At 72.0% G+C, this 57,671-nt stretch carries 39 protein-coding genes, 1 pseudogene and 1 CRISPR repeat array (1 of these 41 only partly in view); of the genes and pseudogenes, 19 read left to right on the top strand and 21 right to left on the bottom strand.

Annotated features, from left to right (window positions below; all coding sequences use genetic code 11):
- Positions 1-431: the start of a hypothetical protein gene (locus ACFY4B_RS18135; protein WP_387968728.1), read on the bottom strand. 829 nt of this gene lie to the left of the window's left edge; 431 of the gene's 1,260 nt are visible here — the first part of the coding sequence; the start codon lies at positions 429-431; its stop codon lies off the left edge, out of view.
- A gap of 2 nt (positions 432-433) precedes the next feature.
- Complete coding sequence (locus ACFY4B_RS18130) at positions 434-1,177, bottom strand: ATP-binding cassette domain-containing protein (protein WP_380659944.1); 744 nt, start codon at positions 1,175-1,177, stop codon at positions 434-436.
- A 726-nt stretch (positions 1,178-1,903) separates the two neighbouring features.
- On the opposite strand from ACFY4B_RS18130, the gene ACFY4B_RS18125 reads away from it, so the two are divergent.
- The gene (locus tag ACFY4B_RS18125) at positions 1,904-2,185 is read left to right on the top strand and encodes a hypothetical protein (RefSeq protein ID WP_387968727.1); all 282 of its coding nucleotides are present in this window, start codon (positions 1,904-1,906) and stop codon (positions 2,183-2,185) included.
- A gap of 524 nt (positions 2,186-2,709) precedes the next feature.
- On the opposite strand, the gene ACFY4B_RS18120 is transcribed toward ACFY4B_RS18125, so the two are convergent.
- The gene (locus tag ACFY4B_RS18120; RefSeq protein WP_387968725.1) at positions 2,710-3,489 is read right to left on the bottom strand and encodes a hypothetical protein; all 780 of its coding nucleotides are present in this window, start codon (positions 3,487-3,489) and stop codon (positions 2,710-2,712) included.
- Complete coding sequence (locus tag ACFY4B_RS18115) at positions 3,482-4,336, bottom strand: hypothetical protein (protein WP_380659947.1); 855 nt, start codon at positions 4,334-4,336, stop codon at positions 3,482-3,484. The genes ACFY4B_RS18120 and ACFY4B_RS18115 overlap by 8 nt, the downstream gene beginning before the upstream one ends.
- 239 nt (positions 4,337-4,575) lie before the next feature.
- Between ACFY4B_RS18115 and ACFY4B_RS18110 the strand changes: the two genes are divergently transcribed.
- Positions 4,576-4,788, top strand: a complete 213-nt coding sequence (locus ACFY4B_RS18110; RefSeq protein WP_380659949.1) for a hypothetical protein — start codon at positions 4,576-4,578, stop codon at positions 4,786-4,788.
- 1,457 nt (positions 4,789-6,245) lie between these two features.
- Here ACFY4B_RS18110 and ACFY4B_RS18105 read toward each other — a convergent pair.
- From ACFY4B_RS18105 to ACFY4B_RS18095, 3 genes are all read right to left on the bottom strand, one after another.
- Positions 6,246-7,823 carry a hypothetical protein gene (locus ACFY4B_RS18105; RefSeq protein ID WP_387968723.1) on the bottom strand — a complete coding sequence of 526 codons (1,578 nt, stop codon included), beginning with the start codon at positions 7,821-7,823 and terminating at the stop codon, positions 6,246-6,248.
- Entirely contained in the window at positions 7,820-8,233 is a 414-nt protein-coding gene (locus tag ACFY4B_RS18100; protein WP_387968722.1) for a hypothetical protein, read from the bottom strand. The genes ACFY4B_RS18105 and ACFY4B_RS18100 overlap by 4 nt, the downstream gene beginning before the upstream one ends.
- Positions 8,234-8,362: 129 nt before the next feature.
- A complete protein-coding gene (locus ACFY4B_RS18095) occupies positions 8,363-9,442 on the bottom strand; it encodes an NlpC/P60 family protein (protein ID WP_387968721.1) in 1,080 nt (359 codons plus the stop codon).
- A gap of 289 nt (positions 9,443-9,731) precedes the next feature.
- Here ACFY4B_RS18095 and ACFY4B_RS18090 point away from each other — a divergent pair, with 289 nt between their 5' ends.
- From ACFY4B_RS18090 to ACFY4B_RS18050, 9 genes are all read left to right on the top strand, one after another.
- Positions 9,732-10,634: a hypothetical protein gene (locus ACFY4B_RS18090; RefSeq protein ID WP_387968719.1), complete on the top strand. Its 903-nt coding sequence runs from the start codon at positions 9,732-9,734 to the stop codon at positions 10,632-10,634.
- A complete protein-coding gene (locus ACFY4B_RS18085; RefSeq protein WP_375875824.1) occupies positions 10,579-10,935 on the top strand; it encodes a hypothetical protein in 357 nt (118 codons plus the stop codon). The genes ACFY4B_RS18090 and ACFY4B_RS18085 overlap by 56 nt, the downstream gene beginning before the upstream one ends.
- 4 nt (positions 10,936-10,939) lie before the next feature.
- A complete protein-coding gene (locus ACFY4B_RS18080) occupies positions 10,940-13,543 on the top strand; it encodes a hypothetical protein (RefSeq protein ID WP_387968717.1) in 2,604 nt (867 codons plus the stop codon).
- Positions 13,540-15,069 carry an SCO6880 family protein gene (locus ACFY4B_RS18075; RefSeq protein WP_387968716.1) on the top strand — a complete coding sequence of 510 codons (1,530 nt, stop codon included), beginning with the start codon at positions 13,540-13,542 and terminating at the stop codon, positions 15,067-15,069. Before ACFY4B_RS18080 ends, ACFY4B_RS18075 begins: the two co-directional genes overlap by 4 nt.
- Positions 15,069-16,598, top strand: a complete 1,530-nt coding sequence (locus ACFY4B_RS18070; RefSeq protein ID WP_387968714.1) for a type VI secretion protein — start codon at positions 15,069-15,071, stop codon at positions 16,596-16,598. Before ACFY4B_RS18075 ends, ACFY4B_RS18070 begins: the two co-directional genes overlap by 1 nt.
- Entirely contained in the window at positions 16,595-18,337 is a 1,743-nt protein-coding gene (locus ACFY4B_RS18065) for a type IV secretory system conjugative DNA transfer family protein (RefSeq protein ID WP_387968712.1), read from the top strand. Before ACFY4B_RS18070 ends, ACFY4B_RS18065 begins: the two co-directional genes overlap by 4 nt.
- Before the next feature lie 15 nt (positions 18,338-18,352).
- Entirely contained in the window at positions 18,353-18,883 is a 531-nt protein-coding gene (locus ACFY4B_RS18060; RefSeq protein WP_387968710.1) for a hypothetical protein, read from the top strand.
- A 73-nt stretch (positions 18,884-18,956) separates the two neighbouring features.
- Complete coding sequence (locus ACFY4B_RS18055; RefSeq protein ID WP_387968708.1) at positions 18,957-20,768, top strand: hypothetical protein; 1,812 nt, start codon at positions 18,957-18,959, stop codon at positions 20,766-20,768.
- Between the two features lie 914 nt (positions 20,769-21,682).
- Positions 21,683-22,801, top strand: a complete 1,119-nt coding sequence (locus tag ACFY4B_RS18050) for an NADAR family protein (RefSeq protein WP_387968706.1) — start codon at positions 21,683-21,685, stop codon at positions 22,799-22,801.
- A 65-nt stretch (positions 22,802-22,866) separates the two neighbouring features.
- Here ACFY4B_RS18050 and mobF read toward each other — a convergent pair whose 3' ends face one another.
- Positions 22,867-27,915 (bottom strand): MobF family relaxase, encoded by a 5,049-nt coding sequence (mobF, locus tag ACFY4B_RS18045; protein WP_387968704.1) that lies wholly within the window; start codon positions 27,913-27,915, stop codon positions 22,867-22,869.
- Between the two features lie 352 nt (positions 27,916-28,267).
- On the opposite strand from mobF, the gene ACFY4B_RS18040 reads away from it, so the two are divergent.
- Positions 28,268-28,645, top strand: coding sequence for a hypothetical protein (locus ACFY4B_RS18040; RefSeq protein ID WP_387968702.1), 378 nt, complete (start codon positions 28,268-28,270; stop codon positions 28,643-28,645).
- Between the two features lie 499 nt (positions 28,646-29,144).
- A CRISPR array of direct repeats spans positions 29,145-29,539; the repeat unit is 28 nt; unit sequence GGGCCATCCCCGCATGCGCGGGGCAGAT.
- Between the two features lie 727 nt (positions 29,540-30,266).
- On the opposite strand, the gene ACFY4B_RS18035 is transcribed toward ACFY4B_RS18040, so the two are convergent.
- The 6 genes from ACFY4B_RS18035 to ACFY4B_RS18010 form a co-directional block, all read right to left on the bottom strand.
- On the bottom strand, positions 30,267-31,019 hold the full coding sequence (locus ACFY4B_RS18035; protein ID WP_387968700.1) for a type I-E CRISPR-associated protein Cas6/Cse3/CasE: 753 nt from the start codon (positions 31,017-31,019) through the stop codon (positions 30,267-30,269).
- The gene (cas5e, locus tag ACFY4B_RS18030) at positions 31,016-31,948 is read right to left on the bottom strand and encodes a type I-E CRISPR-associated protein Cas5/CasD (protein WP_387968698.1); all 933 of its coding nucleotides are present in this window, start codon (positions 31,946-31,948) and stop codon (positions 31,016-31,018) included. The genes ACFY4B_RS18035 and cas5e overlap by 4 nt, the downstream gene beginning before the upstream one ends.
- Positions 31,945-33,291, bottom strand: coding sequence for a type I-E CRISPR-associated protein Cas7/Cse4/CasC (locus ACFY4B_RS18025; RefSeq protein ID WP_387968696.1), 1,347 nt, complete (start codon positions 33,289-33,291; stop codon positions 31,945-31,947). The genes cas5e and ACFY4B_RS18025 overlap by 4 nt, the downstream gene beginning before the upstream one ends.
- Before the next feature lie 77 nt (positions 33,292-33,368).
- Positions 33,369-33,935, bottom strand: a complete 567-nt coding sequence (gene casB / locus ACFY4B_RS18020) for a type I-E CRISPR-associated protein Cse2/CasB (RefSeq protein ID WP_387968695.1) — start codon at positions 33,933-33,935, stop codon at positions 33,369-33,371.
- Positions 33,928-35,544 (bottom strand): type I-E CRISPR-associated protein Cse1/CasA, encoded by a 1,617-nt coding sequence (locus ACFY4B_RS18015; protein WP_387968693.1) that lies wholly within the window; start codon positions 35,542-35,544, stop codon positions 33,928-33,930. Before ACFY4B_RS18015 ends, casB begins: the two co-directional genes overlap by 8 nt.
- Before the next feature lie 232 nt (positions 35,545-35,776).
- Positions 35,777-35,965 carry a hypothetical protein gene (locus tag ACFY4B_RS18010; RefSeq protein ID WP_387968691.1) on the bottom strand — a complete coding sequence of 63 codons (189 nt, stop codon included), beginning with the start codon at positions 35,963-35,965 and terminating at the stop codon, positions 35,777-35,779.
- Between the two features lie 160 nt (positions 35,966-36,125).
- On the opposite strand from ACFY4B_RS18010, the gene ACFY4B_RS18005 reads away from it, so the two are divergent.
- Complete coding sequence (locus tag ACFY4B_RS18005) at positions 36,126-39,908, top strand: hypothetical protein (protein ID WP_387968689.1); 3,783 nt, start codon at positions 36,126-36,128, stop codon at positions 39,906-39,908.
- A gap of 493 nt (positions 39,909-40,401) precedes the next feature.
- On the opposite strand, the gene ACFY4B_RS18000 is transcribed toward ACFY4B_RS18005, so the two are convergent.
- Complete coding sequence (locus ACFY4B_RS18000; RefSeq protein WP_387968687.1) at positions 40,402-42,510, bottom strand: HEAT repeat domain-containing protein; 2,109 nt, start codon at positions 42,508-42,510, stop codon at positions 40,402-40,404.
- A gap of 154 nt (positions 42,511-42,664) precedes the next feature.
- On the opposite strand from ACFY4B_RS18000, the gene ACFY4B_RS17995 reads away from it, so the two are divergent.
- Positions 42,665-43,771 (top strand): hypothetical protein, encoded by a 1,107-nt coding sequence (locus ACFY4B_RS17995; RefSeq protein WP_387968685.1) that lies wholly within the window; start codon positions 42,665-42,667, stop codon positions 43,769-43,771.
- Between the two features lie 490 nt (positions 43,772-44,261).
- Entirely contained in the window at positions 44,262-46,799 is a 2,538-nt protein-coding gene (locus tag ACFY4B_RS17990) for a hypothetical protein (protein WP_387968683.1), read from the top strand.
- A 431-nt stretch (positions 46,800-47,230) separates the two neighbouring features.
- Here ACFY4B_RS17990 and ACFY4B_RS17985 read toward each other — a convergent pair whose 3' ends face one another.
- The gene (locus tag ACFY4B_RS17985; RefSeq protein WP_387968681.1) at positions 47,231-47,953 is read right to left on the bottom strand and encodes a hypothetical protein; all 723 of its coding nucleotides are present in this window, start codon (positions 47,951-47,953) and stop codon (positions 47,231-47,233) included.
- A 265-nt stretch (positions 47,954-48,218) separates the two neighbouring features.
- Here ACFY4B_RS17985 and ACFY4B_RS17980 point away from each other — a divergent pair, with 265 nt between their 5' ends.
- The 3 genes from ACFY4B_RS17980 to ACFY4B_RS17970 all read left to right on the top strand — a co-directional run bounded on the left by ACFY4B_RS17980 (position 48,219) and on the right by ACFY4B_RS17970 (position 52,114).
- Positions 48,219-50,045 carry a hypothetical protein gene (locus ACFY4B_RS17980; protein WP_387968680.1) on the top strand — a complete coding sequence of 609 codons (1,827 nt, stop codon included), beginning with the start codon at positions 48,219-48,221 and terminating at the stop codon, positions 50,043-50,045.
- Positions 50,046-50,572: 527 nt separating this feature from the next.
- On the top strand, positions 50,573-51,151 hold the full coding sequence (locus ACFY4B_RS17975) for a hypothetical protein (protein WP_387968678.1): 579 nt from the start codon (positions 50,573-50,575) through the stop codon (positions 51,149-51,151).
- 294 nt (positions 51,152-51,445) lie between these two features.
- Positions 51,446-52,114: a hypothetical protein gene (locus ACFY4B_RS17970; protein WP_387968676.1), complete on the top strand. Its 669-nt coding sequence runs from the start codon at positions 51,446-51,448 to the stop codon at positions 52,112-52,114.
- 252 nt (positions 52,115-52,366) lie between these two features.
- On the opposite strand, the pseudogene ACFY4B_RS17965 reads toward ACFY4B_RS17970, so the two are convergent.
- Positions 52,367-52,969: pseudogene (locus ACFY4B_RS17965) on the bottom strand (phosphotransferase family protein); the annotation flags it as partial.
- 440 nt (positions 52,970-53,409) lie between these two features.
- On the opposite strand from ACFY4B_RS17965, the gene ACFY4B_RS17960 reads away from it, so the two are divergent.
- On the top strand, positions 53,410-53,874 hold the full coding sequence (locus ACFY4B_RS17960) for a hypothetical protein (RefSeq protein ID WP_375875790.1): 465 nt from the start codon (positions 53,410-53,412) through the stop codon (positions 53,872-53,874).
- A 9-nt stretch (positions 53,875-53,883) separates the two neighbouring features.
- Here the strand turns inward: ACFY4B_RS17960 and ACFY4B_RS17955 are convergent, their stop codons facing one another.
- The 4 genes from ACFY4B_RS17955 to ACFY4B_RS17940 all read right to left on the bottom strand — a co-directional run bounded on the left by ACFY4B_RS17955 (position 53,884) and on the right by ACFY4B_RS17940 (position 57,567).
- Positions 53,884-55,359 (bottom strand): NF041680 family putative transposase, encoded by a 1,476-nt coding sequence (locus tag ACFY4B_RS17955; RefSeq protein ID WP_387968674.1) that lies wholly within the window; start codon positions 55,357-55,359, stop codon positions 53,884-53,886.
- 114 nt (positions 55,360-55,473) lie between these two features.
- Complete coding sequence (locus tag ACFY4B_RS17950; RefSeq protein WP_387968672.1) at positions 55,474-56,190, bottom strand: hypothetical protein; 717 nt, start codon at positions 56,188-56,190, stop codon at positions 55,474-55,476.
- Positions 56,191-56,788: 598 nt separating this feature from the next.
- Positions 56,789-57,283 (bottom strand): hypothetical protein, encoded by a 495-nt coding sequence (locus ACFY4B_RS17945; RefSeq protein ID WP_387968671.1) that lies wholly within the window; start codon positions 57,281-57,283, stop codon positions 56,789-56,791.
- Positions 57,284-57,426: 143 nt separating this feature from the next.
- Positions 57,427-57,567 (bottom strand): hypothetical protein, encoded by a 141-nt coding sequence (locus ACFY4B_RS17940; RefSeq protein ID WP_387968670.1) that lies wholly within the window; start codon positions 57,565-57,567, stop codon positions 57,427-57,429.
- Positions 57,568-57,671 lie beyond the last annotated feature (104 nt).

Below are 57,671 nucleotides of genomic sequence, written 5' to 3'. Positions count from 1 at the left end.
ATCTGTCCGAGTACGTAGCCGGCCACGGTGTGTGCGAGGACGACCAGCAGTTCCAGGAGGATGATGACGGGGACGGACCAGCCCGGGATGCCGCCGGCCTGCGGCACGAACAGGGCGAGGGCAGCCAGGACGGACACGGTGCCCAGGGCCAGGGTGGGGGCCAGGAGGGGGAGGGCGATGGCGGTGGCGGAACGGGTTGGTGCGGTACCGAGGACCGCGGACTGGCGCACCCTGAGGCCTTCCCAGGCCCCGCAGGCCGCGACGGCGGGTGCGGTGAAGTTGAGCAGGAAGCTGCTCTGGGCGGTGACGGAAGGCCAGTAGCCGTCGGTGATCCAGCCGGTCATTTTGCCGCTGTACATCGCGATCCACACGAGCACGACGGGCACGGCCCGCACGGCCGACGAGATCCGGATGATGCTGCGCCAGGGCACGGTCACACCTCCCCGGTGACGATGCCGGCGTAGGCGCTCTCGGCACGCCGTTCCGCGGAGACGGTGCTCGGCGCGAGTGCCAGGAAGGACTCGATGGGCCCTTGATGGCGTACCTGCCCCTGGTCGAGGACGACGACCGAGTCGTAGATCTCGGCCAGGTCCTCGGTCTGATGAGTGGAGACGACGAAACTCGTGAGGCCGCGCAACTCGCCGATCAGATCCCGGAAGACTCCGCGCTGGACCGGGTCGAGTCCGGCCGTGGGCTCATCCAGAAGTACGACCTGGGCGCTGTGCACCAAGGTCTGGGCGATCCCCAGCCGTCGTAACTGTCCACCGGAGAGCTCCCCGCTGCGCCGGTCCGCGAGCGAGGTGAGCCCGACCTTGTGGATGGCCTTCTCGGAGTGGTCCCAGGCCTCGCTGCGCGACATGCCCTTGAGCCAGCCCGCGTAGGCCGCTTGCTCTCGTACCCGTAGGCCGGGTACCGGCCGCACCTGTTGGGGGAGCCAGGCGACCTTCCGGCGGTAGGCCTTGAGGTCCTTGGAGCTGCTGGTGTCCAGGCCGTCGAGGGTGATGCGGCCGGTCTCGGGCCTGAGAGAGGAGGCGATCAGGCCCAGCAGGGTCGACTTTCCCGCGCCGTTCGGGCCGAGCAGGACACTGCACCCTGTGCCCAGGCGGAGGCTGAAGGAGTCCAGGACTCGGGAACCCTTGCGGTAGCCGAAGGAGCAGTCAGTTACTTGAACAGGCACAGTTACCGATCCGGTTTCATGTGAGCTGGCGAGAGACGTAGTGCGTCCAGCCGGCTGGAGGTTCTTTTCTGCAGGTGTGTGCACCGCCAGGTTTCCGATATGGACTCTATGGGGCGGTGAACGCGCCTCGAATCTCCATGATTTTTCGCTGGGTGAAGCACGGGCCGGGCAAGGGTGCCGACCTCGTTCACGGTGATGAATTGAGGTCTTCTGGACTGGCGCGCCGGTCTTTGTGGCGCCGACACTGACGGAGGGTGCTCCGGGCGTCGCTGGCATAGGCCGGAGCACCCGTCAGCCGAGGGGTGCCTGAAGCATGCCCATGCCTGGTGATCTGCACCGACCTCCTTCTGGTGAGCCTTGCCACGAGACCTGTGGCGAGAGTTCGGATCCGATCATGCCGCATGAGCGCCACCTCCGTAGCGGCTTCCAGGGATCCGATCGCACGAAACATGACAATTGGACCATTCGATGACCAATCATATTGCACAGTGCAATGTACGCCTTGCATCTATTGTCGTAAATTCCCTACCCGTCCTCGGATTCAATTGCCTTGGCCTGGAATTTCTACGCCCTTGAACGTTGCAAATTACTCGGCGAAAACCGGCCGACCGTGCGGGAGTTTCAGAAAGTCATTCGCTCGTACGCATGCATCATCAATTCGGCACTCCGGAGCTTCCCGGGTGTCGGCTTCGCTGATGGGCGAAGCCCCCACAGAAGGGGATCAAGGTGCAGGTCACTGGATTCATGCGGCGTCGCGCGGGCGTCGTCGTGGCCGCGATCGCGGCGGCCACGATCGCCGGAACGGTGCCGGCGAATGCCGAGGGAAGCTGGAGCTCCAGCATCACCAACTGGATGTACAACTTCGAGTCCCGCCTGGTGGACCGACAACCACACCAACGGGAACTGGATCACCGTCAGCTTCAGCTGCTGCTACCACAACAGGTCAGCCCGGGAACGGCTCAATCGCACCGCCCCAGAGATGGCCAGGCCTCCACGCTCGAATCGTGAGGGACCTGGCCATCAGCGTACGACGGTTCAGACCGAGCCCCACGGCGCCGCTCTCGCCATCGCCCGCACCACCCGAGCCGGAGCGATCCCGCTGCGCACGCCCGCCTGGCTTCGCCGCGGACCGGAGCAGCGTGAGCCGCCGCCGTCCTCGCTCAGACGATCGAGAAGTCCAGCCACCGCGTCGGCGATCCGACCCAGCGGCATCGTCCGCCACGTGAGCTGCGTCGGCTTCGGCCTCTCCGACCCCGTCGCCCACCCGGGACGCCTCGCCTCCGAGGTGCGCGCGCTCCTGTAGACCGCCGTCGACAACCTGCTGACCCGCGAAGCCCTTGGGGGCTTGCTTGAGCCGGATGCAGTTAACGCTGCACGTCCGGTTCTGAGGGGGCCGGGTCACGGGAACGTGACCCTGCTACCCGACCGATCTCAGATCTGCTCACCTGACGGTGCATGTGCACCCCGGATCCGGCGCCAGAGAGGGGAAGGGTGACGATCAACCACGTTCCCTTCATGTCACCGGGTCACGATCACGGGGCGCTGCGTCGCCCCGTGACCACTCCTGGGGCATCCGGCGCGGGGCGTGGTGGATGCTGCCCGGTGACACTGGCGGTCTCGGTGCCCACCGCGTCGGTGATCTCGGGTGCGGTCAGGCCCACCACGTAGTGCAGGCTCGCAAGGTCCTCGTCGGCTGCGGCGGGACGGTGCTCGGCGAGCGGCTCGCTGTTCGGCTGGTCCCACTCGGCGACCGTTCTGCGCAGGATCTGCCAGGCCATGGCGGTGGGGTTGGAGCTGCCCAGCACCTCCGGCCACACCTCGGCCAGTGTGCAGAAGGCCCGGTCAACGATGCGCCCGGCGACGGCCGGCTCGTGGAACCGGACCCGCGCATAACTCAGATAGCGCGGACGGTGCAGCTCACAGAAGGCCGTGAACTCCGGAGGCATGTCCGACAGGTCGAGCGGCTTCGTGTGGCCGGCGGCTCGGTACAGCACCTCAGCCCCTTCGAGGTCCCCGGCTCGCTCACGCAGCATCGCCAGCTTGACCAGGTTGTCGGCGCGGCCGGCGTCGGCCGCTAGGCGAAAGAGCCACCCGGGGTTGTTGATCGAGAGGGCCAGCTTGGCCAACTCGCGGGCCGCATCCTCGGCTGAGCTGACGTAGCCGGAGTCGGTAGCACCTCCACCCAGCAGCTCGATGATCATTCGTACCTCGTCAGCCCGTCGGAGCGGTGTGCGCTCGCTCAGTCGGCGGGCCCCCGGAGATCCCAGGGAGGATTGCTCCAGCAGCGCGTCGAACTCCTGGTCGTCACCCACGCCTGTCACGCTCCTCCTGCTGTTTGGCCTTGGTCCGCCACCGGTAGAGCAAGCCTTCGATGGCCCGGACGGACTCGGCGCCCAGGACCTCGCAGATCTCCTGCTGTGAGTATCCGTCGACGGTCATCGCCACTGCGGCTCTGAGCCTCGGATCGTCGATCTCCTCGATGGCGAGCATCACCCGCAGGTTTCCCAGCGCCTCGTCTTCGACGCTCAAGGTGCGCACCGAGTCCTCGTGAACGGCCTTCAGCCGCTTGAGAGCCCGGGACTGCTGCTCCCCGCTGGCCCGCCAGCGTCGGAATTCGTTGGGGAAGTCGTACGCGCAGGCGCCCATGAAGTAGGTGGTGATGCTGGCGCCGCCCTCGAAGCTCCAGCCACCCTCGACGAACGCCTGCCGGCGGAAGCGGGGCAGGGCGAGGGCCACGGTCATGGTGGCGAGCTCCTCCCTGAGGTCGTTGTTGAGGTGAAGTTCCTCCAGCTCCAGTTCGTTCGGGTTGAGGCCGAACCCGCGGGCCGCGACGAGCTTGAAGATGTACCCGGAGTGCATCCAGGCCTTCAGCACGGCGATTCCGTACCGCACGAGCTCGTCGACGAACCTGTCGTACTGCGGGCCCTCGAAGCCCTTCTTGGCCAGTAGCCCGACGATCCGCTGGTCGGCCAGCCGCCGGTCGACGCTCTCCTGCAGCTTCTTCGCCCTCGCGCTCTCACGGGACTCCTCCGCGAAGAACGCATCCAAGATCTCCATCGGCACCGGCATGCCGAGCTCGGTCGCGCCGGGTCGGCCTGCGGGTTGTAGGTCCCGGACGCGCGCGGCCGCGAACTGCGCGCCCGCGTCGTCGCCCCGCATCGTCTCCCCTTCCGATCGTCTCCCGGCCCGATGAGGAACGGGGCCGTCGTCAGGCTCCGCCGGACTCCCTCAGCCTTCGGCGGATGGCCGACCCCTTTTAAGTAGCCCTCCCCCGGGTACCCCACGGACTTTTTCAAGATTTTTTGGAGCGGCTCCGAGGAAACTCGTCCGTGGGGTGCAGGGCCCGGGACGACATAGAAGCGGACGCCCGAATCACCGACAACCCGACGGAGAAGCACGTGAGTTCGCCGACCCAATCGCCGACGCCCCCGCCCGCCCCTGAGCCGTTCCTGACGGTGCGCACCGCCGTCATCCTCCTCGCCGGCGCCCTCACCGGCCTGGTCGTCGGGGGACTGACCTTCCTCGGTGGCGGCCGAGCAGCCACCGCGGCAGTAGCCGGCCTGGCGGCGTTCGGAGCGAGTGTGGTCGGGCTGCACAAGCTGATCGCCTGAGCCCGTCTCGCCCCAAGAAAGGGAAGGACAACCACCGTTGTCCTTCCCTTGGTCCGGCGCGACCCGCCGGACCGGAAGGGGAGGACCACCGTGAACACCGACCAGGTCATCGCAAGTGCGGCAGCTGTCTTCGGCGGAGCATCCGCCGACGCCACCTTCTGGCATGCGGCCATCGCCAAGGGCCAGGCGAGAGACGCACGCGAAGACGCGCAAGCCGCGGAGGCGGCCGCCGAAGTCACCCGGCGCCAGGCCCGGGCCGCCGAAGAACACGTGGCTGCCGTGCAGGACCAGGTACGCGCGGCCGAGGAACGGGTCGCGCTGCTGCGCCGCCAGCTGGACGCCGAGGACGCCGAACGCCGCGAGGCCGAGCGCCTCATCGACGCCGACCGCACTATGCACATCGGTACCCCGGCCCAGAACGATCTATCCCCGCGAGCGCGGGGCCGACGACCGTCGCCTCACGTCTCCTCGCGGCCCACTGGAGCTATCCCCGCGAGCGCGGGGCTGACTTCTCGTACGCGAACTCGAAGACCCCGTCGGCGGAGCTATCCCCGCAAGCGCGGGGCCGACGGCCACCGGGACTGCGTGGCCGTGAACCGCTTGGAGCTATCCCCGCAAGCGCGGGGCCGACACCACCGCCTGGGCGAAGGTGGTCCGTACCCAGGAGCTATCCCCGCAAGCGCGGGGCCGACATGGCCCGTCTCGGCCTGACCCGGCCCGACGAGGAGCTATCCCCGCAAGCGCGGGGCTGACCGGCCTCGGTCCGGTGGCGGGTGGCCACGATTTGAGCTATCCCCGCAAGCGCGGGGCTGACGGCACGCCCGGGCGGGCCGGGGTACCCTGCCAGGAGCTATCCCCGCAAGCGCGGGGCTGACCGCGCCGCTGAAGGTCGTGGCCAGCCCCACCCCGAGCTATCCCCGCAAGCGCGGGGCTGACACTTCCTGACCTGCTGCGATTGGGCTCAGAGTGCGCCAATCCATTCAGTTCGAATCCGGAGCCCGACGTACGCCGGGCCAACTCCCCAGCGGCTGTCTGTCTCAGCTGCGCCCCGGCGAGCCGACTCTGAACCTTCGCCAGCATCGTACGGTCTGTTGTCGGCATGGGTACAGGAGACGGGTTCGCCGGTGGCCTCGTCGGTCAGGGCCCGGGGCTGAGAGGCTGACGAAGGACGACCTCCAGCTCGGCAATGCCACCGCCCTCGGCGCCTCCCCGATCGGCCGCCCGCCGCTGTCGCCGAAGTCGTCGCCGCATACCGCCGCTGCGTGGTCCTGCGGACATACGAGGTCGACCCACCGCTCGAGCGCGAGCAGCCGACTGTGGATCGGGTCGTCGGCGAAGGCACAGCGCTTGCCGGTGCTCCAGGTGTCGGCGCCGACTGGCGGGGAGGCACCTCGTAGGAATCGTCACCGGTGTCGGCCACGTCGCTGCCTTGGACTCCGCCCGGCGGGTCCAGTCGTTCACAGGCCCAGGCCGCTCCGCCTTGGGCGCCGGGTCGGTTGCGGGTTCTGCCCGGTAGCGGCGAGACGGGCCGCTGAGCGCCTGAGGGTGATGCGGTCGGCAGCCTGAGGGTCGGGGGTGGAGGCGAGCCGGTGGTAGAGGCCCTGGGCGGCGAGGTCGGCTCCGAGCGCCGAGACCACGGTGGCGAGGGCCCGCTCGGCGGCTGCGCTCGCCTGGCCGGCGGACCGGTACTCCTCGGCGAGCTCGGCACGTCGGTCGGCGGGCAGCGGCCGGGCCGGCAGCCGGTTGTGCCCGGGGCCGGAGGCTCGCATCATCAGCCGTCGGGTGTCGGCGAGGCGCTCGGCGAGGACCGCGTGGTCTTCGCCGAGGTGCTGGAGCCGAGCGGAGACCTGGCGCAGGGCGTCGCTCCACACCGGCAGGGCCGCGGCGATGTCGCAGGCCTGACGGGTCGGTCCCCCGTGGCCGTGGGACAGCCGCCAGGCCGGGTCGGCGTAGAGGAGCCGGCCAACCCGGTCGACCAGGGCGTGCGACTCCGCGGTGACGGCGGAGAGGGTGTTGTCGGGAGCGGAGCGCAGGGGGAACCAACAGGCGCGTACGCGGCGCCAGGCGAGCTCGGCCGCTTCCCAGGCGGTATCGGCGGCGTGGACGGACGCGAGGTGGGCGGACACGGTGGCGGGAGCGTGGGTGGCAGCGTGGGTGAACAGCAACCGGGTCAGCTGGTAGACGGCGAAGGCGTTGGAGGCCGCGGTGCCCATGGCGGAGGCCGTGTGTGCGTGGGAGTCGTCACCCACCTGTACGGCGCGCCAGCTGATGTCCGCGAGCCGGTCGGCCGAGGCCGCGGCGCCGGCGCTGAGCTGCGCAGGGTTCTCCGCGGTGCGGGGCGGGTCCGGCTGAAGCAGCGCGCGGGGCCGTACGGTGTCGAGCGCCGCGCCGCCGATCCGGACGTCCGGGTCGGCGGCGAGAGCCCGGACCTCCTGCTGCACCACTGCCAGCTGGTCGACGACCCGGCCGAGGCCACGGATGCGTTCGGTGAAGGACGCGCTGGAGGTGGCCGCGCCGAGGCGGCCCACGAGGTCCGCGACCGTTCCGGTGAGAGCAAGGACACGGACCAGGACGGCGGTGCGCAGGTGTGTGCTCTCCAGGGCGAGTCCGTGCCGGGTGAGGGGTCGGCCGTCGGGATCGGTGTGGGTGGCGAGCAGGTCCAGGCCGGTGCGCAGGGCCTGAATGGCATGGGGGACGTACCGGGGTGCTTGGAACGCCTGGAGGGCCGTGAGGGCCGGCGGCTTGCCGTAGGCGGCTCTGAGCTGTCGGGCGGCTTCGGCCAGGGCTACGTGCAGCCGGGCCCGGCAGGCACTGTCCGGTGCCGGGGCGGGGCCGGTGGGCGCCCGGTCGGGGAGGGTGTCCACCGGTTCCCAGGCGTACCGGGTCTCCACCGCGAGGAAGAGGTCCAGCAGATCCGCGACCTGATGGCCGACGGTCCGTCGGTAGAGCTCCGAGCTCCGCTCGATCGGCAGGTAGTCGGCGTCGCTGAGGTAGCTGCCGGCGAGCACAAGGAACTCGCCGAACTCCGCGCTCACCGGGCGGTCTCCGCCGGGCGGAGCGTGGTGCGCACGGCGGTGGCGGTGTGCCCGAGGAGGCGAACGGCAACCAGGACGGTGTAGGCCTCGTCCGGCGTCGCCGCGGTGGCTGCCGCTGCCGAAAGCCGAAGTTCCGCCTGCTCCAGGAATTCGGCGAGCCGTCGGCCGTCGGCGAAGGTGAGGTCGGTTTCGGGGTCGTCGCCGTCGTCGGGCTCGGGCAGGAAGCCGCGGAGCTCGATCGCGTGGTTGTGGGTACCACAGGCGGCCAGGGCGTCGCCGCCGGTGTCGGCGGTGACGGCCAGGGCCCAGTACCCGGTCTGGTTGGCGAGGGACCAGGCCACCGAGAGCGGGCCCTGGATGCCGGGCTCGGCGAGGCGGGCGGCGAGGCGGTCGAACCAGGCGGTCGTCATGGCGGACTCCTTTGTCGGTTGTTGTCGTGGCGGTCAGGGTGACCGATCCGGCCGTCCCCGGGGCCGGTAGCGCGGGTTCCTGTGGACAACCCGGGGGTTGTGGGTGGATCCGGTCACCCGGACGGGGGATCAGGTGACGATCCGGCGGACGGCGACGACCTGGTCGGGGCCGCTGCCGGCTGCTCTCCAGGCCTGGTAGCTGCCTGTCCGGATCTGGAGGCCGGTGCGGGGGGCCTCCAGGAGGAGGCCGTCGCCGATGTAGAGGGCGACGTGGCCGGGGCGGCCCGGGCCTCCGCCGTCCGTTCCGGTGGTGAAGACGAGGTCGCCGGGCCGGATGCTGTCCGGGTCGACCGGTTGCCCCTCCCCGACCTGGGTGAACGTCGAGCGGCTCAGTCGGATCCCGGCGTGGGCGTAGGCCTGCTGGACCAGGCTGGAGCAGTCGCACCGGTGGGAGGGGGCGGTGCCCAGCGGGTCGGCGCAGTCCCCGCCGAAGGTGTACCAGCCGCCGCGCTGGGCCAGGGCCCAGCGGATCGCGGCGGCGGCCTGCGGGTGGGTGCCGGCCGGGACGTCCCACCCCGGTGGAAGGGCGCCGTCGGCTGGGCCCTGCGGCCCGGCGGACAGGGGGGCGGTGAAGTCCGGGACCGCGGCGACGACGGCGGCGACGTACTGCCGGGTCTCCCGGTAGGGCGGGATGCCGTGGGCGGCTTCGACGGCGTGCCAGCCCGCGTTGTAGCCCGCGAGCGCGAGCTGCCACGGGTCGGCGTCGATGCCGGAGTCGCGGGCCTGGCGGATCAGCGAGCACATCATCCGGCCCTGGGCGTCGATCGCGTCGGCCGGATCGAACGGGCTGGTCACACCGTTGCCCTCGGCGTCCCGGCCCCAGGTATGCCAGGTGTCCGGGACGAACTGGGCCATGCCCTGGGCGCCCGCCGGGCTCTGGGCGTTGGGGTCGAAGCCGCTCTCCTGGTGGAGCTGGGCGGCGAGCCGGGGGGAGGTCAAGCCCTGGTCGCAGGCCCCGGCCGCGCGCTCGATCATCGGGACGTACCGGGCCGGGACGCTGCCCGGCCGAAGGGCGCTGCCGTACGGTCCGCGCCCGGGAGCGCTCGCGGCGGCCGGTGTGTCGGTGGCGGCCATCAGCAGCACCAGGGCGAGCACCCCGGCGGGCGCGGTGGCCGCGCCCGCCGCCAGCAGGATCGCCCGTTTGGGCATGGTCCAGGTCCCTCGATCGTGTGGTGCCCGACGGCATGTCAGATGCTGACCGCCCCGGGCGGGCCGGCGCTGACGACGCGCGCGTACCCGGAGGTGGGGAAGGGGACCAGCGGCGGCCCGCCCCTGCAGGGTCGTACTGCACCGACACACTCTCGATCACTATCAGCTCCCAGTCGATCGCCGAGTGTAAGCAGAACGGCCGTCACTGTGCTAGACAGTGCGGCTACAGCCAGTGATGGCCACGGATGGCATCGCTGATCATCGGTCAGGTCAGGTGGGGGTGAGCATCGTGGGCAGGTCCACGCCCGTGGCCGGGCTGCACTCCGGCGCCCGGCTGGTCGTCCCGGTCCTGGGGGCGGCAGCCGGCAGCGGCCGGAGCACCGTGGCCCTGCTAGCCGCGGCCGGGCTGGCCCGGCTCGCCCCGACGGTGGTGCTCGACTGCGCGCCGACCGCGTTGTCGCCGTGGCGCCGCTGGCCGCTGGCCGGCGGCACCGGGCTCGCCTCCGTGCCCGCCGACCGGTCGCTCCACACGGGTCAGATCCGCGCGGCCGCCTCGTCCTGCCTGGACGGCCTGGTCCAGGTGCTCACCGACCGCAGGCCCTGGTCGCAGCCGCCGCTCGCACTGCCGTCGGCGCCGTCGGCATGGCCGGCGCTGGCGGGGATGGGCGGCTGGCGGGTGAGCGTGGCGGACACGGCGCTGACCGTCGCGGACGACCTCGGTGGCGCCGGGGTCCGCTCGCGCACCGCCCGGTGGATGCTGCTGGAGCGGGCCGTGCCGGTGATCTGCGCGCCGACGTCGCGGGAGGGGCTGGAGGCGGCCGCCGTCGCGATCGCCGCCGCCGAGAGCGCGGGACTGCCGCTTCAGCGGTGCGTGCTGGTGCTGGTCGGCGTGGCCGGAGGGATGCCGCGGCAGTGCCGGGCGGTCGCCACCATGCTCGCTCCCCGGGTCGGCGCGGTGGTGCGGGTGCCGCACTGCCCCGCCTGGCGGGCGCACGCCCTGCGGACCGACCGGCTCAGCCGCCGGTTCGAGGCGGCCGGCACCCAGTTGACCGACACCCTGATCACCACGGCCGAGAGGTCCTGGGGCCCGCTGCGCGCCCCGGCCGGGACGGCCGCCACTCCGGAGGACCCCTCGCATGACGACCTCTACGTCCCTGCCGGCGGCCCGGCTGACCGCCCTGCCGCTCAATGACCCCACCGCCGCCCCGAGCGGGTCGTTCTACGACATCGGGAAGAACTTCACCCCGCAGGTCCCGACCGGGGAGGTCGGCAGCGCGCTGACCACGATCGTGAACTGGACGATGGGGATCTGCCTCGCCCTGGTGGTCGGCGCGCTGTGCGCGTGCGCCGCGATGGACTCGTTCGGCAGCATCTCGGACAAGCCGGACGTCAGTGCGCGGGGCAAGGCCGGCATGCCGAAATGCTTCCGGGCGGCCGTCGTGATCGGGCTGGCCTGGCCGATCGTCTACCTCGGCGCGAGCCTGAAGGGCTGACGAGGTGGACTCCGTCGAGCTCCGTCGGCACCGGGCCCTGCGCAGGCTGGCCACCGGGGCGGCCTTGGCGGCGGCCGCCGCCGCGGGCGCGGCCGCCGTCCTGCTCTGGCAGACCGGGCCCGAACCGGGGGCCGGCGCTGCCGCCCCCGCCACCGCTTCGGCCGCCGCCGTGCCTCCGTCCGCGAGCCCGTCCACGGTGGTGGATGCGGTGCCGTTGCCCGCGCCCGCCCGGGTCGAGCAGGGCATGCCGGTCGGCTACCCGCACACCCTGGCCGGTGCCGTGTCCGCGGCCGCCCACTACACCGAGGCCCGCGACCTGCTGAGCCCTGACGCGGTGCCCGACCAGATGATGGTGATGGCCCGCAAGGGCGAGGACTTCTTCAAGCTGACCTCGCTGGCGATCGCGGACGCCCGGGACTGGCGACGCCTGCTCGGCCTCCCCGAGGCCGGGGGCAGCACCGGCTCGGACTTCATCGCCTTCCAGGTCCGCGCCTACCAGACCGAGTCCGTGAGCGCCGACACCGTCGACGTATGGCTGCTGACTACCCAGACCCCCACCGTCGGCGGCGTCCAGCACGGCACTGGTGTCTTCACCGTAGCGGCCCCGGTGGTGTGGGACGGCAATGACTGGAGGCTCACCTCGAAGGAAATGCGGGAGACCCCGATGGTGGCCCAGCCGGGCACGGTGCAGGCCGAGCTGCCGGCTGGAGGCCCGTTGCCTACCAGCACTAACGGCCTGCGGCGCGAGGTGCTGGTCCTGGTGCTCGTCCTGGTCGCGCTGGCCGGGCCAGCCACTGCCGCGTTCGCCGCCTCGCCGCCGCCGGTTCCCGTCCCGGGCGCCACCGCCGGGACACCCTGCCCGACACACACCCGGCCCGTCGGGCAGCCCGAGAAGCTGACCGCCACCAGTCTGCAACCGAAGGCCCCTGCGGAGCAGATGGATGCGCGCGGCGGCTGTGTACCGCTGGACGAGGACGGCTGCCGGGCCCTCGGACTGAGAGACCACCCGCTCTCGACCTGCGTGTACGCGACCTACAAACACAAGTACTGCGATGCCGACGTCCTGCCCCTGCCCGGGATGGAGGTGTACTGCGAGAACGCCGACAAGGAGATGACCGCCTGGTGCAAGAAGAACCCGGGCGTCGCCCACTGCGGGGCCAAATCCGAGGGTGGCCTCGCCGCCGTGCTGAAGTCGCCGGGCGCCGCGATCGCCGACGAAGGCACCAGCCGGCTCGCCCACACCTTCTCCAGCGCGGCGAAGTGGGTGCTCGGGGAGATGGCCAAGGCGGTCCTGGAGGGGTCCGTCGTGGACCTGGACGCTGACGGGATCTCGGACACCCTCGCCCTGATGCTCCAGCTGTCCGCCATCATCGCGACGATCCTGCTGTGCGTGGAGGTCACCCGCACCTGCGTCTCGCACGAGGGCAAGGGGATCGCCACCGCCGTCACGGGCCTGGTCGAGTGGGGCCTGAGCTGCGCGGCCATGTACACCGTCACCCAGACCCTGATCTGGGCCGCCGACGACGTCTCCACCTGGATGATCCGCTCCTCCGGCCAGACCACCGACCAGTTCGTCGCCCGGATCAGCGGCCTGTTCGCCGGGATGGACGCCGTCTCCGAGATCGGTTGGCTGCTGGTGCTGGGCGTCGTCGGATGCCTGGTCGCCGGGCTGATGTGGATCGAGTTCATCTTCCGGCACGACGCCCTCGACCTCCTCGTCGTGGCGTTCCCCGTGTCGGCCGCCGGGGCGATCAGCGAGTTCACCCGGCAGTGGGCGCCGACCGCCCGCAAGGCCGTCTACTCGATCGTCATGATCAAGCCGGTCGTCGTGATCACCTTGCTGATCGGGGAGGGCATGGTCGGCGCGGCCACCACCGTCACGGGCGTCGTCGGGGGCCTGCTGGTCGTCGGCGTCGGTGCCGTCGCCTGGCCGGTGACCGCCCGCTTCATGCCGTTCGCCGGTGGGGGTTCCAGCGGCGGGTCGGTCGCCGGCGGCATCATCGGCGCGGTCGGCGGCACCGCGGCCTCGGCGATCTGGGGCCGCGGCGGCGGGGTTCCGTCCGGGAGCGGCGCGGCGCCGCCGGGGCCGGCACTGGCCAGGGCGCTGGAGTCGGACGACGCGGACCGGCGCAAGGCGGACGGCGGCCCGCGCTCCTCGGCCAGTCGCGCGGTGATGGCCGGGCTGATGGCCGCTCAGGGCGCGAAGGCGGGCACCGAGCTGGCCTCCGGCGGCTTGGACGCGATGGCCGCGCACGCCGGGCTCAGCTCCGGGCGCGACATGGGCGGATCCGTCAACCTGCCGCCCAGCCGTTCCGGCGAGGCCTCTCCCCCCGCCGGGTCGCCGGGCACCGCGGGGGCCCCGGCCGCTGCCCCTCCCGGTCGGGCCCCCGCCCGGTCGTCGACCGCGCACCCCGGCACGGTCGCGGCGCCGCCCGTTCCGGCTCCCGGTACGCCGCGTCCTGCCCCGGCCCGCCCGCCGCAGGTCCCCGCGCCGCCTGCTCCCCCGCAGCCCGGCCCGACGGACGTCCCGACGGCCTCCACCCGCCCGACCCCGGCACCGGTCCAGCCCCTGCCGGCCGACCCGCCACCAGGAGGTGAGGGAACGTGACGTCCCCCGAGGAGCCGGCGACGTACGGCGGCTGGCAGCGCGAGCGCGGCCCGTACCTGGGCGAGCTGAGCCTGGGCGGCCTGGTGACGGTCGCCGGTGCGGGCCTGGTCGCGATGCTGCCGGTCTACACCCACGCGTGGGCGGGCGAGATCGTCGCCGTGCCGGTCGCGCTGCTGCTGCTCGCGGCGGTCTACCTGCGGGTGTACGGCCTGACCGCGGCGGAGTGGGCGGTCCTCGCGGTCCGGTTCGAGGTTGCTGTCGTCAGGAGGCAGACGATGTTCTTCAGTGGTGCGTTCGCGCCCCGGCGGTCGGACGGTTCGCGGCGCACGGACCTGCCGGGTGTGCTGGCCCGCCTGGAGTTCCTGACGGTGCCCACCGGGGCCGGCCGTGAGATCGGGGTCGTCCACGACCCGCTGCAGGGCCACTACTCGGCGATCATGGAGGTGCGCTACCCCGGGATCGCGCTCGCCGACACCGCCCGGGTGAACGCCCGGGTCTCCGGCTGGGGCGGCTTCCTCCGGGGGCACTGCGTCGAGGGCGGGCCGATCGTGCGGATCTCGGTCACCGACCGGTCCGCTCCCGAGGACGGCACCGCGCTGATGGCCTGGACGACCGGCCACCTCGACCAGGGCGCGCCCGCGGCGGCCCACGACCTGGTCACCGCTCTCGCCGCCGAGGCGGCGCCCGCGGCGTCCACCCGCCGCACCTACCTGACCGTCACCCTGGCCGCGTCCCGGGTCCGCCAGGACATCAGGAGCTCCGGCGGCGGCACCCTGGGGGCGACCGCCGTCCTGGTGCGCGAGCTGCTCGCGATGCAGGGCGCGATCGCCGCCGCCGACCTCCAGGTCGTCGCCACGCTGACCGTCGGCCAGATCGCCGAGGTGATCCGCACCGCCTACGACCCGGGCGAGGCGCCCGTGCTCGCCGCCCACGCGGCGGCCGCGTGCGCACCCGGGTGGGCCGGCACGCCGCCGGGCGTGGACGAGTCGGCCGCCGGCCCCGCCGCGGCCGAGCAGCACTGGGGCCGCTACCGGCACGACAGCGGCGTCTCGGCGAGCTTCGAGGTCTACGGCTGGCCCGAGGGCCGGGTGTACGCGAGCGTGCTGACCCCGCTGATGAGCGCCTCCGGCAACGCCCGGCGGAGTGTCTCCCTGACCTACGAGTGCCTCGGTGCCCGTACTGCCCGGGCCACGCTGAGCCGCGAGCGCACCAAGGCCGACGTCAAGCGCCGGGTGCGCGCACGGGGCGGGCGGATCGAGTCCCTGGACGAGCGCAAGGCGCTGGTCGACACCCAGGACCAGGACCACGCCCGCACGGCGGGCCACGGCATCGCGCGCTTCACCGGTGTGGTGACCGTGACGGTCGACGAGCCCGGCGAGCTGGCGCTGGCGACCGCCCGGCTGAAGCGCGACGCGTACACTTCCGGCCTTCGCCTGCGTGAGCTCTACGCCGCGCAGGACTCGGGTTTCGCGGCGACGCTGCCGCTCGGCCTGGGTCTGCCGGTGAAGCGGCGGGCGGTGATCTGATGGGCCGCCTGCGCGACTGGAGGCGCCGCGGGGACACCGACCTGCCCTCGATCGGCCTGCCGGACGTCCTGACGACCGGACCGGCGCCGGTTCCGGCCCAGCGCGGGCGGCGGGCACACCAGCGGCCGGCCGCCGCGGCGCCGACGCCGGTCCTGGGGTGGCCAGGCCCCCACGCCGGGAGGGCCGTACGGGTCGCGGCCCCCGAGGTCTACCGCTGCGACACCTACAACCTCGCCGGCCTCTACCCCTTCGGGGGCGGCTCGGCCCTGCCCGCGGTCGGCGCCTACATCGGCCACGACGTCCTGACCGGCCGGCAGTTCTCCATGCACCCGGGAGCGTGGGTCCAGCACAGGATCGTCTCCAATCCGGCGGTGCTGGTCACCGGCACCATGGGAGCCGGGAAGAGCGCTCTCATCAAGGCGCTGTCCACGAGGTTGGCGGCGTTCGGGGTGAAGGTGCTGATCGCCGGTGACGTGAAGGGCGAGTACGGGCGGGTGTGCCGCTGGCTCGGGTGCGAACCGCTGGAGCTCGGCCCCGGCCTGCCCGGGCGCGTCAATCCCCTGGACGCCGGCTCGCTCGGCGACGGGCTGGAGCACGTCACCGACCCGGTGGAGTGGCGCGAGCGCCTGACGGAGATCCATCGGCGCCGCCTGAGCCTGCTGTGCACGCTGCTGGAACTACAGATGCGCAGGCCGCTGACGCCGGAGGAGACGGAGGCGATCTCCGCCGCGATCAAGGAGGTCACCGGCCAGCTGAGCGGCAACACCGTGCTGGCCACCCCGACGCTGCGGGCCGTGCACGCCGCCCTGCGCGACCCGAGCACCGGAATGGCGCGCGAACTGCGGATCCGAGGCGAGGACATCCAGGCCACCCGGGAGGCGACCAGGGCGTCCCGGGCGGCGCTGGCCACCATGCTCGACGGGCACGTCGGCGACCTGTTCAGCACGGCGGAGACCTCCACCAGCCGCATCGACTGGTCCGCGCCGATGGTCAGCATCGACATCTCCCGCACCCGCGCCTACGGCGACGAGACCGTCGCCATGATCATGATGTGCATCTCCAGCTGGACCCAGGCGGCGATCGACCAGCCCGGCGGGCCCCAGCGCCTGGTCGTCAGGGACGAGCTGTGGCGCGCGCTCCAGGTCGGCGGCGCCACGGTGATCCGCAAGCTCGACTCCGACCTCAGGTTGCACCGGGCCGACGGGGTCTTCGACCTCGCCGCCACCCACCGGCTGTCGGACTTCGAGGCGGTCGGCCCGGCCGGGTCCGAGGCCGTGATGATCGCCCAACACATGGTCTCGTCGTTCGACACCAAGATCACGATGGCTCAGGACGTCCGCTCCCTGGGCGCGATCCGGGACGCGGTGGGCCTCACCGAACCGCAGGTGGAGCTCGTCTCCGGCTGGGGCCGCGCGCACGCCGGGCGGGGCCTGTGGATGCCCGGCCGCTCCGGCGCCTATCCGGTCCAGCTCCACCTCACCGAGAAGGAGAAGGAGCTGTACCACACGGACGAGCGGATGGCCCTGTGACGGGCGACCAGCGCTCCGAGCCGACCTGGGCCGCGACCGTGCTCGGCGCCGCGGTGCTGTGGCTGCTGGCCTCCGGTGTGCTCGCCGCCCGGGCCGCCGCCCTGCTCACCGGGCACTCCTGCCGCCTGGTCGGCGGCGCCGGCCTCGCCGCCGTCACCTGGCCGTTGCGCGGCCCGGGCGCGGCCTTCGCTCCGGCACCGTCGGGCTGGCTGTGGTGGCCGCTGCTGGTGCTGATCTGGTCCGGCCCGGTCGCGGGCGGGACGTGGCTGTGGATGCGCCGCGGCACCGATCCCGGCACCGATGGCGCCCGCTGGGGCGGCCGGGCGACCGAACGTCGGCTCCGGGTAGCCGAGGAGCCCGGCCTGCGTCGCAACCGCATGGCCTTCGGCCGCAGCAAGGGCCGCCGGAACTGGATCCTCGCCGCCAAGGAGAACATCAGCGCGACGGTGTTCGGCCTGCCCGGCAGCAGCAAGACCACGGGGCTGGTGCTGCCGATCGCCGCCGAGTGGTACGGCCCCTGCGTGATGACCACCGTCAAGGCGGCCGACCTCGACGTGGTGTACGCGCGGCGGGCGGCCCTGGGCCCGGTGCACGTCGTCGCCCCGGCCGGCCTGCCCGACCGCCCCACCGCCCGCTGGTCCCCCGTCGACTACTGCGCGGACGCCAAGGCCGCCGACCGGATGGCCGGCTGGCTGGCCGACGCCGCCTCCACCGCGGGCGACCCGCGGTCCGGCCCCTGGGTCGACCAGGCCAAGGCCGTCGTCAAGGGCGTGCTGCTGGCCGCCAACCTCGCCGGCGGGGACATCACCACGTTCCGGCGCTGGCTCGCGCTCGCCGACGACGCCGTGGACGAGGTCCGCGAGATCCTGGTCGACGGCGGCCACCCCGACGTCGCGGACGACTACGCCGCCGCGTTCGCCCTGCACCCCGACGGCGTCGGGAGCATCAGGTTCACCCTGAGTGTGATCACCAAGGTGTACGCGGACGAGGAGGTCCGCGCCACCGCCGCCGCCAGCGACTTCACGGCCGAGGAGGTCCTCGACCGGTGCGCCACCGTCTGCCTGATCGCCAGCGAGGCCGACGGCGAACGCTTCGCGCCGCTGCTGACCGCGATCACCGCGAGCATCGTCCACGCCGCCCAGGCCCGCTACCAGCGCACCGGCCGCCCCCTCGACCCCGCGCTCGGCCTCGTCATCGACGAGGCCGGCAACTGCTTCCGCTACAAGGCCCTGCCGAGGCTGCTGACCGTCGGACGCGGCATCGGCATCACCGTGCTGACCGTGTGGCACGACCTCAGCCAGCTGATCGGCGTGCTCGGCCGCGAGGCCGCCAACACCGTCATGAACGCCTCCGGCCTGCGCATGCTGCTTCCCGGCAACGCCGACCCCGAGACGCTGAAGGCCTTCACCAACCTGCTCGGCCGGGCCCTGGTGAAGAGGAAGTCCACCAGCAGGGGAGGCGGCGGCAGCTCCACCTCCGAGCAGCTGGTCGAGACCGACCTCGCCCCCACCCACGTGCTGCGGGAGCTGCCCGACTTCACCGCGATCGCCGTCTACGGCAACCAGCACCCGGTGCGGGTGAAGCTCCGCCGCACCTACGCCGACCCGGACCTGATCGAGCTCCTCGCCCGCAGGCCCCTCCCGCCCCTCTGCGCCACCGCGGATCCGGTGCCGCCGGTGATCCCGCCGAGGCCGGGCCACCCGCCCATCGCCGCGGTCCCGCTGGACAAGCCCTCCTGACGAAACGAGAACACCGTGTCCGAGACCTACACCGACCTGACCGACGACGGCCTGGACCCGGCCGATCCATGGGCGGACGTCCCCGAACCCGACCCGGCGCCCGCGCCGCGGATCGTGCTGCGCGACATGGAGCCGGAGGAGCGGCGCTCCCGGCTGGAGGAGCTGGGGCACTGGCTGCGCTGGCTGGTGGAGGTCAACCCGGAGGCCCGGGCCTCGGTACCGCCCTGCTGGCACCGGCACGAGGACGTCATCGAGGTCCTCCTCGCGCTGCAGATCGGATGGGTCCGCTCCTACACCTGCCCCAGCCCGGGCCGCGACACCGCCGAGGCGGACTGGCTGATCACGGCGAACAACCTCCTCCCGACCACCCGCCGTCCGAAGTGCGCCAACGGGCACGCCGACCCGGTCTCCCGGCCCTGGGGCGGTCCTGACGAGGAGACCCTGCGGCAGTGGCTGGAGGAGCCCGGCGGCCTCGGCACCCGCGAGCGCGAACACCCCAGCCCGGCCCTGGCGGCCGAGCTGAACAGCGACGAGCCGCCGCTGTAGTGCACCGGATCCGACGACACCCTGCCCGCCCGCCGAGGTCCGGTGGAAGCCGGCCGCCCCAGAGGAGCACCTGATGCCACCCGAGCCCGCCGAACCGCCCTACAGCGTCTTCGACGACCCGGCGTACGAGATCGTCGAGTCCCGGAGAGTCGGTGGGAGCACCTATGTGCGCGCCTACCGGCGAGGCTCCGAAGAGGAGTCCCTCTGGGTCCACCGCGGCGAGGAGTCCGAGGAGCTCATGACCGGCGGCGGGGCGTTCCGGCCCCATGACGCCTACCTCGCGATGACCGGACCGAACGCCCCGACCTCGCTCTACGAACAGCTCGTCAAGGAAGGCGACCTCTGGGACGTCCAGGTCCGCGACCACGAGAAGTGGGAACGCGAACGCGAGCGGGCCGACGACGAGGCGGCCCTGCACGGCCTGGACACGGGGCCCGACGACGACGGCATGGCCCGGGCCGAGGACGACGGGGCCGCCGCCCCGAAGCTCCGTTCCTCCGACGATGGTTGGGTGTCCGACGCGCTGGCACTCACCGCCGACATGCCGCAGGAGCAGGCCGCGCTCCTGCGGGACCGCCTCGGTGTGCTGACAGCGGCCCCGCGGGACGTCCGGCACGAGCCCGCCCCCGACGACGCGGCGCACGCCGGGCTCCCGCCCGAGCAGGCCCTCGCCGAACTCACCTCCGCCATCGAGACCGTACGGGCCCGCGCGGAGTGGTGGCTGGCGCTGCCGCAGTGGGCACAGGTCCAGTCGGTCCAGGCGGCGGCCGTCGGGGCCTGGGCCGCCGTCAAGGAGGCCGTCGGGCAGCAGACGGTGCTCGCCGGCGGTGAGTACCGGGCCACCCGTCTCCTGCGGGGGATCTGCGCCGCGGCCTGCCGGTCGGTCGCCCGCCACGCGGCCGACCTCGCCCACGACCTCACCACCCGCGGCTACGGCGGCACGCCCGCCTGGACCGCGCTGCGCGCCTTGTCCCGGCGGGCCGGAACGCTGGCCGCACGGGTCCTCGGCCGTCCCGTCGACCGCGCCACCGCCCGGCGCCTGGCCGCACTCGACGCCGAGGTCGCGGCGGTGGCCAAGGCGGAGCGGGCCGACCGGCGCGCGGTGCTGGCCGACGGGGCCGACCGGGTCGCCGCGGCCTTCGCCGCCTGGACCGGCACGCCGATGGGCCGCCGGCTCGCGCGTTCCGCCCATCCGCGCGTCGCCGCGCTGCGCAGGGCCTGGCAGGGGATCCCGCGCCCCGGCGTCGAACCGGCGCCGGTGGCACGCGCCTACGCCCGGCTGGCGAGAGCGGCCCGCTCCCTGGCCGACGCCGCCCGCACCGCGCGCCGGTTCCGCAGCGCCGACGTGGCGGTGCTGGACGCCGTCACGCGGGCCGCGGACGAGCACACCCGCCGGATCGCGCCCGCCGCCGGCCTCACCCCGCCCCCGCCCGCCGCCCGGCACGCCCCGTACGCGACCAGGCAGGGCGCGAGCGGCGGCTCCCTGCTGGTCGCGGACGCGCTCAGCGCGTGGACGGCGACCGAGATGGGCGGCCACCTGCGCGGCTCCCGGCACCCCCGGGTGGCCGCGTTGAGGGCGGCCTGGAGGAACCTTCCCCCGGTCGACCTCCCCGACGGCCCCGCCGCAGGAGCCCGGACCTACCACCAGGTCGCGGAGAGGACGAGGGCGCTCGCCGAAGCGGCCCGTACCTCCGACCGCTTCCCGCCCGGCGACCTCGCGTGCCTGGACGCCCTCGCCCTGGCCGCCGCCGTCCACGCGGGCCGACTGGCCGCGACCGCCGGCATCGTGCTGTCGTCCGGGGCGGGCACGCCGACGATGCCGGCCCACCGGGCGGCGGTGCGGCTCGACGGGCCGTCACAGCGGCCACCGCGCATGGCGGTCTGAGCTCCCGTTCCCGAGCGGTCGGGCCGAACCGGCCGGGGAGGTGACCGGCCGGAAGCACCGATGTCCTTGGACAGCGAAGTTGGTCCGCTCCGGGCTGGTGACGTACACGGACTTGATCGGTTGTCATGGAGGACCGTTGGCGCGGGCTGGGTGTGCGGTCCTGGCGTCATGCTGATCCGAAAGGCCGATGCCGCGTAGGCGTCCGAAGGCCGTCCGTGCTGAGCGTGGCGGCCACGCAGGAATGTTGCGGTGCGCCGGATTCGGGGTGTCTCCGCGCGGACGCGTGCAGCGGTCCGGCGAGTCGAAGACGAGCGGCTGTGGACCAATGCTGTTGCTGACGCGTTGTCCCGCTTCGAGTGGGTGTTCAAACAGCCGGGCTGCTACCTGAACGCATCCCAGGTCTGGCAGCCCGGCGTAGAGGTCGAGTATGCCCGTGATGACCTTGTCCGCGGGCCGTGGCACGGTCCGGCGGAATCGCTTGATCCTTTGCATCCGAACACTACCCGGGCGCGGTTTACTTGGAGCGGGTCCCGCCGGGGTTCCCCCTCGCGCTCCGATCACGAGGGCCTCGGCCACCGGCGGATGGTCGAGCCGGGCCGCCGACGCTTACAGCTGTTCGGCCGCTGGCTCCCCCTCCTGGCCCTGCTCCGCCTCTCCGACTGCTGCCGCGGCGCCTTCTGCGGCAGGCAGCAGGTCGCCGGCAGCGGCCTGGGCGATGAGTTCCAGGGCGAAGGCGGTGCCGGGGGGCCAGCGTGGCGCGGTGCTTGGCGGGGCCGGGCTGACGGACGCCGAGGACGGCGAGCTCGGCGAGCAGGTTGTCGGCCCGGACGTGGGCGCCGGCCCAGCGAGGCGGTTCAGCCGCCCCGGAGGAAAAACCGGCGTCGACTGGGCGTGCGCTGCGACACAATCTCAGGATGATCGGCAACCGGATCACCCATCGCACCGTGGACGGCGTCCGCATACCCGGAACCTGGCGACACGTCTTCATCCGCAACAGCTACTACTTCCTCACCGACCTCTTCATCTACGCCGACGGGCTCATCGACTGCTGGGGCCTGGTCACCATCGAGGAGTTCGAGGAGAAACTGCGCACCGGATGGGTGGCCACCAGCCTCCCGGAGGGCGCGGAGGCATCCGCGCACGACCTGGCGCACTGGAAGTTCAGCGAGCCGCAGAGCTGGCAGACCCCCGAGCTGCTGCTCGCCGAAGTCCGCGACACCATCGACCAGCTGAACGGGCGGCCCGACTCGACCGGCCGCTGTCTCGCCGCCGTCGATGCCTTCCTCGCTGACCGGACCGAGGAGAACCGGGCCGTTGCCCGCACCGCGTTCCTCGCGATCCCGGAAACCCAGCGCCGCTACGCGCTGGGCGACATGGACCGCAAGGACCAGCCGCTGCGGGTACTGGTGGCAGGGCCCGGAGGCCGGACCTACCTGTCGTTCGACGGAACGGTCACGCAGAAGGACTACGACAGTGCCCTCGCGTACTTCGAGGAGCGGGCCCGCTGGAGGGCCGAGCGGCCCAAGCGCGGCCCCGCGGACGGACCAGTGACGTCCCATGCTCCGGCGGTCCACATAGCCCAGACGTTTCCCAAGGAGCCGGTGGACGATCCCGGCAAGGTCGGCCTGCGCAACGACTACCCCGCCCCGATCACCGTGGGGGAGGCCGGCTACCCCTCCGTTGCCCATGCCTACTGGGCTCTGTCGGTTGCTCAGCCCGAGGTCCGGGGCGCGATCGCGGCGGCGGAAAGCGCCTCCGCGGCGCGCAAGCTCGCGGCCGAGGCGCCTCGCCGCGAGGGCTGGGAACATGTCCGGACCGCCGTCATGACGCGCCTGCTGCGCGCCAAGTACGACCAGCACCCCGGGCTGGCCGAGATTCTGCTGTCGACAGAAGACGCCACCGTGATCTATGACGACATGGAGTCGGCGTTCTGGGGCAACAACGCCGGCCGAGGGCGCAACTGGACAGGGCGTCTCCTCGAACTGGTCCGCTCCGAGCTGCATGCGCGGCGGACTGAGATCCCGGGGTTGTGACCGGACCAGGCGAGTGGCTCTCGAGAACCCCGACTGGCTTTATAGGTGAGTAGTGGGCAAAGCCACTACGGCCGGTAGGAGGGCGGGACACCGTCGTGGGGCAGGCGTTGGCCGCACCGGTGCACCGCCTGCGGCCGGCTCAGCCCGGCCTGCCGGCGCACGGCGGTCTCCCGTTTCTTGGCCCGGCGCCGCCGGACGGCGGGCAGGCGTTCGGCCGCCTCGCGTGCGCGCTCGCCGGCCGGCATCGCCGTACGCGCCTGCTGTTCCTCCCGCAGGGCACCGACCCGCACGCGCAGGCGAGCAGCCCGGTCGCGGTACTCGTGGGCGGTGCGGTGGTGGTGCCGGGCATCCTGGTCCGCGATCCGGCGCAGGTGGTCGCGGTAGGCCTCGGCGGAGCCGCCGACCCGTGCCCACAGGTCCAGTGCGGCCTCGACGCCGGCGAGGTCGCCGATGTCGGCGAGCGCCTGGGCGCGGAGGAGCCGGTGGTGGTGCTCGGCCTGGAGCAGGGCCTCGAACTCCGCCTGCCGGGTGCGCCGCAGCTCGACGAGGTCTTCGCGCTCCCCGCCCGGGAACGCGGGACGGCCGGACGGGTCGGCGGCGGCGAGTTCGGCGGCCAGGTGAGCCCGGCGCCGGGTCAGGTCGGCGAGTACGGCATCGGCCGCCCGCAGCCGGGCGGCGCCAGTGACGCGGGCGACGAGCGCCCGGACCTGCCGGTCGATGCGGCCGCCTGCGAGCATCCGGGCCTCGGCCCGGGTGGCACGGTCCTCGGCGTCGGCCGCGGCCTCGTCCTGGCGCGCGGCGCGGTCGAGGGCGTGCCGTAGTGCCGCATCGAGTTCGGCGTCCGACCAGCCGCCGAACGGGCGTCCCCGCCAGGCGGGAGCGCCGGCCGGGACGAGGCGCTGCCGGTCGGGGCGGTCGGCGGGCTGCCGGGCAGGAAGCTGTTCGACGGCCCGACAGCGGTCGGCTTCGGCCCTGGCCCGCAGGCCGTTGGGGGCGGTGCGGGCCAGCCGCCGTTCGGCGGCGGCGAGCGCGTCGGCGGCCCGGCCGGCCAGGACGGTGTGCGCGTCCGCCCGGGTCCGCAGGGCGGACGCGCGGGCGCGCTGGTCGTCGGTGGCGGCCGTCGGGCCCGCGGCGGCGGCGCGGACCCGCTCGTCGTCGGCCTGTTGCTGTGCGCGGGCGGCCAGGCGCCGGGCCGCGTGGACGGCGGCCAGCGCGTCGGCGGCCTCGGCCGCTTCAATGCGGGCGGCCCGTCCGCGTGCGGTGGCCCACCATCGCTGCTCCTCGTCGACGACGGTCGGGGCCGGACGGTTCTGCCAGGCGGTGACCGCCTCCCGGGCGAGGTCGTGGTCGGCGGCCTGGATCGGCTCCTCGGGACGGTCGCCGAGTGCCTGCGTCTCGTGTCCGTGGTCCCACAGGCCGCGGTAGGCGGCGACGAGCGCCGCCGCCCTGTCCCAGAGCGGGCGGTGGGGGTGGGCCGGGGCGGGTGCGGGGCCGAGCACGTCGAGCCAGGTGGGGCCGGTGGCGGCGAGTTCGGCGGCGTGCTGCTGCTCGTCGGGCAGGAGCTGGGCGGCACGCCACAGGCCTCGCTGCTCGGTGCGCACGGCGGTGGGGGCGTCTCCGGTGGCCCGGGTGGCGCGGAAGCCGGCCAGATCGCGCCAGGCGGCGGCCGCCGCGATCCGTACGGCCCACGGGCGGGCCCGGTCGGCGTCGGCGGGTTCGGGCCCGTAGGCGGCCGCCCAGCCGGTGCCGGTGTGGGCGTTCGCGCGGGCGCGGGCGGCGAGGCGTTCCGCCCGGACGGTGGCGTGGGCGGCGAGGTCGTGGGCGAGGGTGACGCGCCGGTCGCCGGGGTCGGCGTCGGGCAGCACCAGGCCCATCGCCTCCAACAGCGCGGCGCCGGGCCGGGCGGAGGGCCGGGCCCAGTAGGTCGGGGCGGTCGCGGGACGGGGCGCACCCTCGGGCAGGCGGAAGCTCTCACCGTGGTGCTCGACCAGGGCGTCGAGGCGGGCGACCACGATGGCCGCCAGGTCGCGCAGCGGCCGGCCGGTGCGGTGGTCGGTCTCGTTGCCCCGCTCGTCCGCCCAGACCGCGCGCAGGAGCCGGTCGGTGTCGTAGCCGTCGTCGGCCAGGCACGCGCACCGGGCACGCAAGGCGGGCCATGCCTCGGCGGCGGCCAGGCGGGCGGCGGCGCGGCCTCCGAGCAGTGCGGCGACCGCCTGCTGCGCGGCTTCGGCGTTGAGTTCGTCGAGGACGTGGACGAGGCGGCTGGTGGAGGTCGCGAGGGACTGGGCCCGCTCCTCCTGGCGGCGGGCGGTGGCGCTCGCGGAGAGCTGGGTGCCGTCGCGTTCGACGACGGCGTGCCAGATCTCGCGGGCGGTGTGCGGGTGGCCGGGTTCGCCGCTGTCCTCGTCGGGGGGCTCCTGGGTGACGAGGTAGGCGTGGTTGCCGTAGCGGCCGCGGGTAAGGGCCGGGTAGGCGCCGTTGCGGTTCCAGCCGGTGTCGAGCAGGGCGCGGCCGACGTCGACGGTGACGCCCTGGCAGCGCGCGGAGGTGATCGCGTAGCCGAGGTCGACGGCGTCGGCGACGTAGGCCGGGGGCAGGGTGACGGTGCGGCGGGTGCGCTGGTGGCGCACGGTCAGGGAGCCGTCGGCGCCGACGGCCTCGACGCTCCAGGTGTCGCCGTTGCGGACCCACTGGCGCCGGTCGGCGGTGGCCAGGCGGCGGTCGTTGACCCGGGTGACCACGATGTCGCCCGCGCCGACGCGCCCGCGGTCTCCGAGGTCGGCCGTGCGCCGGTCGTCCACCAGGCCGCGGGCGATGCGGTCCTCGCGGGCGAGGCGGGACAGCTCGGCGACGGCGGCACCGGTGGCGGCAATCATGACGGAGGTCAGGCCGTCCTCGACGTCCCGCCGCCAGTCCTCGAAGAGCTGCCGCATGACCGGGGCGGCCGGGCCGGAGTGGATGCGCCCGCGCAGGTCGTACGCGTCGAAAGCGTCGCCGGCGTCGCCGACGGACAGCAGGCGGGCCGCGTCGACCTCCCACTGGCGGACCCTGCCGCCCGGGTCGCGGAAGCGGCGGACCTCGGTGAGGCGGACGACGGCGCCGGGAACGGTCTCCTCGATGTCGGCGAGCGCTCCGCCCGCTCCTGGCGAGCCGAGCTGGCGCGGGTCGCCGATCGGCAGCAGCCGCCCGCCGGCCTGCCGGACCTGGCCGAGCAGCGCGGCGAGATCGGTGGTGGAGGCCTGGCCGGACTCGTCGACGATGACGATCGTGCCGGGCTGGAGCGTCCAGTGGCGCAGGCCCCGCCCGTACCGCTCGGACATGGTCCGCCACCTGGCGATGTTCTCCGCCCGGATGCCCGCCTCGGCGGCCAGCAGGTCGGCCTGGACCTGGCCGCCTGCCAGACCGATGACGGGGATCCCGTGGGCCTGCGCGACCTCCCTCACCAGGCGCATGATCGTGGTCTTGCCGGTGCCCGCGGGACCGACCACCCACGTGGCCCGGGTGTCCGCTCCGAAGATCCGGCGGACCGCCTCGCGCTGCTCGTCGGACGGCGCGAAACCGCGCCCGGCCTCGCCGGCCGCGAGCACCCGGTCGACCTGCCCGGTCGTCAGGCGGTGCACCGGCACGGGCGTCGTGGACGCCTCGGCAAGGCTCCGCTCGGCGGCCCGGATGCCGTGGGAGGTCCACACCCGGGCGCCGATCTCGGCGAACAGCGACGGACGGTCGTCGGAGCGGGCGTACCGGGCGGGGAGGGGGACCGCGTCGGGCGGGGTCAGCAGCTCGCACCGGACGGGGCTGAGGACGCCGTCGACGACGCGGACGAGGACCCGGTGGTAGTCGTCGAACAGGTGGGCGCCGAGCGCGGTGAGCCGTCGGCACGCCTCGGCCTCGACGTTGGCGCGCGTCCAGGTGGCGCGGTGGCTCTCCAGCTCGGCGAGCACCGCGTCGATCGCCTTCGGGACGACCATCGGGTCGGGGCCAGGTGCGGGGTGGGTGGCGGAGGTACGGGCGGCGGCCCGCAGCAGCTTGTCGGGACGCCTGATGCCGTACGCCTTGGCGCGGCGGCGCCACTGCCGGCGCTCACCGTCGACGGTGGTCGCGGTCTTCGCCGGACGGGACTCGAGGGTGGCGGCCTGAGCCAGCTTGTACTGCTCGGCGCGCTCCGGCGCGCGGCCCTCCCGGACCGTGAACTGCGCGATCATCCGGGCCAGGGCCCGCTCGGTGGCCTCACGGCGCTGGGAGAACCCGCGCACCGCACTCAGGGGCACCCCCAGGAACTCCCGCACCGGGCGCTTCGCGGGCCGGATGCTGTCCTGGCGCGCCCCCGCGCGGATGCCGAACTCGGCGTGCATCTCGCGTTCCAGCTCCGCGGTGTAGGCCTCCGAGAGGGCGACCGCGATCCGGTGCAGATGGCGCGCGTCCAGGGCCAGCCAGCGGCCGTCCTCCACCCGCACCTTGCTGCTGATCGCCAGGTGCCAGTGATACGCCGGATCGGCCGCCCGGCTGCTGCGGTGGACGAACACGCAGGCAATGAAACCCCTGGCACGGACCTGCACCTGGGAGGCGGGCGTCGGGCCGGTCCGGGTGATGCAGGCCTCGCGCTCGACACGCTCGAAGACCCGCCGGAACGCGCGCTCCTCGACGGCCTCCAGCCGGGCCCGCTCCTCGTCATCGGCGCACCCCCACAGCACGCTGAAGCTCTTCACCGGAGAGAACACCATCTCCCACCCGCACCGGGCAGTCCGGTTGCCCTCCTTCTCGGCCTTTGCCCGCAGCTGGAGCAGCCGCTCCTCGGTGGCCTGCGGCTCGGCGGCGGCATACCTCTCGTACAGCTCCTCGGCGCTCGGGTAACGACTCCAGGACCGGCCGAGGGGGCTGCCGTCGACCGGGCTCAGGGCGTCCTTGAACAGGGCGTCGGCGGCCTCCTGAGTGACCCGCCGGCCGGCGATGCCGAGTTCGGCGGCCTGCGCCCCGAGCCACACGCCGGGGGTGTCACCGCCACCCGCCCAGTGGGCCGTCAGCTCGCGCGTACCGATCCTCACGTCGTCGCCGGCGACGGTGGAGAGCAGGTAGTCGATGCCGCTGCCCGCACTGATCGGGTGAAGGGTGATCATCGACCGACCCCGGTGCCGTCCCGACGCACCGGAGCGCCGACGATGTACCGGTCGCTCGGGCCGGCCACGGAGCAGGGCACCTGGCGCGCTCCTTCGGGATCAACGGCGGATAGCAAGAGGTGTGCTGTCCTTGATCAGGCTAGTTGCTCGTTCGCTCTCGCTTCGGCATCTCGTCCGTGTCCGCTGCTCTTCCTCGATCGCCTCTCACCCCTCCTGGTCGTCTCTCCATCGCCTTCCGATCTGCTCGTGATCGGGCACTTCCGGAACACGTATTCCTTCTGCCGAGCGACAACGCGAGGCGGCTCACCCGAAGGTGCTGTACTCGGGCGAGGTGGGACGCCAGGATCGCGCCATGACCTCACACAGGAACGAGCAGATGATCGACCGGCGCGCCACCCTGAAGCGGCGCCAGGAACAGGAACGCGAGGACCTCCGGCAGCGGCAGAGCCGCCAGACCTCCGCCCTGACCGCGATCGACAGGGCCAAGGAGCGAGTCGAGCTGGCCCAGGGAGAGCTCGCAAGGGAACTGGAAAAGGCCGTGCCGCTCTTCGACGGCGACATCGAGGAACTCGCGGAGACGGCCGGGATCCCCAAGCGCGATGTGCAGGCCGCGCTGAAGGGCCGGAAGGAAGTCTCCGCACGCATGGCGAAGCTCGCCTTCCCCTCCCCCGCAGCAGCGCCGACGAGTGGCGAAAGCCAGGACGCGGAACCCGAGCCGGCCGACGCCTGATGACCGAGGCTCCTCAACCCGCGCACGCCGCCCGATCCGCCTCCGTCCGCACCGCCTGACGGAGGCACTGCCCCGAACGCCATCGACAGCCCCGCGGCGGCCTGCCCCGACCGCATGACGCCCTCAACGCGCGGGCTCACCGCCGGCCCCGGCACCACCTACGACGAAGGGCGACCGGCGAAACTCGCTGTCCGCCGACACCGGCACCCGAACCGCGTCAAGGACAGCCACCACCTGTACCTCCCCCATCGCGTTTTCGCACCTCCGCGACCGCCTCCGAGGAAGGTCCGGCCCGACCACCATCGCCGTCCCCTGCCGCCACCACCCCGCACCGGTCTCCGCCACCGCCGCCGCCACCAGGCCGAGTAGGCCGCAGCCCCGTCCTGACTCACGTATCAGGACCTCCCGCAGGCCGACGGCCCCAGACAACCACCGGCGGTATGACCCGCAAGCACGCGGCCCGCCACTGACGGTGCGTCACACCAAGAAGCATCGGCAGGACACCCGCCCCGCGTGCGCGGGGCAGATGCGGTCGCCGAGTCGCTTCGCATCCACGACCAGGGGCCATCCCCGCATACGCGGGGCCGATAGCGTCATCGGCGCCATCGTCGGGGACGGGCAGGGGCCATCCCCGCATGCGCGGGGCCGATGCTACCTGGGAGCAGGACGGCCAGGTCTTCGCCGGGCCATCCCCGCATGCGCGGGGCAGATTCCGCCTCAGCGACGATCGGCACCCCGTACAGGGGGCCATCCCCGCATGCGCGGGGCAGATACGGTCTTCCAGATCCGCAGCAGCTCGGGCATGGGGCCATCCCCGCATGCGCGGGGCAGATCAGGCCGCGAGGGAGACGAGCAGACCGTGTTCGGGGCCATCCCCGCATGCGCGGGGCAGATACTTCCTGACCTGCGCTCCTCCACCACAGATTATGCCAGTTCATTCAGTTCGATTCCCGCGACGCTCACCTCAATCAGCACACCCGGGCAGGAGGAACGAACGCCGAACACCCGCAGCTTCACGACAGCCAACTCGGGTCACCTCCGCGCAGTCGGAACGAACAGCCATCCCCCACAGGAGTCGTGCCAGTGCAGCGGACGAGAAAGGCGAGCAGGATCGCGTCGGGCGACTCCGCACAGACAGAGCAGCAGACACCGTCCTGCAACGCGAGGTTGAGCAGCGGATCGTCGAACTCCTCCGGGCAATGCACGTGCCATCGGCCCGCGGCTCGACCTCACCAGCCGGGCACCTCGCACCTGCGGAGACGACCCGTTTGGGTGGCAACCAACTCCGGATCGAGGAGCCATCCGCGCGGAGGCTGGGCCGATGTACAGCGGCAGCTCAACCGTACACAACGGGGCAGGGCCACCCCGCTCACACGGAGCCGATTAGTGAGATCCCGATGCGACCTGCACCGAGCGAGTAAGCGGAGGTGCATCGACGCAGCTGGTGCGGGTGTCGGCCTGGCGGATTGGAATGAAGACTGAGCTGATATCCGTTCCAGGAAGGGAAGTTCACGCAAAAATGGTGTGTCCGTGGAGATAGCCGCCCTCCAGGACCGGCCAGGATGCCAGCTGCCCGCCCTCGGTGCCGATTCCGACCGGTCCGGTGAGCACTGTCAGGCAGTCATCGGACCAGGATCAGGCCGCAGCTGTAGGCACGGGCGTGGCCGAAGCCGTGGGTGAGGGCGGCCGTGAGTGCTTGCGGGTCCGTGACGGTCAGAGTGCCGCGGATCTCGGCCCGGCTGATGAGCAGGCCCCGGTGGGGGCCGGGGCTGGAGACCTTCGGGAGGATGCGGAGGGCGAGCCGTTCTATGTCCGAGTCGACGCCGAGCCGGACCACTCCGTCCGGGGCCACCGCGGGTTCGCCGGCCGGCTGGAGGCGGCGGGCGAACCAGGCCTTCACGTGTTCCGGGCGGGTGTGCGGCACCCGCACGCCCCTTCCGCTGCCGCCGCGTCCGGGGGCCGGAGGCCCGGCAGGCCGGCTGCTGACCGGGTTGACGACCGTGCGGAAGTCGAGCCGGTCCCCGGTGCGGAAGGTGCGGTCCACCACCAGGCTGTGCGGCGGTTCGACCAGCGCCGCCCGGGGCAGGCCGCTCCAGTCGCCGGGGACGGCGGACTGTACGACGAGGGAGAGCCGGGCGGTGTTCAGGTCGACGGTCCAGCTGGAGAGCACCTTCATCTGGGCGCGGGCATCCCGGCTTCCGTCGTCGACCCAGCCGCGGAAGCCGCTCATGACGGTCCGGTGCATGTCCTGGGCGTCGATCAGCGACTTGGCGGTGAAGGGGTGCCTGGCGTCCAGGGTGATCAGAGTGTGGGTGGCGACGAACCTGGCCGCCGTACGGGCAGGAACGGGCTCGGTGGTGCGCGGGGTGTTCACGGGATGATGTCCCATTCGGTGGCGTGTGGGGCGATGGTGATGCGGTGCCGGGACTCCCAGCGCTGCCGGTGGACGGGGCCGCTCGCCAGGAACCGTTCGGGCTGGTCACGGACCGGGCCGACGCCCGGCAGCGGGTGCGGGCTCTCGATCCAGGCCCACCGGGTCTGGGCGACGTTCGGCGGCGCTTGCCCGTCGTCGGCTGACGGGAGCAGCGCCCGGGTTTCGAAGACCTCCGCCAGGGTGCCCGGGGCGATGCCGACGAAGAGGTCGCCCGAGGGCGGGCAGGATTTGCGGCCCAGCCAGAGCAGGCGCTTCGGGTGCTCCAGTGCGTGGGCGATCCGTTCGATCAGTGCACGGTCGGAGTGCTGGAGGCCGACGAGGAAGGCCGCGTCGGACAGGTACCAGCGCTCGGTGATCATGGCGTGACGGCTCACGTCACCTGCGACCAGCGCCCCGGAACGGGGGTCCGCCGCGATCCGCTTCGGCGCGCCGTACCAGGATGCCAACGCATGGCTGCCGAAGGATGCGGTCGTGCCCTCCCCTTGCTCCCCGAGCGCGAGCGCTTCCAGGGCCGCGGCCCGGCGGTGGTCCGTCACGAGGTCGCGTGGGCGGACGGGATACTTTCCGCCCCCGACGGTGTGGTAGTCCCGCATCGGCGTTCCGGGGCGGTCGGCGCGGACGCCGAAGAGGACGGACCCGAGTTCGTCGAGCGGGTCCTCCCGGTCGAGGCCGAGGGCTGCCGCGCAGAGGCCGATCACTGCGGACTTGGTGGGCCGGGTGTGGGTGTCGCGCTGGGCGAACCGGCCTTTGATGCCCCAGGACTGCAGCGGCCCGGCCAGTCTGATGAGCAGAACGTGCTGCGGTGCGTCGGTCGTCGTGGTGGAACCGGTCGTCACACTGGGAGCGGTCGCGACAGGGGCCTCGGTCACGGGGTGAGGCCCTTGATGGTGTCCACGACGTCCACTGCGCCGGAGAGGTCGACCGTCTCCAGGAGGTCCGCGATCTCCGGGGCGTAGGTGAGGACGCGCGCGGACCGCAGGTCGTCGCGGCGCTTGCTGACGAAGAGGTGGTGCCGCATCAGTCGGCGGACCGCCGCCTGGCCGGCCGGGCCCTCGCCGCCGCTGCTCTCGGGGTTCTCGTCCACGGGGTTCTGGAAGGCGGCGGCGTAGTTGTACGGGCGCTCGCCCTCGAAGGCGAGCACGAGTGCCGGCAGCGTACCGGTGGAGGCGGTGGAGTTCTTCTTCGCCTCCGGGACGGCCTCGACGAAGGCGTTGACGAACTCCGCCTCGGCGGCGGTCGCCGCTTCCTCCGCCTCCTCCGCTTCCATTCCGGCCTGCCGGAGGTTGGCGCGAAGCTGTCGGCGGTCCAGGACGGCGTGCCGGTAGAAGGTCCCGGAGATCAGCGACTGGTAGCCGGTCATGCCCGCGCCCGCGTCGTCCGCCGTGTCGAGGAAGCTGAGGGCGTTGCGCTTGCGGTCGAGCTTCGCGTCGTCGGCCGCCGCGTAGAAGTCCTCGATCTGCTCCGCGGCGTGCACGGTGAAGGCATGGCTCGTCTGCACTGCCCCGTCGACGTTCGGCGAGTCGGCGATTTCGGCGAGGAAGCGCCCGTAGAGGGCGATGTCCACGGCGTCACGGGGCGCGATGGCGAGCAGGACGGCGTTGCGCGTGCTCTTGGGGAGCGGCGGGAGGCCTGTGGTGCCGGGCTCCGTGGCGGTCTGCTCCTCGCCGTTCTCCTGCTCCTCGCCGTTCTTCGCCGCTCCGCGGCGGGGCTTCTTCGCGGCCTTCTGCTGGCCAGCGAGGTAGCTGTCGCGCCACGGCCGGAGCTCGTCGGCGTTCTCGGCGATGTGCCGGGCGATCCTGGTGCCCGCGTCGGCGGGCGCGAAGATCAGCACCTTGGTCAGATTGGCCACCGTCTTCTTGGCCGGGTCGCCGAACTTCAGGCCGCTCGCCTCGATCACGGCACGGGCCGTGGTCAGGGCCTCCTCCTTCTCCCAGCCGTGCTCGGAGGAGAGTTCGGCCGCCGTGAGCAGTGCCCATTCCCTGGTCCGGGTGCCCATGCTCCGGCCCTTGAGGGCGCCGATGCCGGCGTTGGCGCGGTTGCGGGCGTAGACCCGCTCCGCGCGGCGCCGGGCCTGGCTGGTGATCATGTGCCGTTCGAACCCGCCGTACACGAGGGACTTGGGCTGACCGTTCTCGTCCCTGACCGGGAGCACGGCGACGAGCGTCTCCAGGAGGTGGAGCGAGAGGAACGGGCTTCGGGCGTCTGCGGTCACGCGGTCGTGTCCTTATGGTCGGTCGGGATCGTGTACGTGTCGTGCTCGGCCTGCCGGTCCTGCCGGTCCTACCGGTCCTACCGGCTCTGCCGGCTGCCAGCGGGCGTCCGGCCCCGGTGGAGCGGGGCATGGAAGTCGACCGACCACTGGTAGGCGATGCGGGCCTTGCGGTCGTTCCAGAGGATCAGGTCCTCGGTGAGCTGCGCCCAGGAGGGCGGGAGCTGGTCGCAGGACCGCAGCCGGACGATCGTGTGCTGCAGGTGCCGCCACGGCACCCTCCTGCTGACGACCACCCTGTCCACGAGCCGCTGCGCACCCGGGTCGCCCGGGCCCCGCCCCACGCTGTCACCGATGCGCGCCGCCGCCGTACCGAGGCTTCCGTAGCCGTAGGCGGGCGTCGAACGGCCCTGGTGGTAGAGCGCGAAGAGGAAGGCCATCCGCTCGAACAGGTCGCGGTGGTTGTCGCCGCCGTACCAGCCGGCCCGGATGTGCGCGTTCGTCCGGCCCCCGGCACGGCGCAGGTTGGCCAGCGTGCCGTACTCGCGGTTGCGCACCAGGGTGGTGAGCCAGGCGACCAGTGCGGTGCTGTCGTGCGGGAATGCGTCCTCGACGGGGTACCCGTCTCGGGAACTGTCCTCAGTCATGGGCGGTCTCCCCCCGGAGTTCGGCCGGGGCCTTCGGATGGCTGATGTCGTCCTCGAAACGCTTCAGGGCAACTGCCCTGGCCTGGAAGCCCCGCTCGTTGGGCGGGAGGGTGTCGAGGCGGTAGACGAGGTGGGTGCGGGCCACGTCGGTGAGGGTCTGCGTGTACTCCAGGAGCAGGGCCGCGACCGGGTCTCCCGGGTTGTCGTACCCCTCGTCGATCACTGCCTCCAGCAGCTGGTCGAAGGGCTTGGCAGCCTCGGGCCAGAACATCCACCTCGCGTCGAACCGGGACATGTGCCGGGCCTCGTCGGCCGGCCGCGCTGCCGAGTGGACCTTCTCCGAGGCGAGGATCGCCGCCCGTTTGAGACTCCACGCCAGGTACTCGGCGATGCGCGAGCCCCGCCGGGACGCGCGGTAGAGCTGCGCCTCCATCGCGGGGGCGTAGGGGAAGTAGCCGTCCGTCCAGGAGACGGGCAACGTCTTGTTGGAGACGAGGCCGACAGCCCACAGGTGGTAGGGCGCGCCCTGGGAGTCCCGCTTGCGCGGCAGCGAGCGCAGTCGTGCATAGAGACCGGTTTCCGCGTCCTTCACCGCGCTGTAGAGGGCGTGGGCCTCCTGCCAGAGGGCGCGCGTGGGCGACGGCCACAGGGGCTTGAGCTCTCCCCCAGTGGTCTTGCTGAACACGGCGTCCTGCAGGTGCCGGTCCGGGTCGAGTTCGAGGACCTCGCCGGCTCCGATCAGCACGCGGTCGACGACGATCCCATCATCCGCATCACGCTTCGGTCGCAGCAGGACGGAGCGGCCGAGGGCGCTGTGCAGGTCGGCAGGGCTCTCGGGCACCCGGGGGCGGGCCCGCACGGCGAAGTTCCGGCGGTTGACGGAGCCGCTGGTCCAGGAGGTGTTGAGCCGGCCCGGGTCTCCTTCCGGCGGATAGAGGTTGAGCCGCAGGGTCTCGCCGAACGTGCTGCCGAGGGGAACGACCCGGATCCGTCCCTGCAACCGACCAGTGGACAAGTTGGTGACGGTAGGCCCGAGGATCCGGCCGGAAATCCTCGCCCTGCCGTACGTGCCGTACACGTGCTGGGCGAGCATGGCCCGGAACGCGTCCGCCGCGGGCAGCGGCTCGCCGTCCTCCAGGTGGTGCTGATCGAAGAACTGGTTGTAGTCACCGGCCCGCTCGATGACCAACTGCGCGGTCCCTGTGCCGCTCTCGTCGAAGGAGGAGACCAGGAGGGAGTTCTGGCCGAGGGGTGTATCGGGATGGAACAGGTCCCAGTCCTCGTCCGGCTCACCGGTCAGCCACTCGGCGGCGGAGCGGAGGCTGCGTTCGTCACGGATCCACTCCCGCCACTCCTCGGGCGTGGTCGGGCAGGTACGGGAAGCGAAGCAGATGGCCATGACGAACTCGATGACGGCAACGGTCTCACCCGGAGTCGGACAGTCAATCGTCGTCAAATCATCTGCTTGATCGAGGAGTTCACACAAGGAGAGCGCAACCCTGGCGCCATCGGGCGTCACGGAGGGAATGCACGGCTCTCGCCGCGGGTCCCAGCTGAGGCGCTGCTCGACCGGGGCCGAAGGGTGCGTTGGCGGCAAGGCTCTGCCCATCACTTCATATGATCGCCGTTTTCTGCAAGGGAGTTGACATTCCCGAGCAGAGCCCGACGCTAGCACCCCGGATTGGATCGTGTAGGTCGATCGACCGGATTGCCCCGCCATCCCGGTCAGGGATGGCGGGGCACCGGACAGCCCCCACAGATGCGGAGGAAAACGGCAGTCGGCACCGCGCCGGACGCACGCAGTGTGCAGCGGCCGCCCTCCACGCGCTGCGGGCGCCCGCTCACCTGGACTGGCGGCGCCTGGCGAGAATGGCCAGAGTGGACCGGGCGTCGCGGCGGCGGTCCGGGGTCCGGGCCAGGACCGAGGCGAGGGCCACGATCGCGAGGACGACCCCGTACAGCAGGCCGGCTACGGCGGCCAGCACCGCGGCCGCGGTTGCGTCCTGGGTCAGCATGGAAAGCACGCTCATGGGGGAGGTCCTTCTGTCGGGGGCCGTCTGCGGCCCGCGGTCGATGGGTCGAGCTTCTGACGACGTGCCGGTGCGCCTCCACGTCCGGGCGGGATTTCCGCTGGTCAGGGGCACTTTATTCACCAAGGCGGGAGCAGAAATGGCCAGTGGTACGGCGCCCGTGGCGGCACGCAAGCGGCTCGGTGCGATGCTGCAGGAGTCGATCGACGCCCGCGGTCTCAAGCGGCGGGCCGCCGCACGACTCGTCCCGGACGGCGCGTTGCGGGAGTCTGTCCTCCGGAGCTGGTGCCACGGCAAGGCCGCTCCTCACGCGACGGACTCCTTCTGGAGCCTGATCGAGCACTTGCACGACCCGGACGGCCAACACCTCTATCCGCGCGAGGAATGGGAAGCGGCTCTCCGCGCCGCCCAAGGGGAGACCACCAGGGGTCGGCACGAGTGGAAAGCCGACTCGGAGAAGCGCGGCAGGAAGGGCGAGCGCGCCACGATGGACGCCTTCGTCCGTGATCGGAGCCCGCAGGCGGCCTCGTACCTGTGGTGGCACGCGCAGCTGCCCGTGGGAAAGACAGCGCTGCTCACCGACTACGTGAGGAAGCCACCGAAGGACGTCGACCCCCTGATCTGCGTCCTGTCCGAGGAGCGCGGGAGAAACACCCGTACCGGATTCCTCGCCGACCTGCGCCAGCAGCTCCAGGTGCCCGAGCCCCGGCGGAAGCGGTCCGACGAGGCGGAGTTCACACACCTGCTCACGAAGGCCGCAGGTCGCAGCCGAAAGCAGAAGCGGCAGCTCCTCCTCGTGGTCGACGGCTTGGACGAGGACCTCGCCTGGCCGACGGCCGGGGCGCCTGGTGGGACCGGGGTGGCGAGCATCGCCGCACTCCTCCCGGCCGCTCCTGCGGCAAACGTCCGCGTCATCGTTTCCAGCCGGCGGAGCGGGCCGCTGCCCGCCGACGTCCCCGAAGGGCATCCGCTGCGCGGGCGCGAGTGCCTTCGCCCGCTCGCGGCCGGCGACTGGTCGGAGGTGGTCGAACAGGCAGGCTTCGCAGACCTGGAGCGGCTGCGTACGACCAACCTGGGCCGGGCCGTCACCGACCTGCTCGCCATCACGGACGGCGGGGGCGGCCTGCGCGCGGCCGACCTCGCGGAGCTGACGGGCGCCTCCGTCGAGGACGTGACCGGTCTGCTGCACAGCAGGGAGCGGCGCTGCATCGTCTCGAACGAGGAATCGGCCGGGGCCCACCTGCTGAGCCACCCCGAAATGCCGCACGCCATCCGGCGGGAGTGGGACCAGGCCACCAGGGAGCGCTGCACTCGTCGGCTGCACGCCTGGGCGGAGCGCTGGCGCGAGGCCGGCTGGCCCGAGGGCTCTCCGACGTATCTGCTGACCGAGTATCCGCAGATGCTGGACACGGCCGGTGAACGCGGACGGTTCCTGCTTGACCCGCTGCGACAGCTGCGGGTCGAGGCCGCGTTGGGCCCTCAGGTCATGCTCGACCAACTACGTCTTCTCAAATCCGAGCTCAAGGCAGTCGAGGTATCGGACCCTGAACAGCAGGAGGCCGGGACCGCCGTCCGGCTGGCCGCCGCGCTGGACCTCGTGCAGCGCCGGGTCGGGCCGGTCCCGCCTCGGGCTCCGGTGCTCCTCGTACGGTTGGGGGACGTCGCCCGTGCCTGCACCGTGGCCCGCTCGGAGCCGGAACTCGTGGTGCGGGCCGCCCGGCTGGCCGAAGTCGCCGTCGAAGCGGCACGCGCCTGGCATCCCGATGCCACGGCGATCGCGCGAGAGGCGGCCGACTGCATGGTCCGGGCGGGCCGGTTCACTCCGCGGGCCGGTGGCTTCTTCGAGGACGCCTGTGCGGAGGTGGCCGAGGCAGCGCGCGCGTTGGACACGATCGGCAGGAGGGATGAGGCGAAGGCGCTGTTCCGAGCCGTGGTGCTCAGCGACGCGGCCGACATGGACGCGCTCGCCGACGGGGCGGTCCTCCTCTCCGCAGGCAGCTGCGAGCGATTCGTGGAAGTCCTGGAGGAGCATGCGGAGGAGCTGAGCGAGGCCGACCCTCGGGCCCAGGCCATGGCTGTGGACATCTGGGCGACCATCGCCCGCGCCTCCGGCTCCCGAAGCGTCGCGAACCTGGACCGGATCGAACGCCTCTGCACGGCCATCGACCTGTCCGACGGGCTGATCGTGGTGGATGTTCTCGCAATCGCGGCCCAGGCCCTGGCGACCATGGGCCGCCGGTCGAAGGCCTGGGACGTGCTCAAGACCGCGCGGGACCGGTTGCACGCTGCCCTGGTCGGGCTGGACTCCCCAGCCGACCGGGCCCACCGGGGACGCGAGTTCTCCGGCACGATGGACCGTATGGTCCGCGCCGAGACGGCGGCCGGCACCGGCCTCACACCTCACCTGGACGCCAAGCTGCTGGTGACCGCCCTTGGCCAGGGGGTTCGCACCGGCGTTCTCGGCGACGACCAGCTGGAGCGGGCGGAGGCCTTTCTCTCAGCAGTCGACGAACAGGTGGCAGCAGAGCACGCCGCCCACCTCGCGGCGAAGAAGGAGGAACGACTGGCCCACCGGGCGAAGGTGGAGGCGAGCGCGAAGGCCCTGAAGGAGGAACGGGACGCCAAACGGAACCTCGCTCAGGCTCCCCCGACCCGACGTACACGGCCTCGTGCCCAGGCGGACGAAGAACCCTCACCGTCCACAGTCCCGGGCCGAAGCCCGGCGCTCGGGAACCACGAGCCCGTCATCGGTCCGGTCACCCGGCTCCAGTACGCGGAACAGCTGGTGCACGACGGCAACGTCGAGCTCGGGCGCGAGCAGGTGGAGGCCGCTGTCCGCTCCGCGCTCCCCGACGCTCCGATCCTTCTGAGCGCCCGCTCGACCGAGGAGTTGCTCCGGGCGCTCGGTACGGCCGGTGAGTTCGGGCGGGCCGAACAACTGATCAGCTTCTCGACGGAGCCGGGCGACCGCGCTCGGCAGTTGGCCGCGCTGTCCATGGGGTGCTCCCTCGGCGGGTGTTCACCGGAGGCGGTTGCTTACGCCCACGAGGCCGCCCGGCTGATCCCTCCCGCTCCGCACTTCGCCGTGCAAGGAGCCGTCGCGCAGGCCCTGGCCCATGCGGGGGACGCGGAAGCGGCGCTGGCGGTGGCCCGGATGGAGGAGTCGGCGGACGCCAAGGCTTCCCCTTCGGTGCGGGGCAGGCGGACTCGACGCGCGCTGCTTCTCGTCGCAGTCGGCCTGGCACGGCACGATCCGGAACGGGCCGCTGAACTGATCGGGCCAGCGGTCCGGCTGGTACAGCGGCGCATCGGCGTCGGCCGCCCGGTCGGCCAACTCCCGGTGCTGGCAGAACTGTTGCTCGCAGTCCCCGATCCGATGCGACCGGATCCGGAGCTCAGCGAAGCGATCCGGCTCGCCTCGAAGTTCGTGAACGGGCCTCGACAGACCTGGGACCGGGAGGAGACGGTGCTCCTGGCCCTGCTGCGACGGCTCGGCTGCGCACCCGCACCGGGACGCGCCGTGGGTGAGCTGGACGAGTGGCTGAGCTCCCTTCGACCCGAACGGGCTCCCCACGCTGAACTCGCCCTGCTCAGCGCCCTGGACGGCGATGCCGCCAGTGCCTTGCGCGTCGCGAACGCATCACCGACACCGACGACGCGTGCCGTTGCGCTGGCTGCTGCCGCCCATGTCCTGGTTGGGGCGCCCGCAGTCCTGCCCGTCGAGGAGCCTCAGGACAGCACTGTTCGGCTCTGCCTCGCACTCGCTCACGCTCGGGGAGACCGTCACGGCCGCACGGACGCAGACAGGGCGGCAGCCCAGGGCCTTTTCCAGGAGCTGCTCGCCGACAGCAGTTGGACTCAGGCGATCCCGTTGCTGCCGCGGTTGGTTCCCGAGTCCCTACACTCCCTGAGCGAACTCGTCGCCGCGCATATCAGCAGCTGAACAAGCATCTGACGACGGAAGCCACCCCGCGCCGTCGGCACTGAGCCGCCGCTCGCTCTTGTAGTTGACCATCCGTGGGGCATGACTCCATACAGGACCATGGACGCTCGGAGAATCCGATGGTCCGTACGTCGGCCCCGCGCTCGCGGGGGTTGCTCCGACGAGCTGGTGAACGATCCGCAGTTCACGGCGTCGGCCCCGCACTTGCGGGGATTGCTCCGCGGCGTCGCACGGGCAGCCGTCCAACCGAGTCTTGGAGCGACGGGGTGTTCCCGTGGACTCCGGCTGGCCGGAGATGGCCGTGCCCGGGGGGGGTGTGGCACGGCTTCCCTACCTGCCGGCCAGGAACGACTGTGGTGAGGCCGCCTTGGCGCAGACGCTACGGTCCGTTCGGCGGGAGCCAGCCGGCGCGACCGGGGCGAGCCAGCGGGCGCGGCAGCGGGGCTGGCCTGCCCCGCCGCCCCCGGGGTCACCGGTGGTTGCAGTGTCGCCCTCAGGCGGTCTGATCGATGACGGCCCGGGCTGCGCGCAGCAGTGCCTCGTCGTCCTTGACGCTCCCGAAGAAGCCGCCGCTTCGGCGGGCGAGGGCGAGTTCGGCTTGGATCCGTGGAAGGGCGGGTGCGGCAGCGGGGCCCATCCGCTGGAGGCAGTCCACGACGGGGCCTGCGGTCGAGTCGTTCTCCTCCCATGCCTCCAGCAGCACAGGCAGGACCGCCTCGGCCGGGCCGCCGATGTCGTGGATCGCGGCGGCGGCGTGCACCCGGATCCCGACATGGCCGGTTTCGGACAACTGCCGCAGGCGGGGCAGTGCTGCGGCCGCCTGTCCTCCCATCCGGCCGAGGACGTCGGCGGCGTCCTGGTCCTTGCTGGTGTCGAGCAGGGCGGTCAGCCGCGGCACGGTGTCGGCGGGGTTGCACTCGATGTCCCACAGGGCCTTCACGGCCGCGAAACGCAGGTCCGTGTCCTGGGCGTCGACGAGCGGTCGGACCGTCTCCAGCGCTGACGCGGCGCCGGTGCCGATGGATCCCAGCGCGTAGAGGGCCGCGCCGGCGGTCTGCCACTGCTCCTGCTCGACGGCGGTGGTGAGGGCCGTGGTGAGCGCGGGTACGGCCGCCGGGTCGCCGAGCCCGTTGAGGGCGGCCATCAGCGCGGTGGCGGATCCCCAGGGCCAGGCGAAGTCCGCGTCGGCCAGGCGCCGGGTCAGCCTCGGCAGCAGTTCTCCGGCGGCCTGCGGGAGGTGTCCGGCGACCTGCACGGCGCGCCAGTCGTCGATGCCGGTGTCGAGCGCTGTCAGCAGACCGGGCAGGGCTCGCTCGTCACCGAGGCCGGCAAGCGCCATGACAGCCTGCTGGTGGGCCCGGCGCAGCAGCGGGTGTCGTGCGGCCCAGACGTTCGCGCCGTAGGTGGTGCGGTGTGCTTGGACGAGGGCGGCGAGGGCTTCACGTGCGGGTTCGGCGAGGGTTGGGGGGAGCTTGCCGAGGGTTTCGGCCGCTTCGGCGGTGGTGTACGGGTCGTCGGGGAGCAGGCAGGCGGCGATCAGGAGGACGAGGCCGGTGTGGGTGCCGCGCCAGGAGCGGATCAGGTCCCAGGTCATGGCGATGGCGTCGTGGCGGGTGGCCGCGTCGGGGCTGCGGAGTTGGGCGCTGAGCAGGGCGGTGCGCTCGGGCACCCGCGCGTCCAGTACCCGGTGGAAGGTGGTCAGCAGCTCGGTGGTGGGGGCGTGGACGCGGCCGTGGCGGTCGAGGTCGTCGAAGACGGCGGCTATCTGTGGTGGGACACCTCGGTCCGGTGCCGGTTCGGTGGCGATGTCCGTGCAGGTGCACTGCCCGCAGTCGGCCGGTCGGGCCTCGTCCTCGGGCTCGGGTTCCGGTTCGGAGGTGAGCTGCCGGAGCAGACCGGTCGCCGTCGGGACGAGGCTGTCATCGATCGCCTCCGGTGTGCAGGCGGCCTGGTGGACGAGGGCGGCGAGCCGGATGTCGGCGTCCAACGCGGGGTCGGCCGCCAGCACGGCGAGCCAGGTCGTCACCGGGCCGAGCGCGCCTGGCAGTCGTTGGGCCAGTGTCGCGGCGGTCTCGATGACCAGGAGCCGCTCCAGAGTGCCGCTCTCGGCCGCCAGGCGCTCGCGCAGCAGGGCGAACGCCCGCTCGGCGTCGTCGAGGAACAGCCCCAGGGCCGGGACGGCGGCCTGTCGCACCTGCGGATCCGAGTCCGCCGCGTGCCGGACGAAGTCCTCGATGCGCTCACGCATCCGCGGCACGACGTCCGCGTGGGGCGTCGACGCGTGGCCGGACGGACTGTAGTAGACGCCGTCGGGGTCGCGGTCCAGCGCCGCGCTGCCGATGCTGAGCACGAGGCGGATGACTGCCGCGCGGTCGGGCACCTGCGGGTCGTCGGCGAGCGCGAACAGGAACGGCAGGCTCGCCGCCGTGCACGAGTAGACGTCGCCCTGGTGGTGCGCCGAGCTGTAGAAGCGGCTGAAGGCCCGCTCCCGGACGTCGGGGTCGGGCGAGGCCATCTGCTCCAGCCACAGCGGTACTTCGTCGGCAGGGCCGTAGGCGTGGCCCATCGACGACCAGTCGACGCTGTCAAGGTTGTTGGTCATGAGCCGTACCGTGCCACTGAACACTGACACGGCCATCAGCGAACAGCGAGTCACCTGGGACCGTCCCCCGCCCTCGGCGCGGCTTCGATGTCGGCGCCGGGCTGAAGCAGGGCCGACCCCCTGTGCTGTCCGCCCCCACGGTTAAGGTGACGGCATGGCACAGACCCTTCCGCGCCTGATCACCGAGGCGGCGGTGCTGTCCACTGCCGGATCCGGGCTCCGGCATTACACAATGGGCCCGGTGCTCGTCGGCGCAGGGACGGATGCCACAGTCGTCATCCTCGTACCCGGAGATGACCCGAAGAACGGTGTACAGGACTCCAGCAGGATCCTCCTGCACGGGGAGGGGGTTCCGGACCTCCACGCACGGTTCTGTGCCCGGAACGCCCCGCCCATTCAGCTGCTCGCACGCCTTGACCAGGGATTTCTCCCTCTTGGCAGCGCCTTCTGCCGGGGGACCTCCTTGGGACCTGACGGCTTCGACCACGCTGAGCTGGAGTTCACTCAACCGCTGAGCCGAGAGTTGCTGGAGGCGGTCAGGCCGGTCCAGGCTGTCGGTCCGGTACCGGGAGTGGACTGGGTCGACCATGTGGGAGCAGACCCGATCCGTGCCCTGGAGTTGTTTGCCCTTGGGTGGTTTCCCGCCGATCGGACGGGAGCTTCCGGGAACGGCGGCGCGGCGGGCGGACAGGAGGACCTGCCGGAGGCGTTGGACGCATTCCACCGCCTGGCACGCCTTCGCCCGGCCCTCCACGGGTTCCACGACCCGGTCCTGAAACAACCGGAGCCTGCCGGCGGACCGCTCGGTGACCGGCTGGTCTTCGCAAGGTGGGCGCAGGGCTACCGGGACTGGTCCATCCCGTGGCCGCTGCGGGAGCAGGACGGATCCGATCCCGTCGTGTGGGAGACCGAGGACCCCCAGAGCGCCGCCTACCGGGAGACGACCGTCGAGCAGGAACCGCTCAGCCGCTTCCTCCTGAAGTTCACCCTCTTCGAGGCCATGATCGCCGCCCCCTACCACGCCCGGACCTACCGCCTGCCGACCGCGAGCCTGGACCCGCTGCTGAGCACGCTTCGACCGGTGCCACTGAGCCCGTTCCTGCCGACCTACGACAACGCACGGTTCTTCGTCGCCCCGGACCTGATCGCGGCGGTCAGCATCGACGGGAAAGACGCGGGCATCGGCTTCGCCGCCCTCCATCGCGGGACTCTGACGGCACTTCTCGACTATGACTTCCGCTGGTTCCGCTTCGACGGATGAAACCGGCACCACGTTCCCGGGCAATCGGCCGGCCCGCCCGAAGACTCGGCGGGCCGATACCTGCTGCTACGCGCAGGTGTCGAGCTTCTCGACGAGCGCGGCCCTCTCGGATGTGGTGGTGCTGAGGCCGTAGAGATACTTGTCGACCCACGGGAGTAGGTACACCAGTACGACCGGAGCGGCGGCCGCCTGGCGACCGGTCCCTTGTCGGCCTTCGCGCGTCTCCCGGAGGTGGCCCGTGTCACCGACCTGGTCAACGTCGGCTGTCTCCGCGGTCACGGTGGCTGGAGCGCACTCCCACCATGATGTCTATAGATCGTTTATATGGGTCTTTTGTGTTCTCGGCGTTGCCTGCGAAAGTCGCTCGACGTGAAATTCCAGGATCACCTGAGGTCATTCCTCCCGGGTCGGTCCTCGCACGCCGTCGAAGAGCCGCCACCGGTCGCTGGAAGCCCCTCGCGCGCAGGCACCGGCCTGACAGCATGTCGGCGTGACTGAAGAAGTGCACAACCGCACCCACAACCACAACGAGGGATCGCCTCAGTACCTGCTCCAAGCACACAACGTCTACGGCGTCCATCTGGGCTCTGCCCCTGCCTCCCGGGACAGATGGTCGGCCTCCACCGACGCCGAGAGCGACGCCCTGGACCGATTGGCCCGCGAGGTTCTGGATCAGTGGCGCGACGAGGCCAGTGTCCGTGGTCTGCACCACCGAGTTCCGATGACGATCCCCTGGGAGCTGGAGCAGGCTCACTGGAGCACTCCGAACGCAGAGCGCCCCGAGCTGGCCGGGCTTGAGGATCTGGTTGCCTGGGTCCGGTCGCTCACGCCACGCCAGCTGGTGGTCACCGGTCCCCGCGAAGCGGGGAAGTCGTCCTTGGCCGTCCTGTTGGTGGTCGAGCTGTTGAAAGCCAGGCCCCCCGGCTCCCGGGAGAGTGTGCCGGTCATCCTGTCGATGCCGGACTGGGAGCCGGGCGGCAGCATCAAGGAGTGGGTCATCAGTCGCATCGTCAAGGAGTACGGGGGCCGCGTCAAAGGTCTGGACCGGCCGACCGTGGAGTCGCTGGTACAGGATCGACGGATTGTTTCCGTGCTCGACGGTCTCGACGAAATGCCACCGTTGGCTCGCGAGGACGCGGTGAAGGAGCTGGAGCATGCACTCGGCGCGACGGACCCCGTGATTCTGACCTCCCGGCCGGAGGCCTATCAGCCTTTCGCGGACGAGTTGCCGGTGCTGCGCAATGTGCCCGTTCTGCGTCTCTGCCCGGTGCCTCCCGAGGCCGGAAGGGCTTACCTCGCCCAGATGCGCCACCCGGATCGCCTCGGCCCCTGGCAGTCGCTCTTCGACACGATGAAGGACGATCCCGAAGGCCCGGTCGCCGCCACCCTCTCCTCGCCCCTGATGCTCTGGCTCGCGGCAACGGTGTACGCACCGAAGAACGCCGATCCTCGGGAACTGCTCGATGCGACACGGCTGCCCACCCGGACGGACATCGAGGGCCACCTCCTCGACAAGCTGATCCCGACCGTCTGTACACGGGGACCCCGACGGTCCGACCCCGACGGGCCGGTGCGCCGTTGGAAGTCCGGCAGAGCCCCCGGATACTTCCAGTTCCTGGCCGGCGAGCTTCACCGCCGACGCACCCAGGACATCGCGTGGTGGCAGCTGCGGAGCCGACTGACCGAGCCGGGCATCTGGGGAACCGTCGTCATCGTCGCCGTCGGCGTCTACGGCACGTCGGTGAGCTATGCGATCGCCGGGCTGGCCGCCCTCGCGGGAGTCGCTCCCCCGCGGCCCGGGCTCGGGGTCCAGGGAGTCGGCCAGGTGCTCGGGGCCGTCGCCGCGGTCGCCATCATCGCAACGGCATTCGGGAGGACGCTCACACGGCACCTGTTCAGCGGCTTCGACGATCGCCCACGACGGCCGGCGCCCGGAAACAGTGGCTGGCTGTTCCTGGCAGTGGCGGCCGCGGCCACGACAGCCGTCGGCATGGCCCTGCCTGGCAGCACGTCGGCGACCGTGTGCCTCTTCCTTCTTCCTCTGCTCTCCGGTGTGTTCCTGACCCGGTCGGCCGATTCCGACATGGCGGCCAAGCCGAGGCAGTTGCTGCGCGACGAGCGCAGGATCGCGCTTGTCGAATCCGCAGTGGTCGCACCGGCCGTCGCGGGAACCTCTCTGGCGTTCTTCCACTGGCTCAACGGCAATCCGCTCCTCATCGCGGGCGGTCTCGTCATCAGCTGGTCATGCTCGGCGGCGGTGCTGATCGCCCTCAGCCGATGGGGTCGTTGGACGGCCGCACGCCTCATCCTGGCGAAGCGCCGATGCCTGCCACGCGATGTCCTCGGATTCCTTGAGGACGGCCACCGACTGGGCGTGCTCCGGCGGTTCGGCGGGGTCTACCAGTTCCGGCACGCCGCGTTGCGGTCGCGGCTCATCGGTGAGGTTCCAGCCGGGCCGCCGGAAGGTGCCACAGGACCACGCGAAGTGGTGCTCAGGAGCAGCGTGCTGAGCATCGGGGCCCTGCGGACCTTGGCATTCGATCTGTGGGGGCTGACCGCCGTGTTCCTCCTGGTGGTCTCCCCGGTGTCCTCGGGATCGGGCTTCCAGGGCGACTTGCGCCAGACCTGGCTGCTGACGGTGCGCTGGTGGCCCCTGCTGCTGGGCGTGCTCGGCGTGCTTCTCCTCGGGTCACTGGCCTTGCGGGCGGTCGCGACGCGGCTGCGCGTCGACAGCGAGGGCATGCAGATCAACGAGGGCCGCAAGCTACGGCTGCGGTGGGAAGACGTGGCGAAGGTACAGGTGATCAGAGTCGGATCCCATAGGGACGGAGGAGCCAGCTCCCCTGGGTTGAACGTCTCGTACTGTCTCGCGATCACGCGGGTGGCCGAACAGGAGACCGGCCGTTCCCTCACCGGCTCGGACGACTGGATGCGGGTATGGGACCTGGGCCCCACCGAGGTGGTGCCACTCGATCTGGAGGTCGCGCTGACCCGGTTCGCCGGCGATCGCTGGCGCCGTGACATCTGAGGTCTGAGGTCTGGAGCCCGCGCCAGGAGTGCGCCGGCCCGCCATGATCGGACGCCCCGCGGAACCGACGGCGGCGGAACTCCCGCAGCTCGACCCTGACCGTCCGCACAGTGCACCGCGGCTGCTCGGGCCGCCTCGCCTCGCCGCCCTCCGGATGCCTCAGGATTTTCCGCGGAAAATTCCAAGGCATCCGGAGGGGCCCGGGCAGCACTGGGCTGTCGGGGTCCCGGTTCACGCGCTCGTGCGGGGGAGGCTGGACACGTCACTGCCGTGGTCGCACCGGGCACGAGGAATTTTCCGCGGAAAATCGTGCCCGCCTGCCGAGAGCCGCCCGGCAGGGCGATCCGTTCTGTACGGCTTGAGCAGCTGTTGCCACGTGGCTCTGTCGTACGGTCGGCGTCTGCGAGGGCTGGCGCTTGGACGGCCGATCGCTAAGGGCCGGGGCATTCGGCGGACGTGTACTCGTCCGCGATGGTGAACAGGCTGGCACAGCGTGGGCATTCGGCACGGCCGAAGAGATACCTGATCCCGGCGGCGAGTGCCTCCTGCCCGTCCCGGACGGCAGTGTCGTGCATCCATCGGCCGGTCCCCGAGAGTTCCTCACCAGCCGCCGGCCGCAGGTCGCGTCGCTCCACGTCGCCCAGGGTCCAGTCCCGGATCGCCGAGTAGCGCCCGTAGTCACCGATGGCGATCGTCACCTCCGCAGCGCAGTGGGGGCAGGCCAGGTGGTAGAAGTCGTCGGTGCAGTCCCCCAGGGCGGCGCTCCAGTGGTACTGCGCATTGACCGCCAGCAGGTCGCGGAACGCCGCGAGGTAGTCGTCCGGCCGCGACGTCAGATACAGGTCCAGCAGCACACGGAACTCGGCGACAGCCTCGGCACAGTCGGCGAACAGATCGTCGCAGCCGTGGTGCCCTGCCGCGCGCCGTACGATCGTGCCGGCCAGTGCGCGCGCCTGCGGATCGCTCGACGCGAGCCGCACGAGGCGGGGAAGGGCTGCGAAGCTCGCGGGGAAGACGAGGTCGCCTTCCAGGCACAGCCGGTATCCGAGTTCCGTCCACGCCTCGGCATCGCCTTCCCGTTCCACGCGTTCCAGAAGCTCGGGAACGCGATCGGCGTCCCCGTAGCCGTCGCACATCCGTGTCCAGTTCACCACCCGGGCATTCAATCGTCTGGAGGCCCCCGAGATGAATCCCCGGGTACCGGCCGGCTCTCCTGGTAGCCGATCGGCGGGCCGACCGATGACAGGAACGGACAGCTTCGACCGAGCAAGAGCCGCAGAATTTTCTGCGGAAAATCGGTGAGGCCACGAAACGGCCGACCCCTCGGCGCCGGGAGTGGAACCGCGTCCTGCCGATCCGGGCCGGGCACGCATCGCGGCCTGCGGGCACTGTCCGTGCCCGTCCTTAGAGTGGGCTGATGTGAGATCACCTGAAGAGCTGCACACGATCGACTGGCCATCTCTGGGGCACTTCTTCGGCGACGGCCGTGACGTCCCCGGCTGGATACGCGCCCTGTACTCCGACGACGGGCACCTGGCGGACAGGGCGCTGTCCGAGTTCTTCGGCCGGGCGTTGCACCAGGGGTCGGTGTCCTCGGCCGCCGTGGCGGCCGTTCCCTTCCTCGCGCACGCGGCGGTGCACGCCCGCCACGAACGGGCGGACGTGCTGGCGGCCCTGGCCGGATGCGGGGGCACCGAGGCGGAGCCGGTGCACGAGGACGAGGTGCGGGGGTGTGCCCGGGTCGCCGCGGAGGTGGCGGGGCTGCTGCACCTGTTGCGCGACGAGGACCCGCTGGTGCGCCGCAACACGGTGCGTGTTGCCCGCCGGGCCACCGGCGAGACCGTCCCCGTGGTGCTGCGTGAGCTGACCGCCTGCTCCGTGTCCGACCCGGCCGCCGCTGTCCGCGCCGAGGCGCTCACCGTCCTGACGCTGCTCGACCCGGACGGCGGCGCGGCCCGCCGCCGTCTCCGGTCGGCCCTGACGGATCCGGTGCCGGCTGTCCGCGCCGCCGCCGCTCTGGCTCTGCTGGAACGTTCGGAGGCGCCCTACCCGGTCGACGTGGTCGCCGTCCTGGCCGAGGCCGGAGCCGGCCCCGGATTCGACCTCGGCAGCCACGAGTTCGCGCCGGGCATCGGCAGCACCGACGAACGCATCTGGATCCTGACCGAGGACGCGGACGCCCTGGCGACCGTGGCCCGGGGCTGGATCGCCCAGGGGGACCACCAGGGCCGGGGCACGCGCCGCGCCCGACACCTGTCGGAGATGTGGCGCGACCGCGAGGACGAGACCATCAGCCTGCTCACCGAGGCCCTCCGCCACGGGCACGACCTCCGGTACCTCGGCAGTCTGCTCGACGTGATCTCCCAGTGCCTGTTCGGGGTTTCCCGCCCCGACCCGGCGCTCGCCGACAACCTCCTCCCCCACGTCCACACCGACACCCTCGCCGGCCGCCGCGCCCAGCTGATCCTCGGTCAGCTCGGCGATCCGCGCCTCCTCACCGATGTCCCCGAGCCGGTCCCGGAGGCGCTGGCCGCGCTGGCGGTCCGTACCCGCGACCCCGAACACCAGCGCCTCGCCCTACGGCACCGGGACGCCACCCACCTGGACAGCCTCTACACCGATCTCTCCGCCGAGGAGGCCCGCACCCACCTGCCCGACCTCACCCGCCTGCTGCGCGACCGCCCCACCCCGACCCTCGTCCGCCGGTTCGGCGACTGGGCAATCCGGGACGCCGGACTCCTCGACCGTCTCGAAGCCCTCACCCACGCAACCGATGACGAACTCGCCACCGCGGCAGCCGTCACCACCGCCCTCCTCACCGACGACCCCGCCACCGTCCTGCGCCTGCTGGCACACCGGCTCGCCCAGAACAGCCGGCAGCTGGAGGAGGCCGGACGCCTGGGCGATGCCGCCGCTCCCCTGCTGCCGCTGATCGAGTGCTACCTCGACGACGGCTACGACTGGACCCGGCTGCACGCCGCCGAGGCCCACTGGCGGATCACCGGCGATCCGTCCGTCGCGCTCCCCGCCCTGACCGCGCTGGTCGACCCGTCCCGCCCCGTGGGCGTGCGGGCCCTCCAGGCGCTCCACCGGATCGGACCGCCCTACCCGTCCGACCTGCGACCGCAGCTGCCGCACTGGGCGGCCAGTGAGCGCCGCCTGCTGCGCGAGTACGGCACCCGCTTCCCGGCCCAGCGGCACCGCGACGACCAACTGCGCGAGACGGCGCGCCGGATGCTCGACTGACACCGGCACCAGGGAAGACCGAGCCCGACCTTCCGAGGGAAAGCCGGAACACCGGGGACGCCCTCCGCATCCGCCCGGGTCCGCCGGGAGTGCCCTCGACCCGCACGGAGAATTTTCCGCGGAAAATCCGCGACCGCCGGTAGTCGCACCTAAGGACGTACGTCCTGCGGAGAGGCGGCACACTGCGGACGGCCAGTCGTACCGAGTCCTCACAGCTCACCGCCCCACGGAATTTTCCGCGGAAAATCGGAGGCCCTTCCCTGAGATCGCCGCCGCGCCGGTACGCGACTGTTGTCGTTCGCGGAAGCTGACGGCCCACCGTGGCGGGAAGGACAAGGGCGGGACGGCTCGGGGGAGGCGCAGTGATGCGGACGGCGCGGGTGGCGGGGCAGGCGGCAGCAGCGGTGGTGTTGGCCCTGGGAGCTGCGGCCTGTACGGGGCATGACGATGGAAGCGGCATCGGTTGGGGTTACGGCACGGTGCACTCGCCGGCCGTCGTCGTGCGGCCGACGCCGACGGGGCACGGGGTGACACTGTCGGAACCGGCCCCGGCGTCGGCGCAGTGGATCGTGGACGCCACGGCCGAACCGGGTGCCAGCCCGGAGAACTGTCCGGTGCCGTCCCTGGCGGACATGATCGTGCTCGACGACGAAGCCGGACACAGCCGCGCGGCCGCGGTGTGGCTGGGGGACGGCGGCGTCGAGTGCCTGGTCACGATCAGCGATCGCGACGGCATCAACCAGATCGTCCTCGCGACATCGCTCGACTCCCTGGCGGACAGACCGGTCCCGCTGTGGCTCGGAGGATGGGCGATCTTCACCGTCTTCCCCGGTGACGCGGGACGAGTCGTGGTCAAGGACGACGACGACCGCGTCTTCGGCCCGCCGCACCAGCGGCTGGTGGACTTCGGCGACGGCCGGAAGTTCACGGTCGTCGAGTACGCCTACCTCCGCACGGGCCTGCAACCGGACGATCCGGCCCTCTCCGCCCGGGCGCGGGTGTGCCCGGACGGCACCGGCCCGTGCCTCCCGGCGCGCTGGATCGCCCCGTCGGCCTCACCGCTGCCGCTCCGGTCCACTTCCGAGGACGCCCGCGACGGCACGTAGGGGCGGCGGGGCGGCGGGGGTCCTCATGCGGAATGTTCACGGTGGACCGTGCCGGTGAACGGGTTCCGAGAGCGCGGTCCACTCGAAGGTGGGGAACCATCGGGCTGCGGATTGACGCCGTTGACGACGGCACGGCCGTCCGGAGTGGCGGACGGCGGTGGGGGTGAGCTGCCGGCCGATCCGACGCCGGCGGTGACGGCCGGTCCCCGCCGGCGCGCCGCTCTGCCGGGTGGCCGGTCCGCTCCTTCGTCGATTCCGGCGAACAGGGCAACCACCGGGTCCCAGGGTGACAGGATGACCGTCCACATCACGTTCTGGGAGGGGAAAGTGACACTACGTTCGGACGAGTGGGCAGTACTCGAGTCCCTCGCTCGGAAGAAGCAGGGCTGGACGATCGGCGAGCAGCCGTTGGAGGCCCGGTACCGGCCGAGCAGTATCGTGCGGACCCTGTCGGAGAAGAGCTTGTCCAAGCTCGCCACCGACCGCCGTCTCGATGCCCTTGCCAGGGACGGCGTCCGGCCCCCCTGGGCCGCGCGCATCACCCGGCTGGGCCGCAGCGTCCTGGAGTATCGGGCCCATCAGGAGAGCCCGCCCGAGCCGGTGCCGCCCGCCCCGACCTCCGCACCGGGTTCGGAGATCAACGTGCGCGCCGTCGACATGGACTTGTTCCGGACCACCCTCGCGGCCGCCGAAGCCGGCTCTCTCACCGACATCGACGTCATCGCGCTGCAGAGCGTCGTGTCCAAGGCCCGGCCGGTGCCGGGAACCCACCGCCATGCCCTGGCCCCGGACAAGGCCGAGCTGGCGGTGGTTCTTCACGTGCTCTTCCTGGAGTCCCTGTACCGGGATGCCTCGGGTTACCACCAGCTGCTGCGGGAGCTACCCATGTCGTGGCGTAGAGGGAGGCGGCAGGTCGTGATTCGGACGCCGCTCGACCGTTCCGCCGCGATCACGGCCCTCTGATGGATTCAGGAAGCGCATGACCTCCCGGGGCACAGGTACCTCATCCGCCTTGGGCGCCCAGGCGGCTACCCGGCAGACGAAAGCGCGGTGGCCGTCAGGTCGCGACCGGTCGACCACAATCGCGCCGCCTCCGCCGGGACGGACGGGCGGGCCAGGAACGGGCGTCCTTGTGCGGACCGACGACGCTGTCTCCCTGAGGGAGTGGAATTTTCCGCGGAAAATCATCCGCCCCCAGCCTCAAAGCACCATCTGCAGCACGTTGCCGGGCTGGAAGTCCCGCTGTAGGAACCGCCCTTCGTAGCGCGGCGCGGGCCTGCGGATCACGTCGATCGCGGCGGCCCAGACCGCGGCGTCGGCGCCCTCGGGGGTCACGATCGTGTCGGCGGTCGTCAGCGCCACGTACTCCCGGGGCCGGACGGCCGGCCGCACCGCGTGGATCGCCACGAGCTGACGGGCCGGCAGGGGCAGTCGTGTCGCCAGCCCTCCGTCATCGAGGACCGCCCGGCCCGGCAGGTGGGTCATGAGGAGCGAGGGGTACTCGCAGTGCGCGGCGGTCGGATCGACGGCGACGAGTCCGGGAGCCAGCACTCCGGTTCCGGCGAGCGTGGTCAGGGCGTCGGCCTCCCTGTGCAGAAGGTCCTCGGCCAGGCCCTGCCGGGTCGGGTCGACGAAGGAGCGCAGTACCAGGTACCGGGTGCCCCCGTCCCACGTGCCGACGATCAGCCTCCGCATGTCGGCGGTGGCGCCGCCGTGCAGCTCCTCGGCTCCGACGATCCGCTCGCCGGACTCCAGGTGTCGGCGCACCCAGGCCAGTGCCAACGGCCGGACGGTCGCCGCCTCGTCATGATCGGTCACCGTGCCACCTCAACATCCGGACGGCGGCACGCGCGAACCCTTCTGGGCCCGTCCGCACGTCAGTGCCGGTGGTGGGTGGGAACGTCAGGCGAACAGGACTGTCCGCACCCGCAGCGAGGGGTGGGGAACCTCAGGGCTGTCCACACATTTCGTGAAGGTCACGGGGGTGAGGGCGAAGAGGTGATCGAGGGTCGTCCAGGCCGCCGGTTCGGAGCCCCGGGGCTGCTCAGACCTCCGCACTGTGTACCGTCCATCGGGTGAATCGTCATCTTGCCGATGCGCCTGATGGGCTCTCCCGCCGGGCTCGATCCTTCGTCTCCGCGCACGGCCTCCGAGTCGGCAGCACGGGGGTCGAGCAGTATCGGAGCCGCTGGCTGGAGTGCGGGATTCCGGCAGCGGAAGTCGACCGGGCCAGGGCCTTCGAGGAACGTTGGGGTGGCATGCTGCTTCCCCCGGCGCCGATGTATGACGGCGGACCGAGAATCCTCCGCCCGGACACGCCGGAGCGGACGCCGACGGACGGGTGGTGGTTCGAGGCCGGAGACCAGCGGACCGCGGTGCCCTTCTCCTTCATGATCGGTCCCCGTGGCGAGTTCGGAATCCACGCCGAGAGATGGGTGCCGCTGCATGCGAGCGTCGAAGGATGGGTCGAGTCGGTCGCGCTCGCACATCACGCCGCCATGTGGGCCATGCAGATCACCAAGGTCACCGGCGAGGACGTCGACGCCCTTCGACTCGGGCTCTACGAACCGGTTCCGGAGGTAGGAGCACTGGCCGATGGATGGTGGCGAGGCACGGACTCACTGATCGCGGTCTACACGGGCGAGGCCGAGTGCTTCGCCGAACCCGGGTACCGGACCGCCGTCATCTACTCCGGCCTCGACAAGTGGGGCCTACACGGCTGAGCTTGTGACTTATCCGGTGCGGCGTGGTTTGGTGCCGACCTTGTGGTGAGCCGGTCGGCGGTAGGACTCGCCGGTGGCCAGGAGCAGGCCCACGTCGTAGCGGTTTGCGGGGCGGCGGTTCTTCGAGCCGGGTGGGTGTCCGGGGCCGGGGCGAGCGGGTTTCGGCACTGCGGCCGGCGTTGAGGTTCTGGCGTGCAGGTGTCGGAACCCGCGGCGTACTCGGGCCGGGGTGAGCTTGTTAGGTTCGGCCGGCTTCTCCCACGGCCGTCGCAGGTCGGTGGTCAGAGAGCGGGCGAGGCGGAGCTGGGTGCAGGCGGTGGCGATCAGCCAGGTCCATCGGTCCGCCGCCTCGGCTTCCCGCAGGCTCGGAGCGGTCCAGCCGAGTGTCTGCTTGATCATCCTGAAGAAGTGCTCGATGTCGAAGCGCCGCAGGAAGGTCTGCCAAGCCAGATCGGTCTCCGCTGGGTCGGCCGCGGGCCGTGACCACCACAACCACAGCGGCTTGGGGTCGCCGCCACTGGGCAGGTGGTCGACCTTCAGGCGGATGACGGTGCCCTCGATGACCGGGAGCGGGCCGGGGTGGTCGCGCCAGGCGGCGCGCCCTTGCAGCTCGGGGTGGAGCCGGTCCCAACTCTGGGCGTGGTCGGTGCCGTAGCGGGTGGTCGCCGTCTTCGTCTCCGCGTCCGGGGCGCCCCAGGACCTGGCGTCCTTGAAGATGAACTCGCTGCCGTGCTTGGGCGGCCGCCCACCGGCCGGGTTGGCCCGGGCGAACTCCGCGCGGGTCGGTGCCGGGCGGAGCATCACCCGGTCCGAGCGCAGGCGTCCCAGGATCTCCACGGGCAGGTCGCGCAGCAGGTAGGCCAGCCGCATCACGTCGTAGCCGGCGTCGGCCGCGATCAGCGCCGACGGGTCACCTGGGCTCCACTGGTCGGCGGCGACCAGGTGCTCGACCAGGTCCCGCAGCTGTGCGGCGGTGACCGCGGCGAGATCGTCGCCCGGCCTCAGCCGCACCGCGTCCAGCGGGGCGACCCACAAGGTCCGGCCCGACTCCAGAGCGACGACCCACGAGTACGGCCAGCCCGGGATCATCTGGTGCCTGGCGTCGCCCCACCCGTAGGTGTGGCAGAACGAGCGGGCGTCGCTCGTGTCGGCGTCGGGCCGAAGCCACGGCAAGACGTCCACCGCCAGCACCAGGCGGCCACCGGCGGCACGGGGCAGCGGCAGACTGGCCAGCTCGGCCCGCAGCCGTTCAACGTCCAGGCGGCCCCGGTTCAGCGCGCCGTACAGGGCCCCGTGGCCGCGGCGGTGCTCGGGAGCCAATGCCAGGCCGACCAGGGTCTTCACCGGGCCGTCGGTGCACAGCACCGCGTCGGTGAGCTCGAACAGCGCGTCACGCCGCCCGGTCAGGCAGTCGTAGAAGACCCCCCGGAAGCGCGACAGCTCCGCGAACGACTCGTACTGCACGCCCTGTTCCACCACGGTCACCAGCACGGCCTTCGCGTCGAGCCTCTGAACCTCTTGGAGGTCCAGAATCAGGCGGGGCCGGGTCCGCTGTCCTGGAAATCCCCATGTGGGTGACCTGCGCTCGCCGTCGGACCGCTACCGCGGCAGGTAAGGATCCTCGACCGTCGGCCTTCTCCGATCACCCTCGGGGGTGAAGGTCAACGATCCACGGAACGAGCCGGCGCCGAAACGCACTGCGAGAAGCAACGGTTGCGCATGCTCGGGCGGCCACGGTTCGCTCCCCGGTTCGCTGCCGTTCCACAGATGGAAGACCACCATCGGCTGCTGCGGATCCCCCGAGAGGTAGCCAAGCGTCTTCCCGTACAAGGGATTGTTCCCTCCGAACAGCACAGAGGGAGGGCCGAACTCCGCCGTCACGTCAGCCCAGGTGCGGTCAGCCGCGGCCCACCCTCGCACCCGGTCTGTGACAGCCTCGTACTCCTCGGCTGTGAGAACCCGATCGGGCCCGAGCCAACCGCGTCGCTGCGCGAACTCCGCGTATACCGAGGCGACTTCGTAGCAGTCACCCTGCGCGGGGAAGATCTCCTGGAAGGCCCCGCTGGGGCCGGTGGAGGTCCAGAGCCCCTGCTCTTCCCAGCTCTGCTTCAGCTGATTCCACGCCTCGGGCTGGCGCTCGACGAACAGCAGGTGGTCAATCAGGATCCGGAACGCCACCTCACCCCCGTACATCCCGGGCCGGCGCAGGGCGAGGTTGAGCTGATCAATGAGGTGATCACGGATCTCCTCAGCAGCGGCAAGCGAAGTAGGAAGGGTCACGCACACAGTCTTCCGCAGGAAGATCAGCTCGATCACCCGTTCCGCCGACGAAGACGAGTGGATAAATCACAAGCTGAGCAGTTGCGATCGAGCCCTTGGGACTGTTGCCGGACTCCGTGGCTGGTTGACGGGCAGTCACTTTCGATCATTGTTCCGGGAGGTCTCCGCAGAACTGCAAGCGTTGGCTGCGCGTGGGACGTATGCGAGATCCGGAGCCTGGTCTGGCCCGAGGTCGAAGACCTGGTGGTCGTGGTGCGTAGATACGTCGCGACCCTGCGGGCCGGGACCGCCGTCGAAGAACCGCGTCCGATCCCGCGACCGCACCGGATCGCGGCCTGGATCATGCGTCTTCCCGATTCCCTGGCCACTGGCGAGCGCACCCGGCTCGACCGGGTCCTGGACGCCTGTCCAGGACCCGGTCGTGGCCGCCGAGCGGGCCGCGACTTCGCCGCCATCACCCGTGAACGACGCGACACCGCGCTGCCGATCTGTATGGCGGTGCCCCGGCCACTGCTGTCCAGGGCACCGGAGCTGATCGTCAGCAGCGGGTTCACGACCGGCCGCACGCGGTACTGCCGACCTGTCGTACACGGGCCCGGCCCCACGCCGAGTGGGGATCGGCCCGAACGAGGCCCTACACACGGCGCGCCGGCAGACCCTCTCGGGCTCGCCAGAAGTCTGCGTCGCGAGGGTCGGCCAGCCAGGCCGTCATGCGCTCGGCGCAGGCTTCGAAGGCCTGGGGCAGCGAGATCTCGTCACCGACGGCGAGCGTGAGGACGTCGGCGTCATGGGTGCCGTGGTCGGTCTCGCACCAGCAGCCCACGTTGACCGAGGCGCTCACCTCGTGCTGGCCCTGGTCCGTCCAGCCCACCTGAAGCTGGAACTCCGGCGAGTCGCTTCCACTCACCGGCTGGACAACGCACAGGAGGAGGATCACGCAGGCCCGGGACTGCGGGCCCGCGAAGACCGCATGGTCCGGTTTCCAGTCCCACGTCGCGGCGGCGGCCTCGGACCGAGCCTTGCCGACGCTGCGGGCCGCGCGCCGCAGTGATCCGACGCCGGCGGCGGACAGCCGGGGGAACAGCGTGCTCAGGGGGACTTCGTCGAAGGTGCCTCGGCTCATGGACATGAGCTGATCATCAGCTCGCTCCGGTAGGAGAACAAGGGCTCTCCGCCCTCAGCACCGCAGGAGGCATGCGCCCTGACACATCACGCGGCTGAGCACGTTCATCTGTACCGTCCGAGTGCTTCAACGAGTACGTCGGCGCCTGGTCAGCTGGTGGCGGTGAACAGGCCGTTGAGCTCCGGGTAGTCGATGGTCCGCCGGAGGGAGTCGTAGCCGCCGGCGCGGTGCAGGTCGAGTGCCGCCTGCCGCACCGCACCGCGGGCGGCCGCGATCCGGTCGAGTCTCATCCGCCGGGTCCCACTGCGGTTCATGGGAGAGGGGGGGGGGGGGGGCGGGGCCCCCCCCCCCCCCGCAACCCCAACCCCCGGGGGGGGGGGCGTGGGGAGCGGTT

Source organism: Kitasatospora sp. NPDC001261 (assembly GCF_042896795.1).
GTDB lineage: Bacteria > Actinomycetota > Actinomycetes > Streptomycetales > Streptomycetaceae > Kitasatospora.
Note: the sequence above shows the minus strand (reverse complement) of the source record. Positions and strands in the feature narration are given on the sequence as shown.

What these genes read in the sequence shown, in the direction of transcription:
- ACFY4B_RS18115 (WP_380659947.1), bottom strand. Translation starts at nt 4,336, where the DNA reads ATGCGGGGCGACGACGCGGGCGCGCAGTTCGCGGCCGCGCGCGTCCGG.
- ACFY4B_RS18100 (WP_387968722.1), bottom strand. Translation starts at nt 8,233, where the DNA reads ATGACGACCGCCTGGTTCGACCGCCTCGCCGCCCGCCTCGCCGAGCCC.
- ACFY4B_RS18095 (WP_387968721.1), bottom strand. Translation starts at nt 9,442, where the DNA reads ATGCCCAAACGGGCGATCCTGCTGGCGGCGGGCGCGGCCACCGCGCCC.
- ACFY4B_RS18085 (WP_375875824.1), top strand. Translation starts at nt 10,579, where the DNA reads ATGACGACCTCTACGTCCCTGCCGGCGGCCCGGCTGACCGCCCTGCCG.
- ACFY4B_RS18070 (WP_387968714.1), top strand. Translation starts at nt 15,069, where the DNA reads ATGGGCCGCCTGCGCGACTGGAGGCGCCGCGGGGACACCGACCTGCCC.
- ACFY4B_RS18055 (WP_387968708.1), top strand. Translation starts at nt 18,957, where the DNA reads ATGCCACCCGAGCCCGCCGAACCGCCCTACAGCGTCTTCGACGACCCG.
- ACFY4B_RS18050 (WP_387968706.1), top strand. Translation starts at nt 21,683, where the DNA reads ATGATCGGCAACCGGATCACCCATCGCACCGTGGACGGCGTCCGCATA.
- mobF (WP_387968704.1), bottom strand. Translation starts at nt 27,915, where the DNA reads ATGATCACCCTTCACCCGATCAGTGCGGGCAGCGGCATCGACTACCTG.
- ACFY4B_RS18040 (WP_387968702.1), top strand. Translation starts at nt 28,268, where the DNA reads ATGACCTCACACAGGAACGAGCAGATGATCGACCGGCGCGCCACCCTG.
- casB (WP_387968695.1), bottom strand. Translation starts at nt 33,935, where the DNA reads ATGACTGAGGACAGTTCCCGAGACGGGTACCCCGTCGAGGACGCATTC.
- ACFY4B_RS18015 (WP_387968693.1), bottom strand. Translation starts at nt 35,544, where the DNA reads ATGGGCAGAGCCTTGCCGCCAACGCACCCTTCGGCCCCGGTCGAGCAG.
- ACFY4B_RS18010 (WP_387968691.1), bottom strand. Translation starts at nt 35,965, where the DNA reads ATGAGCGTGCTTTCCATGCTGACCCAGGACGCAACCGCGGCCGCGGTG.
- ACFY4B_RS18000 (WP_387968687.1), bottom strand. Translation starts at nt 42,510, where the DNA reads ATGACCAACAACCTTGACAGCGTCGACTGGTCGTCGATGGGCCACGCC.
- ACFY4B_RS17995 (WP_387968685.1), top strand. Translation starts at nt 42,665, where the DNA reads ATGGCACAGACCCTTCCGCGCCTGATCACCGAGGCGGCGGTGCTGTCC.
- ACFY4B_RS17970 (WP_387968676.1), top strand. Translation starts at nt 51,446, where the DNA reads ATGACCGTCCACATCACGTTCTGGGAGGGGAAAGTGACACTACGTTCG.
- ACFY4B_RS17960 (WP_375875790.1), top strand. Translation starts at nt 53,410, where the DNA reads ATGCTGCTTCCCCCGGCGCCGATGTATGACGGCGGACCGAGAATCCTC.
- ACFY4B_RS17945 (WP_387968671.1), bottom strand. Translation starts at nt 57,283, where the DNA reads ATGTCCATGAGCCGAGGCACCTTCGACGAAGTCCCCCTGAGCACGCTG.
- ACFY4B_RS17940 (WP_387968670.1), bottom strand. Translation starts at nt 57,567, where the DNA reads ATGAGACTCGACCGGATCGCGGCCGCCCGCGGTGCGGTGCGGCAGGCG.